Source organism: Clavibacter sp. AC415, from assembly GCF_979252985.1.
Genome location: NZ_CEEDAR010000016.1, coordinates 288,358 through 343,152, shown reverse-complemented (window position 1 = coordinate 343,152; position 54,795 = coordinate 288,358). Strand labels below are relative to the sequence as shown.

General features: G+C 70.7%; 60 protein-coding genes and 6 pseudogenes (2 of these 66 cut by a window edge). 56 read left to right on the top strand and 10 right to left on the bottom strand.

Translation table 11 applies throughout. The annotated features are described in order from the left end of the window. From ACZ411_RS09185 to ACZ411_RS09175, 3 genes and pseudogenes are all read right to left on the bottom strand, one after another. Positions 1–849 (bottom strand): annotated as a pseudogene (locus ACZ411_RS09185) (DEAD/DEAH box helicase); it reaches 691 nt to the left of the window's first position. A gap of 237 nt (positions 850–1,086) precedes the next feature. Next, positions 1,087–1,734, bottom strand: a complete 648-nt coding sequence (locus tag ACZ411_RS09180) for a DUF1684 domain-containing protein (RefSeq protein ID WP_094116607.1) — start codon at positions 1,732–1,734, stop codon at positions 1,087–1,089. Between the two features lie 54 nt (positions 1,735–1,788). After that, positions 1,789–2,175, bottom strand: coding sequence for a hypothetical protein (locus tag ACZ411_RS09175; RefSeq protein ID WP_464170061.1), 387 nt, complete (start codon positions 2,173–2,175; stop codon positions 1,789–1,791). Between the two features lie 235 nt (positions 2,176–2,410). Between ACZ411_RS09175 and ACZ411_RS09170 the strand changes: the two genes are divergently transcribed. The 3 genes from ACZ411_RS09170 to ACZ411_RS09160 all read left to right on the top strand — a co-directional run bounded on the left by ACZ411_RS09170 (position 2,411) and on the right by ACZ411_RS09160 (position 3,934). Beyond that, the gene (locus ACZ411_RS09170; RefSeq protein ID WP_104289916.1) at positions 2,411–2,911 is read left to right on the top strand and encodes an EVE domain-containing protein; all 501 of its coding nucleotides are present in this window, start codon (positions 2,411–2,413) and stop codon (positions 2,909–2,911) included. Beyond that, on the top strand, positions 2,895–3,485 hold the full coding sequence (locus tag ACZ411_RS09165; protein WP_104289917.1) for a hypothetical protein: 591 nt from the start codon (positions 2,895–2,897) through the stop codon (positions 3,483–3,485). The genes ACZ411_RS09170 and ACZ411_RS09165 overlap by 17 nt, the downstream gene beginning before the upstream one ends. A 146-nt stretch (positions 3,486–3,631) precedes the next feature. Next, complete coding sequence (locus ACZ411_RS09160; RefSeq protein ID WP_094116603.1) at positions 3,632–3,934, top strand: DUF427 domain-containing protein; 303 nt, start codon at positions 3,632–3,634, stop codon at positions 3,932–3,934. 28 nt (positions 3,935–3,962) lie between these two features. Here ACZ411_RS09160 and ACZ411_RS09155 read toward each other — a convergent pair whose 3' ends face one another. From ACZ411_RS09155 to ACZ411_RS09130, 6 genes are all read right to left on the bottom strand, one after another. Continuing rightward, entirely contained in the window at positions 3,963–4,661 is a 699-nt protein-coding gene (locus ACZ411_RS09155; RefSeq protein ID WP_104289918.1) for a CGNR zinc finger domain-containing protein, read from the bottom strand. Further along, positions 4,658–5,152, bottom strand: a complete 495-nt coding sequence (locus tag ACZ411_RS09150) for a SprT-like domain-containing protein (protein WP_464170057.1) — start codon at positions 5,150–5,152, stop codon at positions 4,658–4,660. Before ACZ411_RS09150 ends, ACZ411_RS09155 begins: the two co-directional genes overlap by 4 nt. Before the next feature lie 36 nt (positions 5,153–5,188). Then, positions 5,189–5,464 (bottom strand): hypothetical protein, encoded by a 276-nt coding sequence (locus ACZ411_RS09145; protein ID WP_464170055.1) that lies wholly within the window; start codon positions 5,462–5,464, stop codon positions 5,189–5,191. Between the two features lie 266 nt (positions 5,465–5,730). Then, positions 5,731–6,915 carry a PQQ-dependent sugar dehydrogenase gene (locus tag ACZ411_RS09140; protein WP_464170053.1) on the bottom strand — a complete coding sequence of 395 codons (1,185 nt, stop codon included), beginning with the start codon at positions 6,913–6,915 and terminating at the stop codon, positions 5,731–5,733. Positions 6,916–6,959: 44 nt separating this feature from the next. Continuing rightward, a complete protein-coding gene (locus ACZ411_RS09135) occupies positions 6,960–7,817 on the bottom strand; it encodes a spermidine synthase (protein WP_094116598.1) in 858 nt (285 codons plus the stop codon). A gap of 62 nt (positions 7,818–7,879) precedes the next feature. Continuing rightward, positions 7,880–8,548 (bottom strand): MBL fold metallo-hydrolase, encoded by a 669-nt coding sequence (locus tag ACZ411_RS09130; protein WP_464170051.1) that lies wholly within the window; start codon positions 8,546–8,548, stop codon positions 7,880–7,882. 305 nt (positions 8,549–8,853) lie between these two features. Between ACZ411_RS09130 and rpoB the strand changes: the two genes are divergently transcribed. From rpoB to map, 36 genes and pseudogenes are all read left to right on the top strand, one after another. Then, positions 8,854–12,342, top strand: a complete 3,489-nt coding sequence (gene rpoB / locus ACZ411_RS09125) for a DNA-directed RNA polymerase subunit beta (protein ID WP_104289923.1) — start codon at positions 8,854–8,856, stop codon at positions 12,340–12,342. A gap of 48 nt (positions 12,343–12,390) precedes the next feature. Continuing rightward, positions 12,391–16,290, top strand: a complete 3,900-nt coding sequence (locus tag ACZ411_RS09120) for a DNA-directed RNA polymerase subunit beta' (RefSeq protein ID WP_094116596.1) — start codon at positions 12,391–12,393, stop codon at positions 16,288–16,290. Positions 16,291–16,484: 194 nt separating this feature from the next. Next, on the top strand, positions 16,485–16,964 hold the full coding sequence (locus ACZ411_RS09115) for a hypothetical protein (protein ID WP_258070176.1): 480 nt from the start codon (positions 16,485–16,487) through the stop codon (positions 16,962–16,964). 196 nt (positions 16,965–17,160) lie between these two features. Beyond that, positions 17,161–18,012, top strand: coding sequence for an amino acid ABC transporter substrate-binding protein (locus tag ACZ411_RS09110; protein WP_094116594.1), 852 nt, complete (start codon positions 17,161–17,163; stop codon positions 18,010–18,012). Between the two features lie 41 nt (positions 18,013–18,053). Then, a complete protein-coding gene (locus ACZ411_RS09105) occupies positions 18,054–18,719 on the top strand; it encodes an amino acid ABC transporter permease (protein ID WP_094116593.1) in 666 nt (221 codons plus the stop codon). Then, on the top strand, positions 18,706–19,536 hold the full coding sequence (locus tag ACZ411_RS09100; RefSeq protein WP_464170048.1) for an amino acid ABC transporter ATP-binding protein: 831 nt from the start codon (positions 18,706–18,708) through the stop codon (positions 19,534–19,536). The genes ACZ411_RS09105 and ACZ411_RS09100 overlap by 14 nt, the downstream gene beginning before the upstream one ends. 55 nt (positions 19,537–19,591) lie before the next feature. After that, the gene (locus ACZ411_RS09095) at positions 19,592–20,629 is read left to right on the top strand and encodes a DMT family transporter (RefSeq protein WP_464170046.1); all 1,038 of its coding nucleotides are present in this window, start codon (positions 19,592–19,594) and stop codon (positions 20,627–20,629) included. A gap of 19 nt (positions 20,630–20,648) precedes the next feature. Then, the gene (locus ACZ411_RS09090; RefSeq protein ID WP_258070172.1) at positions 20,649–21,074 is read left to right on the top strand and encodes a DUF6121 family protein; all 426 of its coding nucleotides are present in this window, start codon (positions 20,649–20,651) and stop codon (positions 21,072–21,074) included. 264 nt (positions 21,075–21,338) lie between these two features. Next, on the top strand, positions 21,339–21,713 hold the full coding sequence (gene rpsL, locus ACZ411_RS09085; RefSeq protein ID WP_012039312.1) for a 30S ribosomal protein S12: 375 nt from the start codon (positions 21,339–21,341) through the stop codon (positions 21,711–21,713). Beyond that, positions 21,713–22,183, top strand: a complete 471-nt coding sequence (rpsG, locus tag ACZ411_RS09080) for a 30S ribosomal protein S7 (RefSeq protein WP_012039311.1) — start codon at positions 21,713–21,715, stop codon at positions 22,181–22,183. The genes rpsL and rpsG overlap by 1 nt, the downstream gene beginning before the upstream one ends. 47 nt (positions 22,184–22,230) lie before the next feature. Continuing rightward, positions 22,231–24,346: pseudogene (gene fusA / locus ACZ411_RS09075) on the top strand (elongation factor G). Between the two features lie 114 nt (positions 24,347–24,460). Beyond that, complete coding sequence (gene tuf / locus ACZ411_RS09070) at positions 24,461–25,654, top strand: elongation factor Tu (RefSeq protein WP_043584326.1); 1,194 nt, start codon at positions 24,461–24,463, stop codon at positions 25,652–25,654. Between the two features lie 167 nt (positions 25,655–25,821). Then, positions 25,822–26,790 (top strand): DNA topoisomerase IB, encoded by a 969-nt coding sequence (locus ACZ411_RS09065; RefSeq protein WP_464170040.1) that lies wholly within the window; start codon positions 25,822–25,824, stop codon positions 26,788–26,790. 436 nt (positions 26,791–27,226) lie between these two features. Further along, positions 27,227–27,536, top strand: a pseudogene (gene rpsJ / locus ACZ411_RS09060) (30S ribosomal protein S10). 8 nt (positions 27,537–27,544) lie between these two features. Continuing rightward, positions 27,545–28,198, top strand: a complete 654-nt coding sequence (gene rplC, locus ACZ411_RS09055) for a 50S ribosomal protein L3 (RefSeq protein WP_094116588.1) — start codon at positions 27,545–27,547, stop codon at positions 28,196–28,198. A gap of 2 nt (positions 28,199–28,200) precedes the next feature. Next, positions 28,201–28,857 carry a 50S ribosomal protein L4 gene (gene rplD / locus ACZ411_RS09050; protein ID WP_012297755.1) on the top strand — a complete coding sequence of 219 codons (657 nt, stop codon included), beginning with the start codon at positions 28,201–28,203 and terminating at the stop codon, positions 28,855–28,857. Continuing rightward, entirely contained in the window at positions 28,854–29,153 is a 300-nt protein-coding gene (gene rplW / locus ACZ411_RS09045) for a 50S ribosomal protein L23 (RefSeq protein WP_012039304.1), read from the top strand. Before rplD ends, rplW begins: the two co-directional genes overlap by 4 nt. A gap of 22 nt (positions 29,154–29,175) precedes the next feature. Continuing rightward, the gene (rplB, locus tag ACZ411_RS09040) at positions 29,176–30,015 is read left to right on the top strand and encodes a 50S ribosomal protein L2 (RefSeq protein WP_043668798.1); all 840 of its coding nucleotides are present in this window, start codon (positions 29,176–29,178) and stop codon (positions 30,013–30,015) included. Positions 30,016–30,027: 12 nt separating this feature from the next. Further along, a complete protein-coding gene (rpsS, locus tag ACZ411_RS09035; RefSeq protein WP_012039302.1) occupies positions 30,028–30,309 on the top strand; it encodes a 30S ribosomal protein S19 in 282 nt (93 codons plus the stop codon). Positions 30,310–30,334: 25 nt separating this feature from the next. Then, the gene (rplV, locus tag ACZ411_RS09030; protein ID WP_012039301.1) at positions 30,335–30,727 is read left to right on the top strand and encodes a 50S ribosomal protein L22; all 393 of its coding nucleotides are present in this window, start codon (positions 30,335–30,337) and stop codon (positions 30,725–30,727) included. Next, positions 30,727–31,524, top strand: coding sequence for a 30S ribosomal protein S3 (gene rpsC / locus ACZ411_RS09025; protein WP_012039300.1), 798 nt, complete (start codon positions 30,727–30,729; stop codon positions 31,522–31,524). Before rplV ends, rpsC begins: the two co-directional genes overlap by 1 nt. A 2-nt stretch (positions 31,525–31,526) precedes the next feature. Beyond that, on the top strand, positions 31,527–31,946 hold the full coding sequence (rplP, locus tag ACZ411_RS09020; protein WP_094116586.1) for a 50S ribosomal protein L16: 420 nt from the start codon (positions 31,527–31,529) through the stop codon (positions 31,944–31,946). Beyond that, on the top strand, positions 31,946–32,272 hold the full coding sequence (gene rpmC, locus ACZ411_RS09015; RefSeq protein ID WP_464170032.1) for a 50S ribosomal protein L29: 327 nt from the start codon (positions 31,946–31,948) through the stop codon (positions 32,270–32,272). Before rplP ends, rpmC begins: the two co-directional genes overlap by 1 nt. Before the next feature lie 2 nt (positions 32,273–32,274). Further along, positions 32,275–32,572, top strand: a pseudogene (gene rpsQ / locus ACZ411_RS09010) (30S ribosomal protein S17). Positions 32,573–32,599: 27 nt separating this feature from the next. Beyond that, a complete protein-coding gene (rplN, locus tag ACZ411_RS09005) occupies positions 32,600–32,968 on the top strand; it encodes a 50S ribosomal protein L14 (protein WP_012039296.1) in 369 nt (122 codons plus the stop codon). Between the two features lie 2 nt (positions 32,969–32,970). Further along, positions 32,971–33,330, top strand: a complete 360-nt coding sequence (gene rplX / locus ACZ411_RS09000) for a 50S ribosomal protein L24 (RefSeq protein WP_043668810.1) — start codon at positions 32,971–32,973, stop codon at positions 33,328–33,330. A gap of 2 nt (positions 33,331–33,332) precedes the next feature. After that, a complete protein-coding gene (rplE, locus tag ACZ411_RS08995; protein WP_094116584.1) occupies positions 33,333–33,929 on the top strand; it encodes a 50S ribosomal protein L5 in 597 nt (198 codons plus the stop codon). Between the two features lie 138 nt (positions 33,930–34,067). After that, positions 34,068–34,466 carry a 30S ribosomal protein S8 gene (gene rpsH, locus ACZ411_RS08990; RefSeq protein ID WP_012039293.1) on the top strand — a complete coding sequence of 133 codons (399 nt, stop codon included), beginning with the start codon at positions 34,068–34,070 and terminating at the stop codon, positions 34,464–34,466. 4 nt (positions 34,467–34,470) lie between these two features. Continuing rightward, complete coding sequence (rplF, locus tag ACZ411_RS08985) at positions 34,471–35,007, top strand: 50S ribosomal protein L6 (protein WP_094116583.1); 537 nt, start codon at positions 34,471–34,473, stop codon at positions 35,005–35,007. Positions 35,008–35,009: 2 nt separating this feature from the next. Next, positions 35,010–35,381: a 50S ribosomal protein L18 gene (gene rplR / locus ACZ411_RS08980; protein ID WP_015491183.1), complete on the top strand. Its 372-nt coding sequence runs from the start codon at positions 35,010–35,012 to the stop codon at positions 35,379–35,381. 35 nt (positions 35,382–35,416) lie between these two features. Then, positions 35,417–36,082: a 30S ribosomal protein S5 gene (gene rpsE, locus ACZ411_RS08975; RefSeq protein ID WP_464170110.1), complete on the top strand. Its 666-nt coding sequence runs from the start codon at positions 35,417–35,419 to the stop codon at positions 36,080–36,082. Further along, positions 36,082–36,264 carry a 50S ribosomal protein L30 gene (gene rpmD, locus ACZ411_RS08970; RefSeq protein WP_012039289.1) on the top strand — a complete coding sequence of 61 codons (183 nt, stop codon included), beginning with the start codon at positions 36,082–36,084 and terminating at the stop codon, positions 36,262–36,264. The genes rpsE and rpmD overlap by 1 nt, the downstream gene beginning before the upstream one ends. Next, a pseudogene (gene rplO / locus ACZ411_RS08965) lies at positions 36,264–36,841 on the top strand (50S ribosomal protein L15). The gene rpmD and the pseudogene rplO overlap by 1 nt, the downstream one beginning before the upstream one ends. A gap of 124 nt (positions 36,842–36,965) precedes the next feature. Continuing rightward, positions 36,966–38,288 carry a preprotein translocase subunit SecY gene (gene secY / locus ACZ411_RS08960; protein WP_094116581.1) on the top strand — a complete coding sequence of 441 codons (1,323 nt, stop codon included), beginning with the start codon at positions 36,966–36,968 and terminating at the stop codon, positions 38,286–38,288. Continuing rightward, positions 38,285–38,887, top strand: coding sequence for an adenylate kinase (locus ACZ411_RS08955; RefSeq protein WP_094116580.1), 603 nt, complete (start codon positions 38,285–38,287; stop codon positions 38,885–38,887). The genes secY and ACZ411_RS08955 overlap by 4 nt, the downstream gene beginning before the upstream one ends. Positions 38,888–38,890: 3 nt before the next feature. Beyond that, a complete protein-coding gene (map, locus tag ACZ411_RS08950; RefSeq protein ID WP_464170021.1) occupies positions 38,891–39,727 on the top strand; it encodes a type I methionyl aminopeptidase in 837 nt (278 codons plus the stop codon). Between the two features lie 25 nt (positions 39,728–39,752). On the opposite strand, the gene ACZ411_RS08945 is transcribed toward map, so the two are convergent. Then, positions 39,753–41,819, bottom strand: coding sequence for a BglG family transcription antiterminator (locus ACZ411_RS08945; protein WP_464170019.1), 2,067 nt, complete (start codon positions 41,817–41,819; stop codon positions 39,753–39,755). A 206-nt stretch (positions 41,820–42,025) separates the two neighbouring features. Here ACZ411_RS08945 and ACZ411_RS08940 point away from each other — a divergent pair, with 206 nt between their 5' ends. From ACZ411_RS08940 to glmM, 17 genes and pseudogenes are all read left to right on the top strand, one after another. Beyond that, a complete protein-coding gene (locus ACZ411_RS08940; RefSeq protein WP_464170017.1) occupies positions 42,026–42,406 on the top strand; it encodes a PTS sugar transporter subunit IIB in 381 nt (126 codons plus the stop codon). A 101-nt stretch (positions 42,407–42,507) separates the two neighbouring features. After that, complete coding sequence (locus ACZ411_RS08935; protein ID WP_012039282.1) at positions 42,508–42,774, top strand: HPr family phosphocarrier protein; 267 nt, start codon at positions 42,508–42,510, stop codon at positions 42,772–42,774. Beyond that, complete coding sequence (ptsP, locus tag ACZ411_RS08930) at positions 42,771–44,441, top strand: phosphoenolpyruvate--protein phosphotransferase (RefSeq protein ID WP_104289930.1); 1,671 nt, start codon at positions 42,771–42,773, stop codon at positions 44,439–44,441. Before ACZ411_RS08935 ends, ptsP begins: the two co-directional genes overlap by 4 nt. Positions 44,442–44,545: 104 nt before the next feature. Beyond that, positions 44,546–46,069: a PTS mannitol transporter subunit IICB gene (locus ACZ411_RS08925; RefSeq protein ID WP_262404258.1), complete on the top strand. Its 1,524-nt coding sequence runs from the start codon at positions 44,546–44,548 to the stop codon at positions 46,067–46,069. Positions 46,070–46,186: 117 nt separating this feature from the next. Further along, positions 46,187–46,624 (top strand): PTS sugar transporter subunit IIA, encoded by a 438-nt coding sequence (locus ACZ411_RS08920; RefSeq protein ID WP_464170012.1) that lies wholly within the window; start codon positions 46,187–46,189, stop codon positions 46,622–46,624. Further along, the gene (locus ACZ411_RS08915) at positions 46,621–47,793 is read left to right on the top strand and encodes a mannitol-1-phosphate 5-dehydrogenase (protein WP_464170010.1); all 1,173 of its coding nucleotides are present in this window, start codon (positions 46,621–46,623) and stop codon (positions 47,791–47,793) included. Before ACZ411_RS08920 ends, ACZ411_RS08915 begins: the two co-directional genes overlap by 4 nt. A gap of 230 nt (positions 47,794–48,023) precedes the next feature. Beyond that, positions 48,024–48,245 carry a translation initiation factor IF-1 gene (gene infA, locus ACZ411_RS08910; protein ID WP_012039277.1) on the top strand — a complete coding sequence of 74 codons (222 nt, stop codon included), beginning with the start codon at positions 48,024–48,026 and terminating at the stop codon, positions 48,243–48,245. Between the two features lie 73 nt (positions 48,246–48,318). Continuing rightward, on the top strand, positions 48,319–48,432 hold the full coding sequence (gene rpmJ, locus ACZ411_RS08905; protein WP_077055107.1) for a 50S ribosomal protein L36: 114 nt from the start codon (positions 48,319–48,321) through the stop codon (positions 48,430–48,432). A gap of 155 nt (positions 48,433–48,587) precedes the next feature. Next, positions 48,588–48,962, top strand: coding sequence for a 30S ribosomal protein S13 (gene rpsM, locus ACZ411_RS08900; RefSeq protein WP_015491172.1), 375 nt, complete (start codon positions 48,588–48,590; stop codon positions 48,960–48,962). A 44-nt stretch (positions 48,963–49,006) separates the two neighbouring features. After that, positions 49,007–49,405, top strand: a complete 399-nt coding sequence (gene rpsK / locus ACZ411_RS08895; RefSeq protein ID WP_012039274.1) for a 30S ribosomal protein S11 — start codon at positions 49,007–49,009, stop codon at positions 49,403–49,405. 161 nt (positions 49,406–49,566) lie between these two features. Beyond that, complete coding sequence (locus ACZ411_RS08890) at positions 49,567–50,562, top strand: DNA-directed RNA polymerase subunit alpha (RefSeq protein ID WP_086515376.1); 996 nt, start codon at positions 49,567–49,569, stop codon at positions 50,560–50,562. Positions 50,563–50,611: 49 nt separating this feature from the next. Next, positions 50,612–51,181: a 50S ribosomal protein L17 gene (gene rplQ, locus ACZ411_RS08885; protein WP_464169999.1), complete on the top strand. Its 570-nt coding sequence runs from the start codon at positions 50,612–50,614 to the stop codon at positions 51,179–51,181. A 156-nt stretch (positions 51,182–51,337) separates the two neighbouring features. Then, complete coding sequence (locus ACZ411_RS08880) at positions 51,338–52,429, top strand: GNAT family N-acetyltransferase (protein ID WP_104289935.1); 1,092 nt, start codon at positions 51,338–51,340, stop codon at positions 52,427–52,429. Then, positions 52,426–53,436, top strand: a complete 1,011-nt coding sequence (locus ACZ411_RS08875) for a tRNA pseudouridine synthase A (protein WP_464169996.1) — start codon at positions 52,426–52,428, stop codon at positions 53,434–53,436. The genes ACZ411_RS08880 and ACZ411_RS08875 overlap by 4 nt, the downstream gene beginning before the upstream one ends. A gap of 151 nt (positions 53,437–53,587) precedes the next feature. Further along, positions 53,588–54,033: pseudogene (gene rplM / locus ACZ411_RS08870) on the top strand (50S ribosomal protein L13). A gap of 50 nt (positions 54,034–54,083) precedes the next feature. Further along, positions 54,084–54,569 (top strand): 30S ribosomal protein S9, encoded by a 486-nt coding sequence (rpsI, locus tag ACZ411_RS08865; RefSeq protein WP_043668864.1) that lies wholly within the window; start codon positions 54,084–54,086, stop codon positions 54,567–54,569. A 23-nt stretch (positions 54,570–54,592) separates the two neighbouring features. Then, positions 54,593–54,795: the beginning of a phosphoglucosamine mutase gene (gene glmM, locus ACZ411_RS08860; RefSeq protein WP_464169991.1), read on the top strand. It continues 1,147 nt past the right edge of the window; 203 of the gene's 1,350 nt are visible here — the first part of the coding sequence; its start codon is at positions 54,593–54,595; the stop codon falls past the right edge of the window.

The window sequence follows — 54,795 nt, the reverse complement described above, 5'->3', positions numbered from 1 at the left end:
GAGAGGTTGCCGTGCAGGTCCACCGACGGGATGCCCGCGTCGGTGAGCTGCTTCGCGAGCTTCTTGGCGTGGTGCTTCGTGCGCATGAAGAGGATGCGGCGGCCGGTGCCGCCCGCGAGCTTCTGGACCAGGAGGCGCTTGGCCTCGACGTCGGACGCCTCGAAGACGTGGTGCGTCATGGCGGCGACGGGCGAGTTCGCCTCGTCGACGGAGTGCAGCACCTGGTCGTGCAGGTAGCGGCGCACGAGCTTGTCCACGCCGTTGTCGAGCGTGGCGGAGAACAGCATGCGCTGGCCGGTGTTCGGGGTCTTGTCGAGGATCCGCGTGACGACGGGCAGGAAGCCCAGGTCGGCCATGTGGTCGGCCTCGTCGAGGACGGTGATCTCCACGGCGTCGAGGTTCACGAAGCCCTGCTTCATGAGGTCCTCGAGGCGGCCGGGGCAGGCCACGACCACGTCGACGCCGGCCTTGAGGGCCGCGACCTGGCGCTGCTGCGAGACGCCGCCGAAGATCGTGGTGGTCGTCAGGTCGTACGCCTCGGCCAGCGGCGCCATGGCGGCCGTGATCTGCGTGGCGAGCTCGCGGGTCGGCGCGAGGATGAGGCCGAGCGGGCGGCCCGGGCGGCGGCGGCCGCCGGCGAGGCCGCCGCCGAGGCGCGCGATCATCGGGATGGCGAACGCCAGCGTCTTGCCGGAGCCCGTCTTCCCGCGGCCGAGCACGTCGCGGCCGTTCAGGGTGTCGGGGAGGGTGTCGACCTGGGATGGGGAACGGCGTGGTGATGCCGTTCGCCGTGAGGGCCGAGACGAGGGGAGCGGGCACGCCGAGCGCGCCGAAGGTGTCAGTGGACATGCGGGGGAGTTGCCTTCCAGGCAGGGGTCCGCCCCGGCGTGCGGGTCAGCCGGTGGGCGGACACGCACGGAAGCGGAGGATGGCGAAGGCGCCGATGGGCGCATCCGTTCGCCAAAAGAAAGATGTCACCCGCACCCGTCGGCCGGTGTCGGCGATCTGATCGGGGCGAGGAGGGAACGCGTTCTCTCGACGCAGGGAGCACGATGATGTGCTCGCAAGTCCTCACACCGTAGCAGGTCAGGCCGGGGAGAAGCCCATCTCGCCCACGGGGACCTCGAAGCCGAGCACGTTCCCGGCCGGCGCGAGGGGGCACGCCCACTCCGGGTCGTAGGCGCACGACGGGTTGTAGGCGAAGTTGAGGTCGACCACGATCGAGCCCGGCGCGCCCTGGCCGAGGTCGGATCCCTTCACCGTGTCCAGCAGGTAGCGGCCGCCTCCGTAGGTGCCGCCCTCGCGCCGGTGCGACGCGTCCTTGACGGGCAGGTGCAGGCCGCCGCCGTAGCTCGCGAGGCGCCACACGTCGAGGCTGCCGGGCTCGCGACCATCGGCGGCGGGGAGGTGCACGGACCCGAGCAGCTCGAACGGCACGACGCCGTCCGTGCCGGTCTCGACCTCGTGGCGCTCCTCGCCCCGGTCGTCGTGGACCTCCAGCTCGAACCGCCAGGCCGGGTCGTACTCCTTCACGTCCAGCCGGTCGAAGCCGTCGCGGTGCTCGGGCAGGAGCGGCGTCGCCGGGTGGCTGCGGAACATGTCGTCGCGCGTGCGGCGCCAGAGCGCGTGCGCGGCCGCGGGATCCGTCTGCGCGACCCAGCGCACCTCCGCGTACATCTCGTGGGTGCGGCGGCGCCAGTCGGCGACGTGGAGGGCGGTGACGGCGGAGGGCATGGGGCCACCGTACGCGGACGGACGGGCAGCCTCGGGCAGGGGCGGGGCGGGACGTCAGCCGGCGGACACGTCCGCGGCGGGGGAGGCGTCGCCGCCGGGCCCGTCCTCGGGCTCCCAGTCGTACGCCCACGTCGGCGCCAGCTGCCGCAGGCGGAATGCGCGCCACTGCCAGAAGGCCCAGAAGGTCGGCCACATGGCGGGGCCGAGGAGCCCGGCCTCGAACTCGAGCTGGTCGCGGAAGAGCGTCCTGACGCGGCCGTCGGCGTCGGGGCCGGCGGGATCCGCGGAGACGGCCATGCTGTGCCGCATGCTCGTGGGGATCGCCATGAGGCCGGAGAGCCCGTGCCCGTCGTCCCGCACGATGCGGACGCCCTCGACGCGCGGCTTCATGTCGTGCAGGCGGATGCTCTGGCGTCCCGCGGTGACGGGGCCCGCCTGCATGGCGGCGACGTGCTCGCGGCCGTCCCAGCTGGTGGGGAACCCGCCGTCCTCGAGCGGGACGAAGTCGACGAGCGGCTGCGACCTCCCGCATGACGGTCGGCGAGTGGAGCGCGCGCCAGGCGGCGTCGGGATCGCAGTCGAGGATGGTCTTCAGCAGCACGCGCATGACCCCAGTGTGCTCCGCGCGGCTGGGCGTGCCCGACGGCCGGCCGCCGTGGGACAGGATGGGACGGACATGATCAGGTACTGGGTGGGCGTCGTCTCGCGCGACCGCGTGCTCGACGGCCTGGACCTCGGCATCGCGCAGGTCAACCGCGGGGCGCGCGAGCCCGTCGAGCGGCTCGGCGAGGCCGACGGCTTCGTCTACTACTCGCCGCGCGAGTCCTACCCGGACGGGCAGCTCCTGCGCTCCTTCACCGCCATCGGCCGCGTCGCCGACGCCGCCCCCTACCAGGGCCGCGTGGGCGAGTGGCGCCCGTGGCGGCGGCGCATGGACTGGGACCTCGGCGCGGTCGACGCCCCCATCCGCCCGCTCGTGCCCGTGCTCGACTTCACGCGCGACGCCCTCGAGTGGGGCCGGAAGCTCGCGCCCGGGCTCCTCGAGATCTCCCGCGACGACTTCGAGGTGATCCGCCAGGCCATGCGCCGCGGGGCGCCCGAGCCGTCCCGCCGCGTCATCCGCGGAGGTGCGGGCCCGTGGACGCCCGTAGCATCGGATCGTGACCTCCTCCGCTGACGCCGCGCACCCCGACCCGTCGACGCAGGCCCGCTACCAGGTCCGGCTCGACGGCGGCGTGGCCGGCGCCCGCCGCATCGCCGGCGGCGCCGACGTCATCGTCTGGGTCGACGCCCTGCCCTCCGTCCCGCCGCCCACCGCCGCCCGCCGCGACGAGGTGCTCGCGACCATGCCGGCGCGGCCGGCCGTGGTGAGCGCGGGGCTCGCCGACGCGACCGCCGTCGCCGCGTGGATCCTCGCCCTCCAGGAGGCGCTCGGCCGCCGTGCGTACGTGGCCGTCGTCGCCGCGGGCGCGGTCGAGGCCGACGGGTCCTGGCGGGCGTGCGCCGAGGACCAGCTCGCCGCCGGCGCCGTGGTCGACGCGCTGGCAGCCCTCGGCCTCGACGCGTCGTCCCCGGAGGCCGCCGTGGCCTGCGCCGCGTACCAGCAGCTGCGCCCGGCCGTCGGGCACCTCATGACCGCGGGCGTCTCCGCCCGTCGGCTCGACGCCGCCGGGCACGGCGCGCTGGTGTCCGCGTCGCTCGCCGCCGGACCGGCCGACGTCGTCGTGCACCGCCTCCACCGCGACGCCTGAGCGGTCGCGGACCCCGGCACGCCCGCGCTGCGTCGGCGGCATCCGCTCGCGGTCGTCGCGGAATGGGCGCCCAGGAGCGTGTGTTCCCCTGTGCAGCAGGCGCCGCACCGTCACGACGCCCGGAACCGGAACCGGAAGGTCATCACATGAAGGCACAGCTCAACGGCGTCACCGTCGCCGAGGCCCCGAAGGACGAGCTCATCGAGATCGAGGGCAACTGGTACTTCCCGCCGCAGAGCGTGGACATGTCGCTCCTCACGGAGAGCTCCACGCCCTACCACTGCCCGTGGAAGGGCGACACGCAGTACTACTCCGTGAAGGACGGCGACACCCTGCTGCAGGACCGCGCCTGGTCGTACCCGACGCCCATCCCGTCGTCGTTCGACCGCGTCGGCCGCGACTACAGCGGCTACGTCGCGTTCTGGAAGGAGGTCCGCGTCGGCGAGTGACGCGGATCGGCCGCTACGGCCCGGGAGCTCAGGCTCCCGGGCCGTCGGCGTCCCCGGAGGGCGCCGGGCGGGGGTCGGCGGGGCCGGTGGATCGCTGCGGCACCACGCGCGCCGGGATCCCCGTGCGCCGCTCCCGCAGCTGCCGTGCGCGGTGGGCGCGCACCTTCGCGCGGTTCCCGCAGCGCCGCATCGAGCACCACCGCCGGGTGCCCGAGCGCGTCGTGTCGAGGTAGAGGACGGTGCAGTCCTCCGCCGAGCAGCGGTGGATCCGCTCGGATCCCGCCCCGAAGACCACGACCGCGTCGCGCGCCGCGGTCGCCAGCGCCTGCGCCGGCCGGGCGAGCGCGCGGCCGGCCTGGCGGGATCCGCCGCCGAGCGCGGGCGGCAGGTCGGGCGTGGCCGCGTACAGGTTCAGGACGTCCACGTCCCGGGGCGCCGGCTCGCCGCCGTCGGCCAGGGCGGACGCGATGTCCCCGACGGCCTGCCGGAGCGTGCGGGCGTCCGCGAGGTCGCGCTCGGTCGGCTCGGACACGGGAGCGAGGTGCTCGCTCAGCCACGTGCCGAGGGCCGCGGCGTCCGGCAGCGTCTCGCGCGGCGCGGGATCCCCGAGGGACCCCGTGTAGGCGAGGTCGAGGCTCACGGCGCCCGTGTCGAGGAACCAGCGCAGGCCGTCCGGGTCGGTGATCCACTGGCCGGTAGGCCGCTCGGATCCGGGCGCCCGGCTCACGCGGCGCCCTCGCGGGCGGACGGCGCGGCGACGCCGGACGGCACCGCCCGCCGGGTCCAGGCGATCAGGTGCGCGGCGTCGAAGCGGCGCGAGCACACCCCGCAGGCGAGAGGGCGGGTGGGCTTCCGGTAGCGGAAGTGCGCATGCCCGGCGGGGCACGCGCCCACCCAGGGCGCGAGCTCCTCGGCCACCTGGCCGGAGTGCAGCCGCGACCCCTCGTAGCCGAGCTCCGCCGCCTGGGCCTTCCACCGCGGGCCGTGGCCGGCGCGGGACCCGGCGAGCGCGTGCGCGACCTCGTGCAGCAGCACCTGGTGGATCTCGTCGTCCTCGAACCGCCCGGCGAGATGACGGGAGACGGTGATCCGGCGGTCGCCGTAGTGGCAGGCGCCGGCGCGCGTCCGGGCGTGGTCGAACTCGAACGACCACGACGGGTCGAGGTGCAGCGCGATCAGGGCCTCGGCCCAGATCCGCACGCGGGCGAGGTCAGCCACGGCCGGCCGTCCGCGGCCGGGGAGGGAGCGGGCCCATCACGCGGGCTGGGCGGCGATGCGCTCCTTGGCGACGTCGATCGCGAGCGCCGAGCTCTCGAGCTGGTCGCTCGGCAGGCCCTCGCGGGTGCGCAGCGTGTAGGCGTCCTCGAAGTCGCTGAGCGCGTGGCGGTAGTCGCCGCGGTCGAAGTGCACCTTGCCGCGGTGCTGCAGCGCGAACGCCTCGAGCGCGAACCACTCGTGGGCGCGCGCCTCGTCGACGCAGCCGCCGAGGTCCTGGAGCGCGATGTCGAGCTTGCCCTGGTACTGCTGCACCTGCGCGCGGCGGATGCGGCACGCGAGCAGGGTCTCCCTGGTCGCCGGTGAAGCGCGCCTGGCGCACGGCCGCGTTCGCCATGTCCCACGCCTCGTCGAGACGGCCGAGCATGCGCAGCAGCGCGACCTTCTCGGTGATGGCGGAGAGGCTGCGGAGGTTCTCGAGCTCGTCCAGCCGATCGCCGGCAGCCCGCAGGTCCACCTTCTCCCGGAGGGTGTCCCTGTCGTAGCCGATGATGATCGCGGTGCCTGTCACGAGGAAGAGATTATCCCGCCTGGATCGGCATGAGCTCGACCCGGAGCAGCTTGTCGTCGCCCTCGCGTGGCGTCCCGCGCCCGTCGGTGTTGTTCGTGAGCATGCGCAGCGTCCCGTCCGGGGCGGCCTGCACGTCCCGGATCCGCCCGAACTCGCGGGTGTAGAACTCCGTCACGCGGTCGTCCGGGATGGGGTCGGTGGGCACGGCGCCCGGGCGGATCACCCAGAGGCGCTCGCCGCCGAGGCCCGCCATGAAGATCGTGTCGCCGGAGACGGCGATGCCGCTCGGGCTGGCGTCGTCGGTGGCCCACTGCCGGACCGGGTCGATGTACATGCCGCCCGCGGCGTCGTCGGTCGCGCCCTCCACGACGGGCCAGCCGTAGTTCCCGCCCGGCTCGATGAGGTTCAGCTCGTCCCAGGCGTCCTGCCCGAACTCGGCCGACCACAGGTTGCCCTCGGCGTCCCAGGCGATGCCCTGCGGGTTCCGGTGGCCCATCGAGTAGACGGGCGATCCGGGCGTCGGGTTGTCCTCGGGGCCCTGCCCGTCGGGCGTGAGGCGGAGGATCTTGCCCGCCAGCGAGATGGGGTCCTGCGCGGCGTCGCGGAGGTTCGCGTCGCCCGTGGTCGCGTAGAGCATCCCGTCCGGTCCGAACGCGATGCGCCCGCCGTTGTGGTTGCTGTCGCGCGGGACGCCCGTCACGATCTCCTCGGGCGCGCCGAGCCCCAGCGATCCCGGGGCGCCGGTGACGTCCATGCGCACGATGCGGTTGTCCGTGGAGCTCGTGAAGTACGCGTACAGCTGCGTGCGCCCGTCCGCCTCGCGCGCCGCGATGCCGAGCAGCCCGCCCTCGCCCTGCGGCCCGACCCCGGCCACGGTGCCCGCGACGCGGGTGGTGCCGTCGGCGAGCACCTCGACGATGCGCGAGGTGTCCCGCTCGCTGACGAGGAGGGCGCCGGTGGGCAGCTGGGCGACGGACCACGGGGACACGAGGCCCGTCGTGATCGCGGTCGGCGTCCCGGAGGGCGCCACGCCCGCCGGCATCGCGACGGTGCTGGTGGGGGAGGGCGCGGGCGGCTCGGTCGCGCGGACGTCGACGGGCGAGCCGTCGTCGTTGGTGCAGCCCGTGAGCGCGACCAGGGCGGCGATCCCGAGCACGGCGAGGCGCGCGGGGCGGGTGCGGGAGCGGCGGTTCATGGTGACTCCGGTGGATCGGCGGTCGTCGGCGACCGGGAGGCCGGTCAGGGCCTCGTCTGGAAGATGCTGCGGGCGGGGGAGGGCGAGGGCACGGCGGTGGCGTCGGTGACGACGGAGGCGCCCGCGATGAAGTCGGCGAGCTCGCGGCCCTCGACGACCTTCGCGGGGTGCGGGCCGCCCGCCAGCAGGCGGGGCACGAAGTCCAGAGGGAGGGGCGTGGCCGAGGCCGCGAGCACGACGTTGCCGAACCGGCGGCCCTTCAGCACCTGCGTCTCCGCGAGCGCGGCCACGTGCGGGAGCACGTCCTGGATCGTCGCGGCCTGCCCGCGGGCGAAGGCGAGCCCGTGGCCGTCGGCGACGTTGACGGTCATGATCCCGCCGGGCGCGAGGAAGGCCGCGGCCTCGGCGTGGAACTCGCGGCTCGTGATGTGGGCGGGCGTGCGGGCGCCGCTGAAGACGTCCACGACGACGAGGTCGACGGATCCGCGGAGCCCCTGGGGCAGGCGCCCCAGCACCTCGCGCGCGTCGCCGTAGCGCAGCCGGATGGAGGCCCTCCGCGACCACGGCAGGTGCTCCCGCACGAGGTCCACGAGGTCCTGCTCGAGCTCGATCACCTGCTGGCGGGATCCGGGACGCGTCGCCTCGACGTACCGGGGGATGGTGAGCGCGCCGGCGCCGAGGTGCAGGGCGGTGATCGCCTCGCCGGGCTCGCCCACCAGGTCGATGACGTGCCCCATGCGCTGGACGTACTCGAAGAACAGCTCGCCCGGGTCGTCCATGTTCACGTGCGACTGCGGGGTGCCGTCGACCACGAGCTGGTACGCGCCCGGCACGAAGCGGTCGGGCTCGATGACGGCCCGGTGCCCGCTGAGGGCCAGGACGGTCGACGGGTGCTCGGGCATCTCCTCAGCCTAGGCGAGCCCCGCGCGCACGGCCCGGTCGCGGGACGGCGCCCGGCGTCCCGTCACCAGCCGCGCTCGCGCCATGCGGCGAGGGACCCGCGCTCGGCGCCGAGCGTGGTCGAGTCGCCGTGGCCGGGATGCACGTGCGCGTCGTCGGGGAAGCGGGCGAAGAGGCGCTCCTCCACGTCGTCCATGAGCTGCCGGAAGCGCGCCGCGTCGCCGCCCGTGTTCCCGACCCCTCCCGGGAAGAGCGAGTCGCCCGTGAAGAGGTGCGTGCTCCCGTCGCCCGGCTGCAGCACGAGCGCCACGCCGCCGGGGGTGTGCCCGCGGAGCGCGACCACCTCGACGGACACGCCGCCGAACGCCACCTCGTCCCCGTGGGCGAGCCGCCGGTCGGGGTCGACGGGCAGGTCGCCCGCGTCGGCGGCGCCCGCGGCCGAGGACGCGTCCGTCGCGTCGAGCGCGGCCGCGAGCGCGCCGTGGTGGTCCAGGTGGCCGTGGGTGGTGACGACGACGGCCAGGCGGCCGGCGGGATCCGGCTCCGCCACGAGGGCGAGCAGCCGGTCGACGTCGGCCGCCGCGTCCACGAGCAGGCGCTCGCCGGAGTCGAGGTCGGTGAGGAGGTACGCGTCGTTGTCCATGGGGCCGACGGACGCCTTCCGGATCTCCACGTCGCCCGCCCGGTGCGCGTGGGAGGGGCCGCCGGGGGTCACGTGCCAGGGAGCGCTCATGCCCCGACGGTACCCGCGGCGGGACGGCCCGGATCCGCGCGACCGGACGTTATACACCGAGACACGCCGAGGATGCAAGATTCCGCTGGACATGGCGCGTCGCGACCCGTATGGTGATCCTTTGCGCTCCCACTCCCTTTGCCTTCATATTGCGGTCGGTCATTCGTGTGCGCTCGGGTCCGTCCCGAGCCCATCCCGCGAGGTGTGGCGAGCAACTCCATCAGGATCGGCACGGGTGACAACCCGGGTCGGTCTCGGCGTATCGACGACATCGGAGCCCGACGGGGCCCACGGAGGTAATTTCCTTGGCTGCTGCGCGCAACGCAACTCCCACTCCCCAGAACGGTCGCGACGCATCGCGGCTCTCGTTCGCGAAGATCACTGACACCCTCACCGTCCCCGACCTGCTCGCCCTGCAGACCGAGAGCTTCGACTGGCTCGTCGGCTCGGACGTGTGGAAGCGGCGCGTCGAGGAGGGCACCGCACAGGGCCGCACCGACCTGGCCCTCAACTCCGGCCTCGAGGAGATCTTCGAGGAGATCTCCCCCATCGAGGACCTGGGCGAGACCATGCAGCTCGGGTTCACCAACCCGTACCTCGAGGAGCAGAAGTACTCCATCGACGAGTGCAAGGAGCGCGGCAAGACCTACTCCGCCCCCCTGTACGTCGAGGCCGAGTTCATGAACCACCTCACGGGCGAGATCAAGACCCAGACGGTGTTCATGGGCGACTTCCCCCTCATGACGGAGAAGGGCACGTTCATCATCAACGGCACCGAGCGTGTCGTCGTGTCCCAGCTCGTCCGCTCCCCGGGCGTGTACTTCGAGCGCCAGCAGGAGAAGACGTCCGACAAGGACATCTACTCCGCCCGCGTCATCCCCTCCCGCGGCGCCTGGCTCGAGTTCGAGATCGACAAGCGCGACCAGGTCGGCGTCCGCATCGACCGCAAGCGCAAGCAGTCGGTCACCGTCTTCCTGAAGGCCCTCGGCCTCACCAGCGAGCAGATCCTCGAGGAGTTCAAGGGCGTCGCGTCCATCGAGCTCACGCTCGAGAAGGACTCCATCCTCACCAAGGAGGAGGCCCTCAAGGACATCTACCGCAAGCTCCGTCCGGGCGAGCAGGTCGCCGCCGAGGCCGCGCGCGCGCTGCTCGACAACTTCTACTTCAACCCGAAGCGCTACGACCTGGCGAAGGTGGGTCGCTACAAGATCAACCGCAAGCTCGGCATCGACAAGCAGCTCACCGACTCGGTGCTGACGGTCGAGGACATCCTCGCCACCATCAAGTACCTCGTCTCGCTGCACGCGAACGAGACGAAGATGGGCGGCACGCGCGACGGCAAGCCCGTCGAGCTCCGCCTCGACGTCGACGACATCGACCACTTCGGCAACCGCCGCATCCGCGCGGTCGGCGAGCTCATCCAGAACCAGGTGCGCACCGGCCTGTCCCGCATGGAGCGCGTCGTCCGCGAGCGCATGACCACGCAGGACATCGAGGCCATCACGCCCCAGACCCTGATCAACGTGCGCCCCGTCGTCGCCGCGATCAAGGAGTTCTTCGGCACGAGCCAGCTGTCGCAGTTCATGGACCAGAACAACCCGCTCGCGGGCCTCACCCACAAGCGCCGCCTCTCGGCGCTCGGCCCGGGTGGTCTGTCCCGTGAGCGCGCCGGCGTCGAGGTCCGCGACGTCCACCCGTCGCACTACGGCCGCATGTGCCCCATCGAGACCCCGGAAGGCCCGAACATCGGCCTGATCGGCTCGCTGGCGTCGTTCGCCCGCATCAACTCGTTCGGCTTCATCGAGACCCCGTACCGTCGCGTCGTCGACGGCGTGGTCACCGACCAGATCGACTACCTCACGGCCAGCGAGGAGGACGAGTTCCTCGTCGCCCAGGCCAACGCGCCCCTCACGAAGGACTTCCGCTTCGCGGAGGACCGCGTCCTCGTCCGCCCGAAGGGCGGTGAGGTGGAGCTCGTCGCGAAGGAGAACGTCCACTACATGGACGTCTCCCCGCGCCAGATGGTGTCGGTCGCGACCTCGCTCATCCCCTTCCTCGAGCACGACGACGCGAACCGGGCCCTCATGGGCGCGAACATGCAGCGTCAGGCCGTCCCGCTGCTGCGCAGCGAGAGCCCGCTCGTCGGCACCGGCATGGAGGGCTACGCGGCGGTCGACGCCGGCGACGTCCTCACGGCCGACGCCTCGGGAGTAGTGCAGGAGGTGTCGGCCGAGGTCGTCACCATCCAGCTCGACGAGGGCGGCACGCAGACCTACTACCTGCGCAAGTTCGACCGCTCGAACCAGGGCACGAGCTACAACCACCGCGTCCTGGTCTCGGCCGGCGACCGCATCGAGGCCGGCGAGGTCATCGCCGACGGCCCCGCCACGGAGAACGGCGAGCTCGCGCTCGGCAAGAACCTGCTCGTCGCGTTCATGCCGTGGGAGGGCCACAACTTCGAGGACGCGATCATCCTGAGCCAGAACCTGGTCAAGGACGACACCCTCTCCTCCATCCACATCGAGGAGTACGAGGTCGACGCGCGCGACACCAAGCTCGGCAAGGAGGAGATCACCCGCGACCTCCCCAACGTCAGCCCGGAGCTGCTCGCCGACCTCGACGAGCGCGGCATCATCCGCATCGGCGCCGAGGTCCGCCCCGGCGACATCCTCGTGGGCAAGGTCACGCCGAAGGGCGAGACCGAGCTCAGCGCCGAGGAGCGCCTGCTGCGCGCGATCTTCAACGAGAAGAGCCGCGAGGTCCGCGACACGTCCCTGAAGGTGCCCCACGGCGAGCAGGGCACGATCATCGGCGTCAAGGTCTTCGACTCGCAGGACGGCGACGACGAGCTCGGCTCGGGCGTCAACCAGCGCGTCGTGGTGTTCATCGCCCAGAAGCGCAAGATCACCGAGGGCGACAAGCTCGCCGGCCGTCACGGCAACAAGGGCGTCATCTCCAAGATCCTGCCGGTCGAGGACATGCCGTTCCTCGCCGACGGGACCCCGGTCGACGTCATCCTCAACCCGCTCGGCATCCCCGGCCGCATGAACTTCGGCCAGGTCCTGGAGACCCACCTCGGGTGGATCGCCAAGCAGGGCTGGGAGGTCGAGGGCAAGCCCAAGTGGGCCGAGCGCCTGCCGGACCACGCCCGCCAGGCCGCGCCCGGCACGAAGGTCGCCACCCCGGTGTTCGACGGAGCGCTCGAGGAGGAGATCGCCGGCCTGCTCGACTCGACGACGGTCACCCGCGACGGCGACCGCCTCATCGGGTCCAGCGGCAAGACGCGCCTGTTCGACGGCCGCTCCGGCGAGCCTTTCCCGGAGCCCGTCTCGGTCGGCTACATGTACATCCTGAAGCTGCACCACCTGGTGGACGACAAGATCCACGCGCGCTCGACGGGTCCCTACTCGATGATCACGCAGCAGCCCCTGGGCGGTAAGGCCCAGTTCGGCGGCCAGCGGTTCGGCGAGATGGAGGTGTGGGCGCTCGAGGCGTACGGAGCGGCCTACGCGCTCCAGGAGCTCCTCACCATCAAGTCGGACGACATCCTCGGCCGCGTGAAGGTGTACGAGGCCATCGTCAAGGGCGAGAACATCCAGGAACCGGGTATCCCCGAGTCCTTCAAGGTCCTGATCAAGGAGATGCAGTCCCTCTGCCTGAACGTCGAGGTCCTCTCGGCGGACGGCCAGGCGGTCAGCCTGCGCGACACGGATGACGAGGTCTTCCGCGCGGCGGAGGAGCTCGGCATCAACATCTCCACCCGCTTCGAGTCGTCCAGCATCGACGACATCTAAGCCCGCTCAAGACTTTCGACTCGAAGCTTTCCAAGGAGAGAAGGAAAATTGCTCGACGTAACAACTTTCGATGAGCTGCGGATCGGCCTCGCGACGGCCGACGACATCCGCCGCTGGTCGCACGGTGAGGTCAAGAAGCCCGAGACCATCAACTACCGCACGCTGAAGCCCGAGAAGGACGGCCTCTTCGGAGAGCAGATCTTCGGGCCGAGCCGCGACTGGGAGTGCTCCTGCGGCAAGTACAAGCGGGTGCGCTTCAAGGGCATCGTCTGCGAGCGCTGCGGCGTCGAGGTCACCAAGTCCGCGGTCCGCCGCGAGCGCATGGGCCACATCGAGCTCGCCGCGCCCGTCACGCACATCTGGTACTTCAAGGGCGTGCCCTCGCGCCTCGGCTACCTGCTCGACATGGCGCCGAAGGACCTCGAGAAGGTCATCTACTTCGCCGCCTACATGGTGATCAGCGTGGACGAGGACGCCCGTCACGAGGACATGCCGGGCCTCGAGAACGAGCTCCGGCTCGAGATCAAGACCCTGCAGGACCAGCGCGACTCCCAGATCGCCGAGCGCCTCGGGCGCCTGGAGACCGACCTGGCCGCGCTGGAGGCCGAGGGTGCCAAGAGCGACCAGAAGCGCCGCGCGAAGGACGGCGCCGAGAAGGAGATGGGTCAGACGCGCAAGGCGTTCGACGAGGACATCTCCCGTCTCGAGCGCGTCTGGGAGGAGTTCCGCAGCCTGAAGGTCGGCGAGCTCAAGCCCGAGGACGCCGTCTTCCACGAGCTGCAGGACCGCTTCGGCATCTACTTCGAGGCCCACATGGGCGCCGAGGCGATCCAGAAGCGCCTGGAGGCCTTCGACCTCGAGGCCGAGGGGGAGCTGCTCCGCGAGCAGATCGCCACCGGCAAGGGCCAGAAGAAGATCCGCGCCATCAAGCGCCTGCGCGTCGTCAGCTCCTTCCTCGCGACCGGCAACTCGCCGGCCGCGATGGTGCTGCAGGTCGTCCCGGTCATCCCGCCGGAGCTGCGCCCCATGGTGCAGCTCGACGGCGGCCGCTTCGCGACCAGCGACCTGAACGACCTGTACCGCCGCGTCATCAACCGCAACAACCGCCTCCGCCGCCTGCTCGACCTCGGTGCCCCCGAGATCATCGTCAACAACGAGAAGCGCATGCTGCAGGAGGCCGTCGACGCGCTGTTCGACAACGGCCGTCGCGGTCGTCCCGTCACGGGCACCGGCAACCGCGCGCTCAAGTCCCTCAGCGACATGCTGAAGGGCAAGCAGGGCCGGTTCCGCCAGAACCTGCTCGGCAAGCGCGTGGACTACTCGGGCCGCTCGGTCATCATCGTCGGACCGCAGCTCAAGCTGCACCAGTGCGGTCTGCCCAAGCAGATGGCGCTCGAGCTGTTCAAGCCGTTCGTCATCAAGCGCCTGATCGACCTGAGCCACGCCCAGAACATCAAGGCCGCCAAGCGCATGGTCGAGCGCAGCCGCGGACAGGTCTGGGACGTGCTCGAGGAGATCATCCGCGAGCGCCCCGTGCTGCTCAACCGCGCGCCCACGCTCCACCGTCTGGGCATCCAGGCGTTCGAGCCCCAGCTCGTGGAGGGCAAGGCCATCCAGCTGCACCCGCTCGTCTGCGCCGCGTTCAACGCGGACTTCGACGGCGACCAGATGGCCGTCCACCTGCCCCTGTCGGTCGAGGCCCAGGCCGAGGCGCGCATCCTCATGCTCGCCTCGAACAACATCCTCAAGCCGTCCGACGGACGCCCGGTCACCCTGCCCACGCAGGACATGATCATCGGCCTGCACCACCTGACCACCCTCAAGGAGGGCGTCGCCGGTGAGGGTCGCGCGTTCAGCTCGGTGGCCGAGGCCATCCTGGCGAAGGACCAGCTCTCGCTGGACCTCAACGCCAAGGTGCGCATCCGCCTGCACGACCTCTACTTCGCCGAGGGCGAGACGCCCGAGGGCGTCGAGCTCGACGAGAAGGGCAAGACGGTCGGTCCCGTGCTGCTCGAGACCACCCTCGGTCGCGCGCTGTTCAACGAGACCCTGCCGGTCGACTACCCCTACATCGAGGCCGTCGCCGACAAGGGCAAGCTCTCCGAGATCGTCAACGACCTCGCGGAGCGCTACCCCAAGGTGGAGGTCGCCGCGGCGCTCGACCGGATCAAGGACGCGGGCTTCTACTGGGCCACGCGCTCCGGCGTCACGGTCGCCCTCTCCGACGTGCTGACCCCGCCCACCAAGGCGGCCATCCTGTCGGGCTACGAGAAGCAGGCCGCGAAGGTCCAGGGCCAGTTCGAGAAGGGCCTCACGACGAACGCCGAGCGTCGTCAGGAGCTCATCGAGATCTGGAACAAGGCCACCGCCGAGGTCGCGAAGGCGATGGAGGACAACCTCCCCGCCGACAACAACATCAACCGCATGGTGTCCTCCGGGGCACGAGGCAACTGGATGCAGGTCCGCCAGATCGCCGGCATGCGCGGCCTCGTGTCGAACCCGAAGGGCGAGATCATCCCCCGCCCGATCGTCCACTCGTACCGCGAGGGCCTGACGGTGGCGGAGTACTTCATCTCCACCCACGGCGCTCGCAAGGGACTGGCCGACACCGCGCTGCGTACCGCCGACTCCGGGTACCTCACCCGTCGTCTGGTGGACGTGTCGCAGGACGTCATCATCCGCGAGGACGACTGCGGCACGGGCCGCGGCCTCGACCTGCCCATCGCCACCCAGGCGGCGGACGGCACGTCGGTCCGCGACTCCAACGTGGAGAACTCCGTGTACGCCCGCTCGCTGGCCGCCGACGCGGTCAACGAGGCCGGCGAGGTCGTCGCCCCCGCGGGCAGCGACGTCGGCGACGTCATGATCGACCACCTGATCGCTGCCGGCGTACACGAGATCAAGGTGCGCTCGGTCCTGACCTGCGAGTCCGCCGTCGGCGTGTGCGCGGCCTGCTACGGCCGCTCGCTCGCCACCGGCAAGCTCGTCGACATCGGCGAGGCCGTCGGCATCATCGCGGCCCAGTCCATCGGCGAGCCCGGCACGCAGCTCACGATGCGCACCTTCCACACCGGTGGTGTGGCATCGGCGGACGACATCACGCAGGGTCTGCCCCGCGTGCAGGAGCTCTTCGAGGCGCGCACCCCCAAGGGCGCGTCGCCCATCGCGGAGGCCGCCGGTCGCATCACGATCGAGGACACGGATCGCAGCCGCAAGGTGATCCTGACCCCGGACAACGGCGACGAGCCGCACATCTACCCGGTGCTCAAGCGGGCCACCCTCCTCGTGGAGGACGGCCAGCACGTCGAGCTCGGGCAGCAGCTGCACGTCGGCGCCATCGACCCCAAGGAGGTCCTCCGGGTCAAGGGCGTGCGCGAGGTGCAGAAGCACCTCGTGGGCGGTGTCCAGGGCGTCTACCGCTCGCAGGGCGTCCCGATCCACGACAAGCACATCGAGGTCATCGTGCGGCAGATGCTGCGCAAGGTCACGGTCGTCGAGCACGGCGACACGGACCTCCTCCCCGGTGAGCTGGTCGACCGGGCCCGCTACAACGAGGTCAACCGCGCCACGCTGACGGAGGGCAAGAAGACCGCCTCCGCCCGCCAGGAGGTCATGGGCATCACCAAGGCCTCGCTCGCGACCGAGTCGTGGCTGTCGGCCGCGTCCTTCCAGGAGACGACCCGCGTGCTCACGCAGGCCGCCATGGAGGGCAAGTCCGACCCGCTGATGGGCCTCAAGGAGAACGTCATCATCGGCAAGCTGATCCCGGCCGGCACGGGGCTCGCGAAGTACCGCGACGTCACCGTCACCGCGACGGAGGAGGCCAAGGCCGAGCGCTACCCGAACCGCATCTTCACGGATGAGTCGGTGTTCAACGAGTCCGACCTGAGCTTCGTCGACTTCGACAGCTTCAGCTCGGACGACTACACGCCCGGCACCTACAACTAGGCAGGCCGGCGCGTGAGCGCACGATGAGAAGGGCCCCGCTCCGGCGGGGCCCTTCCTCGTCCCCGGGCACGTGCGGCCGGCGGATGCCGCTCCGGAGCCTCCCGCCGCGTGCTCCCGATCCGGGGGCGGGGCGGCGATACAGTGGGGTCCCGACGGCGGTCCCCGCCGGGACCCGAGGAGGCGTCGACGTGCGGATGCTGGAGGACGTGGTCCTGGCCTGGCGGGCGCACGCGCTGCGCTACGCCACGGAGTCGCCGGCCTCTCCGGGCGGCGGCTCGGGTTCGTGCCCCGCGTGCGACGCCTCGTTCTTCACCGACCAGGAGGCCATCCCGCGGGATGCGCCGCACACGGCCATCCACCCCCTCATCGCCGCGCTCGAGACGGCACGCGAGGAGGCCGGGCTCGACGCGCGGGAGCGGCTCTACCGCGAGACCCGCGGGTCCGTGTACCGCGACCACCCGTTCGGCATGCCCGCCTTCGTGGACTACGGGGAGCGCGCCGAGGAGATCCAGCGCGTCGTGGACCAGGCCCTCGCGCGCGAGCTGGCGCCGTTGGCGCCCGTCATCCGGCAGGCGCTGGACCGCTTCGTCAACCTCCGGCTCCTCGAGCTCGAGGGCGAGATCGGGCCGATGGCCGACGGCCGCGACGGCACCGGTCCCGAGCCCCTCTTCTAGCCGCGTCGCGCGCTGTCGTGCGCGGCCGTCGCCGTCATCCGGCGACATGGGAATACCGGCTCCGCGCGGGCGTTGAGACCATGGCGGTCGGCGATCCCGGAGGGATCCCGCACATCAGCCGCCGCACCCCGCACCCGCACAGCACCGCACGAGGCGATCCCGCGCACGAGGATCCGCCGTGACCGCAAGGACCCCCATGAGCCGCCTGTCCCGCATCCGCCCCTCCCTCGCCCTCACGGGCCTCGTCGCCGTCGCGGCCCTCGGACTCGCCGGCTGCGCCTCGGGCGACGCGGGCACCACGGGATCGACCGACGGCGCGTCGGCCTCCCCGGCCGCCGCGACGAGCCTCTCCGACGTCCAGGCCGCGGGCGAGCTCGTGATCGGCACCGAGGGCACCTACTCGCCGTTCTCCTTCCACGAGGGCTCCGGCTCGGGGGCCCTCACCGGCTACGACGTCGACATCGCCACGGCGGTCGCGGGCGAGCTCGGCGTGGAGCCCGTCTTCGAGGAGACCCAGTTCGACGGGATCTTCGCGGGCCTCGAGGCGGGTCGTTGGGACGTCATCGCGAACCAGATCTCCATCACGGACGAGCGCGAGGCCGTGTACGACTTCTCCGAGCCGTACACCGTGTCGCCCGGCGTGATCATCGTCAAGGGCGAGGACTCGGGCATCTCCTCCTTCGACGACCTCGCCGGCAAGACCACGGCCCAGTCGCTCACCAGCAACTGGAACGAGCTCGCCACCGAGAGCGGCGCCCGCGTCGAGGCCGTCGAGGGCTTCGCGCAGGCCGTCACGCTCCTGCAGCAGGGCCGGGTGGACGCCACCATCAACGACCGCCTCACGCTCCTCGACTACCAGAAGCAGCAGGGCGACTCCGACCTGCGGGTCGCGGCCGAGACCGACGACCCGTCGCTCAACGCGTTCGTCTTCCGCAAGGGCAGCGACGACCTCGTGGCCGCGGTCGACCAGGCCCTCGCCGACCTCCGCGCCGACGGCACGCTGGCCGAGATCTCCGACCGGTACTTCGGCGCGGACGTCTCGCAGTAGTCCTCCGCGTACGCTGACGTAGAGCCGGACGAGGGGATCGCATGTCGAGGGAGTGGGACCTGTTCTGGTCGTCCATCGGGCCGCTCGCGCTCGAGACGATCCGCGGCACCATCCCCCTCGCGCTCGTCACCTTCGCGCTGGGCCTCGCCCTGGCGCTGGGCCTCGCGCTCATGCGGCTCTACGGCAACCGGCTGGTCTCCGGCATCGCGCGCGCCTACATCTCGGTGGTGCGCGGCACCCCGCTCCTGGTGCAGCTGTTCGTGATCTTCTACGGGCTGCCGTCCATCGGGGTGGTGCTGCCGCCGTGGCCGAGCGCGGTCATCGCCCTGTCCGTGAACGTGGGCGGCTACGCGGCGGAGATCATCCGGGCGTCGATCCTGTCCGTCCCGCGCGGGCAGTGGGAGGCGGGGCACACCATCGGCATGTCACGGGCGATGACGCTCCGGCGCATCATCGTCCCGCAGGCGGCCCGCGTCTCCGTGCCTCCGCTGTCGAACACGTTCATCAGCCTGGTGAAGGACACCTCCCTCGCCTCGGTGATCCTCGTGACGGAGCTCTTCAAGCAGGCGCAGCTCATCGCGTCGTCGACGTTCGAGTACATGCTCCTGTACCTGGAGGCGGCCCTGATCTACTGGCTCGTCTGCCTCGTGCTCTCCTTCGCGCAGACCCGCCTCGAGAGGAGGCTCGACCGGTATGTCGCCCACTGATCCCGCACCCGTCGCCCCGCGCACGCCCGGCGAGCCCGTCCTCACGGTCCGGGGGCTCCGGAAGTCGTTCGGCGACAACGAGGTCCTGCGCTCCATCGATCTCGAGGTCCGGCGCGGCGGCGTGACGGCCCTCATCGGCCCCAGCGGTTCCGGCAAGACCACCGTCCTGCGGTCGCTCAACGGCCTCGAGGTGCCGGAGGCCGGCGTCGTGGAGGTCGCCGCAGCGGACGCCGACTCGCGGGCGGGCACCGCCGGGGCGCTCCGCGTGGACTTCGGCGCGAAGCCGCGCTCCCGGGAGCTGCTGGCCCTCCGCGACCGGAGCGCCATGGTCTTCCAGCAGTACAACCTCTTCCCGCACCGCACGGTGCTGGAGAACGTGATCGAGGGCCCCGTGCAGGTGCAGCGGCGGCCCGTCGCCGAGGCGACGCGCGAGGCCGAGGAGCTCCTCGCCCGCGTGGGCCTCGCCGACAAGCGCGACCAGCACCCGTTCCAGCTCTCGGGCGGGCAGCAGCAGCGCGTGGGCATCGTGCGCGCGCTGGCGCTGCGGCCGCAGATCCTGCTCTTCGACGAGCCGACCTCGGCCCTCGACCCGGAGCTCGTGGGCGAGGTGCTGAGCGTCATCAAGGAGCTCGCCGACGAGGCGTGGACCATGGTCATCGTCACGCACGAGCTGGCCTTCGCCCGCCAGGTGGCCGACGAGGTCGTCTTCATGGACGGCGGCGTCGTCGTCGAGCGCGGTCATCCCGCGCAGGTGCTGCAGCACCCGGCCGAGGAGCGCACCCGCCGGTTCCTGCAGCGCCTCCTCGAGCCCTTCTAGCCGCTCACCGGCACGGCGCCCGGGCGGCGGAGGCCCCCGGAGGTAGGTTCGTGGCATGACCGACGACAGGCCCGCCCCGCACCGACAGCCCGACGAGGCCGACCAGCCGCGGGATCCCCGCGACCCGGACGAGCGTGCCGCCGCCGCGTTCGACGACGGCCCCGCCGACCGGTCGGACGCCGACACGTCCGCCTTCGACCAGACGGCGTTCGCCGCTCCCGTCGACGAGGACCGCGCCGTCCGCGAGCGTGAGGCGCGCGAGGCTGACGCCCGCGAGCGCGCCGCCCGCGACTCCGGATCGCGCGACGCGGAGGCCCGCGAGGCGGAGGCGCGCGAGCGCGACGCCCGTGAGGCGGAGGCGCGTGAGGCGGAGGCCCGCGAGGCGGACGCGCGTGAGGCCGAGGCCCGCGAGGCCGAGGCGCGCCGCCGCGACGTCGAGGACCGGGAGCGCCGCGAGCGCGAGGCGCGCGACGCCGACGCCCGCGAGCGCGACGAGCGCGACCGCCGGGCCCGCGACGAGGAGGGCGCCCGCCAGTCGTCGCAGCCCATCTACGTGCAGGCGCCCACGCCGCCCCAGAAGCGCGGCAACCGGGGCTTCGGCGTGCTCATCGCCGTCGTCGCCGCCATCCTCTTCGCCCTGCTCTACTCGCTCGGCACCGCGCTCCTCGCGTCGGTGCAGAACCCGGACGCCTTCGGCGACGTCTTCGGCCGGTACCTGCTGTCGCCGGTCTTCTACGTCCCTACCATCGCGTTCCTCGTCTTCTTCGTCCTGCTCGCGCTGCTGGTCAACCGCGGCAAGTGGTGGGCGTTCGTGCTCGGCGGCCTGCCCGTCGCGCTCCTCGTGTACGCGGCGTACATCGGCACCCGCCTGCTGCAGGGCGGCGTCATGGACCTCGCCCCGTCGGAGCAGGCACTGCTGCTCCAGCGCACGGTGACGTTCCCCGACGGGATCCTGGCCGCCTTCCTCGCCCGCGAGCTCGTGACGTGGCTGGGCGCCGGCATCAGCGCCCGGGGCCGCCGGGTCAAGGCGAAGAACGTCGAGGCGCGGGCCGAGTACGACCGCAAGCTGGCAGAGCAGCCGGACCACCGCTGACGCGTGTCAGGCTGGGGGAGTGATCCCCCTCCTGGCCGCGGTGATGCACGTCGCGCTCGTCGTCTGCATCTTCGGCTTCGTCGCCCTCCTCGGCGGTGACGACGTCATCCCGGAACGGGACGCGGGCGTGCTCCTCGGGCCGCTCATGGTCGTGAGCTCCACGCTGGTCTTCGCGGGCGGGCTCGTGCGCACGGCCCGGGAGGCCGACCGCGACCGCAGGATCCCCGTGCTGCCCGTGGTCGCGTGGGGCGCCGCGGCGTGGCTCGCCTACGGTCTGGTGGGAGCCGTCGTCTACCTGCTCGGCGGCGCGGACGTGTTCGCGAGCCTTGCCTTCGCGCTCCGGCACCTGGTGGACCCGTTCGGCATCGCCGTGCTCGGCGTCTCGGCGCTCCTCGGCCTCGGAGCCGTGGCGCTGGCCGCCCGAGGGCCCTCGTCCACCGTTTGACCGGCGAGTCGCGGAACTGTATCGTAACGGGGGTGTGCGCTTCGTCGTGCGCTCGTGTCGTGCCGTGAAGTCGGGGCGCGCGAGCCGGCCACGAGAGCACCGACCAGGGTTCGGCCATTCGGCCGGCCCCCACGGCATACCCGCCGGCGCCTCCCACTCCCGTGGTCGGCGGACGCGCGGGTCCAGTTGAACTCGATCCCGTCCGCGGGCGTCGAATGCTGACCATCAACCCGCTGTCACCGTGCAGCATCGAGGAGTCCCGTAGTGCCAACCATCCAGCAGCTGGTCCGCAAGGGCCGCACGCCCAAGGTCGTCAAGACCAAGGCGCCCGCCCTGAAGGCCAACCCCCAGCAGCGCGGCGTCTGCACCCGCGTGTACACGACCACCCCGAAGAAGCCGAACTCGGCTCTCCGCAAGGTCGCGCGCGTCAAGCTCAGCAACGGCCAGGAGGTCACGGCCTACATCCCCGGTGAGGGCCACAACCTCCAGGAGCACTCCATGGTGCTCGTCCGCGGCGGTCGCGTGAAGGACCTCCCCGGTGTGCGCTACAAGATCGTCCGCGGCGCGCTCGACACCCAGGCCGTGAAGAACCGCAAGCAGGCTCGCAGCCGGTACGGCGCGAAGATGGAGAAGAAGTAATGCCTCGCAAGGGTCCCGCCCCCAAGCGCCCTGTCGTCGCAGATCCCGTCTACGGTGCGCCGATCGTCAGCCAGCTCGTCAACAAGATCCTGCTCGACGGCAAGAAGGGCCTCGCCGAGAAGATCGTCTACGACGCCCTCGCCGGCGTCGCCGCGAAGAACGGCCAGGACGCCGTCGTCACGCTGAAGAAGGCGCTCGACAACGTCCGCCCGGCCCTCGAGGTCCGCTCGCGCCGCGTGGGTGGCTCCACCTACCAGGTGCCGATCGAGGTCAAGCCGCACCGCGCGAACACCCTCGCGCTCCGCTGGCTCACGACGTACGCCAAGTCGCGTCGCGAGAAGACCATGACCGAGCGTCTCACCAACGAGATCCTCGACGCATCCAACGGCCTCGGTGCCGCGGTCAAGCGCCGCGAGGACACCCACAAGATGGCCGAGTCGAACAAGGCGTTCGCGCACTACCGCTGGTAGTCGACCACCTCGTTCGACAGCACCACCAACCCCTTTCGGAGGAACCTGTGGCACAGGACGTGCTCACCGACCTGAACAAGGTCCGCAACATCGGCATCATGGCTCACATCGATGCCGGCAAGACCACCACCACCGAGCGCATCCTGTTCTACACGGGCATCACTCACAAGATCGGCGAGGTCCACGACGGCGCCGCCACCATGGACTGGATGGCCCAGGAGCAGGAGCGCGGCATCACCATCACGTCCGCCGCGACGACGTGCTTCTGGAACAAGAACCAGATCAACATCATCGACACCCCCGGGCACGTCGACTTCACCGTCGAGGTGGAGCGCTCGCTCCGCGTCCTCGACGGCGCGGTCGCCGTGTTCGACGGCAAGGAGGGCGTCGAGCCCCAGTCCGAGACGGTGTGGCGCCAGGCCGACAAGTACGACGTGCCGCGCATCTGCTTCGTCAACAAGATGGACAAGCTCGGTGCCGACTTCTACTTCACGGTCGACACGATCGTGAACCGCCTCGGCGCGAAGCCGCTGGTCATCCAGCTACCCATCGGCGCCGAGGGCGGCTTCGAGGGCGTCATCGACCTCGTCGAGATGCGCGCGCTCACCTGGCGCGGCGACTCCAAGGGAGACGTCGAGCTCGGTGCGAAGTACGAGATCGAGGAGATCCCCGCGGATCTGCAGGACAAGGCGGACGAGTACCGGGCCAAGCTGCTCGAGACCGTCGCCGAGACCGACGACGCGCTGCTCGAGAAGTACTTCGGCGGCGAGGAGCTGACGGTGGCGGAGATCAAGGCCGCCATCCGCAAGCTCACCGTCAACAGCGAGATCTACCCCGTGCTGTGCGGCTCCGCGTTCAAGAACCGCGGTGTCCAGCCCATGCTCGACGCGGTCATCGACTACCTCCCCAGCCCGCTCGACGTGCCTCCCATGGAGGGCCACGACGTGCGCGACGAGGAGAAGATCATCATCCGCAAGCCCGACGCGACGGAGCCGTTCTCGGCTCTGGCGTTCAAGGTCGCGGTGCACCCGTTCTTCGGTCGCCTCACGTACGTCCGGGTCTACTCGGGCACCATCGCGGGCGGCTCGCAGGTCATCAACTCGACCAAGGGCAAGAGAGGAGCGCATCGGGAAGATCTTCCAGATGCACTCCAACAAGGAGAACCCGGTCGACTCGGTCACCGCCGGTCACATCTACGCGGTCATCGGCCTCAAGGACACGACCACCGGCGACACGCTCTGCGACCCGACGGACCAGATCGTCCTCGAGTCGATGACGTTCCCCGAGCCCGTCATCGAGGTCGCGATCGAGCCGAAGACGAAGGCCGACCAGGAGAAGCTGGGTGTCGCCATCCAGAAGCTCGCCGAGGAGGACCCGACCTTCCGCACGGAGCAGAACCAGGAGACCGGCCAGACGGTCATCAAGGGCATGGGCGAGCTCCACCTCGACATCCTGGTCGACCGCATGAAGCGCGAGTTCAACGTCGAGGCGAACGTCGGCAAGCCGCAGGTCGCGTACCGCGAGACCATCCGCGGCACCGTCGACAAGCACGACTTCACCCATAAGAAGCAGACGGGTGGATCGGGCCAGTTCGCCAAGATCCAGATCAAGATCGAGCCCATGGAGGTGACCGCGGAGAAGACCTACGAGTTCGACAACAAGGTCACCGGCGGTCGCGTCCCGCGGGAGTACATCCCCTCGGTCGACGCGGGCATCCAGGACGCGCTCCAGGTCGGCGTCCTCGCGGGCTACCCCATGGTGGGCGTGAAGGCGACGCTGCTCGACGGCGCCGCGCACGACGTCGACTCCTCGGAGATGGCGTTCAAGATCGCCGGCTCGATGGCCTTCAAGGAGGCCGCGCGCAAGGCGAAGCCCGTGCTGCTCGAGCCGCTCATGGCCGTCGAGGTCCGCACGCCCGAGGAGTACATGGGCGACGTCATCGGCGACCTGAACTCCCGCCGCGGCCAGATCCAGGCCATGGAGGACGCCAGCGGCGTCAAGGTCATCACGGCGAACGTCCCCCTGTCGGAGATGTTCGGCTACGTCGGCGACCTGAGGAGCAAGACCTCGGGCCGTGCGGTGTACTCGATGAGCTTCGGCAGCTACGCCGAGGTCCCGAAGGCTGTGGCCGACGAGATCGTCCAGAAGAACAAGGGCGAGTAGCCCTCCAGTTCGAGCGGCATCCGCCGTTTCAGTAACATAAGCACCATCTCCAATCCGCAGGGCGTCCGAGGAACAACCGGACGCCCTGCCACCGAGTCCTGAGGAGGACCCACAGTGGGTAAGGCCAAGTTCGAGCGGACCAAGCCGCACGTCAACATCGGAACGATCGGTCACGTCGACCACGGCAAGACGACGCTGACGGCAGCGATCTCCAAGGTCCTGGCGGACAAGTACCCGTCGGCGACCAACGTGCAGCGCGACTTCGCGTCCATCGACTCCGCTCCCGAGGAGCGCCAGCGCGGCATCACGATCAACATCTCGCACGTCGAGTACGAGACGCCCAAGCGTCACTACGCTCACGTCGACGCCCCGGGTCACGCTGACTACATCAAGAACATGATCACCGGCGCGGCCCAGATGGACGGCGCGATCCTCGTGGTCGCCGCCACCGACGGCCCCATGGCCCAGACGCGCGAGCACGTGCTGCTCGCGAAGCAGGTCGGCGTGCCGTACCTGCTCGTCGCGCTCAACAAGTCCGACATGGTCGACGACGAGGAGATCCTCGAGCTCGTCGAGCTCGAGGTCCGCGAGCTGCTCTCCAGCCAGGACTTCGACGGCGACAACGCCCCCGTCGTCCAGGTCTCCGGCCTCAAGGCGCTCGAGGGCGACGAGAAGTGGGTCGAGCAGATCGTCAAGCTCATGGAGGCGGTCGACGAGTCCATCCCCGAGCCCGTCCGCGACAAGGACAAGCCGTTCCTCATGCCCGTCGAGGACGTCTTCACGATCACCGGTCGTGGAACCGTCGTCACGGGTCGCGCCGAGCGCGGCACGCTCGCCATCAACTCGGACGTCGAGATCGTGGGCATCCGTCCCACCGTCAAGACCACCGTCACGGGCATCGAGATGTTCCACAAGCAGCTCGACGAGGCCTGGGCCGGCGAGAACTGCGGGCTCCTGCTCCGCGGCACGAAGCGCGAGGACGTCGAGCGCGGCCAGGTCATCGTCAAGCCGGGTTCGGTCACGCCGCACACCGACTTCGAGGGCACCGCGTACATCCTCTCCAAGGAGGAGGGCGGGCGTCACAACCCGTTCTACGCGAACTACCGTCCGCAGTTCTACTTCCGCACCACCGACGTCACCGGCGTCATCACGCTGCCCGAGGGCACCGAGATGGTCATGCCCGGCGACACCACCGACATGAACGTCGCGCTGATCCAGCCGATCGCCATGGAGGAGGGCCTCGGCTTCGCCATCCGTGAGGGTGGCCGCACCGTCGGCGCCGGCACGGTCACGAAGATCGTCAAGTAGCACCAGCTCCACCAGCTCCACCAGCACCACCTCCGACAGGGTCGGGCCGTCATGGCCCGGCCCTGTCGGCCGTTAAGGAAGTGGACCCGTCTCACGGCTGCCTGCGGATGGCGTCCCCGGATCGGTAGGGGGCGAACGGTTCGCGCCGCGGCGCGTAGGTTCGAGGGATGGTCAGACTCCGGCGCAGCGACGCCAACGGCAAGGGCTACACGCGGAAGAGGTCCGGCAGGGGCTGGACGTACCTCGACTCCGACGGGAACCGGGTCGTCGATCGCCAGCTCCGCGCGCGCATGGAAGGGCTCGGCATCCCGCCCGCGTGGACCGACGTCTGGATCGCCCCGTACGAGAACGGTCACGTGCAGGCGACGGGCGTGGACAGCGCCGGTCGCCGGCAGTACATCTACCACCCGACCTGGCGGGAGCAGAAGGACCGCATCAAGTTCGACCGCGCCCTGCAGCTGGCGGAGTCGCTGCCGGCGGCTCGTCGCCAGGTCACGATGCACCTCCGTCAGGACGGGTTCACGCGCGAGCGGGCCCTCGCCGCCGGCTTCCGGATGCTCGACACGGGCAGCCTCCGCGTCGGCAGCGAGCGCTACACGGAGTCGAACGGCAGCCACGGGCTGTCGACGCTGCTGTGCTCGCACGTCACGATCCACGACGACACCGTCCACCTCGAGTTCCCCGCGAAGAGCGGCCAGGAGTGGTCGAGCGACATCCGGGACGCGGACCTCGTGGAGGCCATCCATGGCCTGACGCGCCGCGGGCCGAACGCGCGGCTGCTCGCCTACCGGGACGGGAGCGACTGGCATCCCCTGGGGGCGGCCGACATCAACGACTACGTGCGCGAGCGCACGGGCGGCGACTTCACCGCGAAGGACTTCCGCACGCTGCACGGCACCGTCGCCGCGGCGATCAGCCTCGCGAAGCACGGCCCGGAGGAGACCAAGGGCAAGCGGCAGAAGGCGCTCGCCCAGGCGTACCGCGACGCCGCGGAGGTCCTGAGCAACACCCCGACGATCGCGAAGAACAGCTACGTGGATCCGCGCCTCGTAGACGAGTACCTCCACGGCCGCACCATCGACCCGCAGCGCCCGGCCTCCGGCGAGACGGAGCTCCGCAACCTCCTCTTCCGATGATGAGGGAGCCCTCCGCGGGGTTCGCGGCAGGCGCTGCGAGGCCCGGAAACACGGGGTAGTGGGCGCGACACGCCCGGGTTGCACGCATGCCCGGACTATGACAAACTCGTCTAGTTCAACATTCCGGTGCACGCCGCCCTGCGCGCGAGACACCGGATCACTGCCAGGCAGTGCATAGCCGCCCGGAGCGCACGTCGCTCCCGGAGCAGGTTAGGCCGCGGGCAGCAGAGCACAGGCACACGACACCCACCGGATGAGCACCGCTCGTCCGCGCCCGCATGCGGGCGGGTGCACGAGCTGCCCGAGGCCGCGTCCCACGATGCGCGCCCGGGTGCACCACGGATCACGGCGCCACGAGGCGCCCGATCCGAGCGAGGGACACACGCGTCCAATACGGTCCGAGGCCGCATGACGCACGAAAGAGAGAGAGTCACACATGGCGGGACAGAAGATCCGCATCCGACTTGAAGTCGTACGACCACTCGGTCATCGACTCCTCGGCCCGGAAGATCGTCGACACGGTGACCCGCGCGGGCGCCACGGTCGTCGGCCCGGTGCCGCTGCCCACCGAGAAGAACGTGATCTGCGTGATCCGCTCCCCTCACAAGTACAAGGACAGCCGCGAGCACTTCGAGATGCGCACGCACAAGCGTCTGATCGACATCGTCGACCCGACGCCGAAGGCGGTCGACTCGCTCATGCGACTCGACCTCCCGGCCGACGTCAACATCGAGATCAAGCTCTAAGGGAACCCATGTCTACCGCTAACAGGACTTTCACCGGTCTGCTCGGCACGAAGCTGGGCATGACGCAGGTGTGGGACGAGAACAACAAGCTCATCCCCGTGACCGTCGTGCAGATCACCCCGAACGTCGTCACCCAGGTGCGCACGCCCGAGGTGGACGGCTACGGCGCCATCCAGATCGCCTACGGCCAGATCGACCCCCGCAAGGCCGACAAGCCCAGCACCGGCCACTTCGACAAGGCCGGCGTCACGCCGCGCCGCCACCTCACCGAGGTCCGCACCGCCGACTTCGCCGAGTACTCGCTCGGCCAGGAGATCACGGTCGGCGCCTTCGAGGCCGGCACCAAGGTCGACGTCGTCGGCACCAGCAAGGGCAAGGGCTTCGCGGGCGTCATGAAGCGCCACAACTTCAAGGGCGTCTCCGCCTCGCACGGTTCGCACCGCAACCACCGCAAGCCCGGCTCCATCGGCGCCTCCTCGACCCCCAGCCGTGTCTTCAAGGGCATGCGCATGGCCGGTCGCATGGGCGGCGAGCGCGTCACCGTGCTGAACCTCGTCGTCCACAGCGTGGACGCCGAGAAGGGCCTCCTGCTCGTCAAGGGCGCAGTGCCCGGCGCGCGTGGCCGCATCGTCTTCGTCCGCAACGCAGTGAAGGGGAAGTAGTCATGGCTACCGACACCCAGCTCGACGTCCTCGACGCGACCGGTGCAGTCACCGGCTCCGTCGACCTGCCCGCGTCGATCTTCGACGTGCAGACCAACGTCCCGCTCATCCACCAGGTCGTCGTCGCCCAGCTCGCCGCGGCGCGCCAGGGAACCCACAAGACCAAGGGCCGCGGCGAGGTCTCCGGCGCCGGTCGCAAGCCGTTCAAGCAGAAGGGCACCGGTCGCGCTCGTCAGGGCTCGATCCGCGCCCCCCAGATGACCGGCGGTGGCATCGTCCACGGACCCACGCCCCGCAACTACTCGCAGCGCACCCCCAAGAAGATGATCGCCGCAGCCCTGCTCGGCGCCCTCTCCGACCGCGCGCGCGGCGCCCGCCTCCACGTCATCGAGAGCCTCTCCGCCGGAGACGTCCCCTCGACGAAGACCGTGGTCGCGCTGCTCGAGGGCATCGCCACGAGCAAGCACGTCCTCATCGTCCTGGAGCGCACCGACGAGGTCAGCCTCCGCAGCGTGCGCAACATCCCGACGGTCCACGTGCTGTCCTACGACCAGCTCAACGCGTACGACGTGCTCGTGAGCGACGACATCGTCTTCACGAAGGGCGCGTTCGACGCGTTCGTCGAGTCGAAGACGGCCAAGGAAGAGGTTGCCGCATGAGCGCCACCCAGAAGGACCCCCGCGACATCATCATCGCGCCGGTCGTCTCCGAGAAGAGCTACGGCCTGATCGACCAGGGCAAGTACACGTTCATCGTGGACCCCCGCTCGAACAAGACCGAGATCAAGCTCGCGATCGAGAAGATCTTCGGCGTGCAGGTCGCGTCGGTCAACACGCTCAACAAGCAGGGCAAGACCCGCCGGACCAAGTTCGGGATGGGCAAGCGCAAGGACACCAAGCGCGCCATCGTCTCCCTCAAGTCGGGCTCCATCGACATCTTCACGACTGTCGGCTGAGACCGGGACTAGGAAAACACCAATGGCTATTCGCAAGTACAAGCCCACGACCCCGGGTCGTCGCGGTTCGTCCGTCGCCGACTTCGTGGAGATCACGCGCTCGACGCCCGAGAAGTCGCTGCTCCGCCCGCTCTCCAAGACCGGTGGCCGCAACAACCAGGGTCGCATCACGACCCGTCACATCGGTGGTGGCCACAAGCGCCAGTACCGCGTGATCGACTTCAAGCGCAACGACAAGGACGGCGTCATCGCGACCGTCGCCCACATCGAGTACGACCCCAACCGCACGGCGCGCATCGCGCTCCTGCACTTCATCGACGGCACGAAGCGCTACATCCTCGCGCCGAACAAGCTGAAGCAGGGCGACAAGATCGAGTCGGGTGCCACGGCCGACATCAAGCCGGGCAACAACCTGCCGCTGCGCAACATCCCGACGGGTACCGTCATCCACGCCATCGAGCTCCGCCCCGGCGGCGGCGCGAAGATGGCCCGCTCCGCCGGCGCCTCCGTGCGCCTCGTGGCGAAGGACGGCCCCTACGCCCAGCTGCGCCTGCCCTCCGGCGAGATCCGCAACGTCGATGCGCGCTGCCGCGCGACCATCGGCGAGGTCGGCAACGCCGAGCAGTCGAACATCAACTGGGGCAAGGCCGGCCGCATGCGCTGGAAGGGCGTCCGCCCGACCGTCCGCGGTGTCGCGATGAACCCCGTCGACCACCCGCACGGTGGTGGTGAGGGCAAGACCTCCGGTGGACGCCACCCGGTCAGCCCGTGGGGCCAGAAGGAAGGCCGCACGCGCCACATCAACAAGCCCAGCGACAAGCTCATCGTTCGCCGCCGCAACGCCGGCAAGAAGCGCAAGTAGGAGTTGTAGAAGATGCCACGCAGTCTGAAGAAGGGCCCCTTCGTCGACGACCACCTGCTCCGCAAGGTGATCTCGGCGAACGAGGCCAGCAGCAAGAACGTGATCAAGACCTGGTCGCGCCGCTCGATGATCATCCCGGCGATGCTGGGTCACACCATCGCGGTGCACGACGGCCGCAAGCACGTCCCGGTGTTCGTCACCGAGTCGATGGTGGGCCACAAGCTCGGCGAGTTCGCTCTCACGCGCACCTTCCGCGGCCACGTGAAGGACGACAAGAAGGGTCGTCGCCGCTAGCGCGGCGACGAGAAGGAGGAGAGAAATGGTGGAGTCGATCGCACGCGTGCGTCACATCCGCGTCACCCCCCAGAAGGCCCGTCGCGTCGTGGACATGATCCGCGGGAAGCAGGCCGAGGAGGCCCTGGCCATCCTGAAGTTCGCGCCGCAGGGCGCGAGCGAGCCGATCTACAAGCTGGTGGCCTCGGCCATGGCGAACGCGCGGGTCAAGGCCGACGCGTCCAACAGCTTCCTCGCGGAGCAGGACCTCTACATCGCCAAGGCGTTCGTGGACGAGGGCACCACCCTCAAGCGGTTCCAGCCGCGCGCACAGGGTCGCGCATTCCGTATCAACAAGCGCACCAGCCACATCACGGTCGTCCTCGCGACGCCGGATGAGGCGGACGTGGCGACGACCACGAAGAAGGCGAGCAAGTAATGGGACAGAAGGTCAACCCGTACGGGTTCCGTCTCGGGATCACCACCGACCACGTGTCGCGCTGGTTCTCGGACAGCACGAAGAAGGGGCAGCGTTACAGCGACTACGTCGCCGAGGACGTGCGCATCCGCACCATGCTCAAGACGAGCCTCGACCGCGCCGGTGTGGCGCGCATCGAGATCGAGCGCACCCGTGACCGTGTCCGCGTGGACATCTACACGGCCCGCCCGGGCATCGTCATCGGCCGTCGCGGCGTCGAGGCCGAGCGCATCCGCGCCGACCTCGAGAAGCTCACGGGCAAGCAGATCCAGCTGAACATCCTCGAGGTGAAGAACCCCGAGGCCGAGGCCCAGCTGGTCGCCCAGGGCATCGCCGAGCAGCTCGCGGGTCGCGTGGCGTTCCGCCGTGCGATGCGCAAGGGCCTGCAGGGCGCCCAGCGCGCCGGCGCCAAGGGCGTCCGCATCCAGGTGTCGGGCCGCCTCGGCGGCGCCGAGATGAGCCGCTCGGAGTTCTACCGCGAGGGACGCGTGCCGCTGCACACCCTCCGCGCGAACATCGACTACGGCTTCTACGAGGCCCGCACCTCCTTCGGCCGCATCGGCGTGAAGGTCTGGGTCTACAAGGGCGACATCACCAACAAGGATCTCGCTCGCGAGCAGGCGAACCAGAAGTCGTCGCGCCCCGAGCGTCGTAACGACCGTTCCGACGGTCGAACCGGAGATCGCCGCACCAACGCGCCGCGCACCGCGCCGGCCGCCGAGGCAGCGCCGGTCGCCGCAGCAGGAGTTGAGGCGTAACCATGTTGATCCCCCGTCGAGTCAAGCACCGCAAGCAGCACCACCCCGGCCGTTCCGGCCACGCGACCGGTGGCACCACCGTGTCGTTCGGTGAGTACGGCATCCAGGCCCTCACGCCCGCCTACGTCACCAACCGCCAGATCGAGTCCGCTCGAATCGCCATGACGCGTCACGTCAAGCGCGGCGGGAAGGTGTGGATCAACATCTACCCCGACCGTCCGCTCACCAAGAAGCCCGCCGAGACCCGCATGGGCTCCGGCAAGGGCTCGCCCGAGTGGTGGGTCGCGAACGTCAAGCCGGGTCGCGTCCTCTTCGAGCTCGCCGGCGTCGACGACGTCACGGCGCGCGAGGCGCTCACCCGGGCCATCCACAAGCTGCCCCTCAAGGCACGCATCATCAAGCGCGAGGAAGGCGACGCATAATGGCGATCGGTTCCAAGGAGCTCGCCCCCGTCGAGCTGGACACTTTCGAGGACGAGCGACTCGTCGAAGAGCTGAAGAAGGCCAAGGAGGAGCTGTTCAACCTGCGCTTCCAGTCGGCCACCGGTCAGCTCGACAGCCACGGCCGCCTCCGCGCGGTCAAGCGCGACATCGCTCGGATCTACACGGTCATCCGCGAGCGCGAGCTGGGCATCCGTGCCACGCCCGCCCCCGTCGAGGTCCCCGAGAAGCCCGAGAAGAAGAAGGCGACGAAGAAGGCCGCGAAGGCCGACGACGCCGCCGTCACCGAGAAGGCTGAGCAGGCTTGATCATGGCGAACGCCGAAGAGAAGAACACGGCTGACACCGCGACGGTCGACCGCGGCTACCGCAAGTCCCGTCGTGGCTACGTCACCAGCGACAAGATGGACAAGACCATCGTCGTCGAGGTCGAGGATCGCGTGAAGCACCCGCTGTACGGCAAGGTCATCCGCCGCACCTCCAAGGTCAAGGCGCACGACGAGGCGAACTCCGCCGGCATCGGCGACCTCGTCCTGATCAACGAGACCCGTCCCCTCAGCGCCTCCAAGCGCTGGCGCCCTGGTCGAGATCCTCGAGAAGGCCAAGTAGCCCCGGCTGCTTGGATAAGGAGCAACAGTGATTCAGCAGGAATCCCGCCTCAAGATCGCGGACAACACGGGTGCCAAGGAGATCTTGACCATCCGCGTGCTCGGTGGCTCGGGTCGTCGCTACGCCGGCCTCGGCGATGTCATCGTCGCGACCGTCAAGGACGCGATCCCCGGCGGAAACGTCAAGAAGGGCGAGGTCGTCAAGGCCGTCATCGTCCGCACCAAGAAGGAGACGCGCCGTCCCGACGGCTCGTACATCAAGTTCGACGAGAACGCCGCCGTCATCCTGAACAGCAACGGGGAGCCCCGCGGCACCCGCATCTTCGGACCGGTGGGCCGCGAGCTCCGGGACAAGAAGTTCATGAAGATCATCTCGCTGGCACCGGAGGTCATTTAGTCATGGCGAACATCAAGAAGGGTGACCTCGTGCAGGTCATCACGGGTCGCACGCAGGCCAAGGGCGGCGACCGGGGCAAGCAGGGCAAGGTCCTGTCCGTCCTGGTCGAGCGCAACCGCGTCGTCGTCGAGGGCGTGAACTTCATCACGAAGCACGTCCGCGTCGGCCAGACGCAGCGCGGCTCCAAGACCGGCGGCATCGAGACCGTCGAGGCGCCCATCCACATCTCCAACGTCGCGCTCGTCGACCCCGAGTCCAAGAAGCCCACGCGAGTCGGCTTCCGGACCGAGACGGTCGAGAAGGACGGGGTCTCCAAGACCGTCCGCGTCCGCTACGCCAAGAAGTCAGGTAAGGACCTCTAGCAATGACCGACACCGCAACCGCTGGCACGGCCGAGGAGAAGCAGCTCCCGCGCCTGAAGCAGAAGTACCGCACCGAGATCGTCAGCCAGCTGACCGCTGATCTCGGCTTCACGAACGTGCACCAGGTGCCCGGGCTCACGAAGATCGTCGTGAACATGGGCGTCGGCGACGCGGCTCGTGACGGCAAGATCATCGACGGCGCGGTCGCCGACCTCACCAAGATCACGGGCCAGAAGCCGCAGGTCACGAAGGCCCGCAAGTCGATCGCCCAGTTCAAGCTGCGTGAGGGCCAGGCCATCGGCACCCACGTGACGCTGCGCGGCGACCGCATGTGGGAGTTCCTCGACCGCCTGCTGTCCCTCGCCCTGCCCCGCATCCGCGACTTCCGAGGGCTCAGCCCGAAGCAGTTCGACGGGAACGGCAACTACACGTTCGGTCTCAACGAGCAGTCCATGTTCCACGAGATCGACCAGGACCGCATCGACCGGGTCCGCGGCATGGACATCACGGTCGTCACGACCGCTCGGACGGACGACGAGGGACGCGCGCTGCTCAAGGCGCTCGGCTTCCCGTTCCAGACCCCCGAGAACACGCCGTAACCAGCACCAGCAGCTCCATCCGCACGACCAGCACCACCGCACGATCGGCGCCGGGCACCTCCGCCCGGCGCCGCCACCACCACAGGTCGTCATCCGTGTCCGGATGAACGAAACCAGGCGAGAGAGGTACCACCAGTCATGACAATGACCGACCCGGTCGCCGACATGCTGACCCGACTCCGGAACGCGAACTCCGCGCACCACGACACGGTCTCCATGCCGCACTCCAAGCTCAAGTCGCACATCGCCGACATCCTCAAGTCCGAGGGCTTCATCGCCGGCTGGGACGTCGCGGACGCCCGCGTCGGCCAGACGCTGACGCTCAGCCTCAAGTTCGGCCCCGATCGCGAGCGCTCCATCCGGGGCATCAAGCGCGTGTCCAAGCCCGGATTGCGCGTCTACGCGAAGTCCGCGGAGATCCCCCAGGTCCTCGGTGGCCTCGGGGTCGCCATCCTGTCCACCTCCTCGGGGCTCCTCACGGACCGCCAGGCTGCGAAGAAGGGCGTGGGTGGGGAAGTCCTCGCCTACGTGTGGTAACGACATGTCCCGCATCGGAAGACTCCCCATCGACGTCCCCGCAGGGGTCGACGTCGCCGTGGCCGGCCAGGTCGTCACGGTCAAGGGCCCCAAGGGCGAGCTGAGCCTCACCGTGGCCCAGCCCATCCGCGCCGAGGTCCAGGACGGACAGGTGCTCGTCACCCGTCCCGACGACGAGCGCGAGTCGCGCTCGCTCCACGGCCTCACGCGCAGCCTCATCGCCAACCAGATCGTCGGCGTCACCACCGGCTACACCAAGGGCCTCGAGATCGTCGGCACGGGTTACCGCGTCGCGCTCAAGGACAAGGGCGTCGAGTTCGCGCTCGGCTTCTCCCACCCGGTGTACGTCGAGGCGCCCGCGGGCATCAGCTTCACCGTCGAGGGCGTCAACAAGATGACCGTCGTCGGCATCGACAAGCAGCTCGTCGGCGAGACGGCCGCCAACATCCGCAAGATTCGCAAGCCCGAGCCCTACAAGGGCAAGGGCGTCCGCTACGCCGGCGAGAACGTTCGCCGCAAGGCCGGAAAGAGTGGTAAGTGATCATGGCTCTCGGAGTTAGAGGAAAAAGCAAGTCCGCCGCCCGCGGCCGCAGGCACGCACGCCTGCGCAAGAAGGTCGAGGGCACCGAGCTGCGTCCGCGCCTGGTCGTCACCCGTTCGGCCCGCCACGTCTTCGTGCAGGTCGTCGATGACAGCCGTGGTCACACCGTCGCGTCCGCATCGACCCTCGAGGCCGACATGCGCGCGTTCGACGGCGACAAGACCGCCAAGTCGCGCAAGGTCGGCGAGCTCGTCGCCGAGCGCGCCAAGGCGGCCGGCGTGGAGAGCGTCGTATTCGATCGTGGTGGCAACCGCTACGCAGGACGCGTCGCGGCCATCGCCGAAGGAGCTCGAGAGGGTGGTCTGAGCCTGTGAGCGCAGCCGAGAACAACAACAAGGAGCCCGAGGTCGTGGCCGTGGCGGAGACGCCCGTCGAGACCGCGGCGTCCACCGCACCCGCGCAGAACGAGGGCCGTGAGGGCCGTCGTGGCGGGCGTGACCGGAACCAGGGCGGCCGTGACAGCCGCGGTGGCCGTGATGCCGACAAGAGCCAGTTCCTGGAGCGCGTCGTCACCATCAACCGCGTGTCCAAGGTCGTCAAGGGCGGTCGTCGCTTCAGCTTCACCGCGCTCGTGATCGTCGGTGACGGCAACGGATTGGTGGGCGTCGGCTACGGCAAGGCCCGCGAGGTCCCGACCGCCATCTCCAAGGGCGTCGAGGAGGCGAAGAAGAACTTCTTCCGCGTCCCCCGCATCGGCCTGACCATCCCGCACGCCGTGCAGGGTGAGGCCTCCGCCGGAGTCGTCCTCCTGCGTCCCGCGTCCGCGGGTACCGGCGTCATCGCCGGTGGCCCCGTCCGCGCGGTCCTGGAGTGCGCCGGCATCCACGACGTCCTGAGCAAGTCGCTCGGCTCGTCGAACACGATCAACATCGTGCACGCCACCGTGGAGGCGCTCGAGCAGCTCGAGGAGCCGCGCGCCGTCGCCGCCCGTCGTGGGCTCGAGCTCGAGCAGGTCGTCCCGGCCCGCATCCTCCGCGCCCAGCGTGCCGAGGCCGACGCGAAGGCAGGTGTCTGATGGCTCAGCTCCGAGTGACGCAGATCAAGTCCAAGATCAGCGAGAAGCAGAACCAGCGCGACACCCTGCGGAGCCTCGGGCTCCGTCGCATCGGTGCCGTGGTGGTCCGAGAGGACAACGCCCAGAACCGCGGCTACGTCAACACCGTCGCGCACCTGGTGAAGGTGGAGGAGATCGACTGATGGCTGAGAAGAACGAGTCGGCCGAGGCGGCGCCCGTGAAGGCGCCCAAGGCCGCACCCAAGAAGACCGCGAAGGCCCCCGCCGCCGCGGCCGCATCCGCCGAGACGACCACGGTCGCCGCGACGGAGACGGTCAAGCGCGAGCAGGTCCTCAAGGTCCACCACCTCCGTCCCGCCGCCGGGGCCAAGAAGGCACGCCAGCGTGTCGGCCGCGGTGAGGGCTCGAAGGGCAAGACCGCGGGTCGTGGCACCAAGGGCACGAAGGCCCGCTACACGGTCCGCGTCGGCTTCGAGGGTGGGCAGATGCCGCTGCACATGCGCACCCCGAAGCTCCGCGGGTTCGAGACCCGTTCCGCGTCGAGTACCAGGTCGTGAACCTGGAGAAGCTCGCCGTGCTCTACCCCGACGGCGGCGACGTCACCACGAGCGACCTGGTCGCCAAGGGTGCCGTGCGCAAGAACGAGAAGGTCAAGGTCCTCGGGGACGGCGACATCTCGGTTAAGCTGACGGTTGCTGTCGACAAGGTCTCCGGCTCCGCTGCGGAGAAGATCGTCGCAGCAGGCGGCTCCGTCAAGTAGCACTGCAGGACGCAACGGAGGGGCGGTCGGGAAACCGGCCGCCCCTCCGAGCACCTGGGGCCGCATCGGGTCGGCCCGACCCCCGCCTCGCGGCGGACCTCCCACAGAAAGCAGGACACCCTCCGTGTTGAGCGCCGTCGTCAGGATCTTCCGCACCCCCGATCTGCGTCGCAAGATCGGCTTCACGCTGGGCATCATCGCCCTCTTCCGCCTGGGATCCTTCATCCCGGCGCCGTTCGTCGACTTCGCCAACGTGCAGTCGTGCCTCGCGGCGAACCAGGGCACCTCGGGCCTCTACGAGCTCGTCAACCTCTTCAGCGGCGGTGCGCTGCTGAAGCTCTCCATCTTCGCGCTGGGCATCATGCCGTACATCACGGCGTCGATCATCGTCCAGCTGCTCCGCGTGGTCATCCCGCACTTCGACACCCTCTACAAGGAGGGCCAGTCCGGCCAGGCCAAGCTCACGCAGTACACGCGCTACCTCACGATCGCCCTCGCGGTCCTCCAGTCCACGACGCTCATCACCGTCGCGCGGAGCGGCGCCCTGTTCGGGCAGACCAACGTCAGCGCCTGCACGCAGCTCGTGACGAACGACGCCTGGTACGCCATCATGCTGATGGTCATCACCATGACCGCCGGCACCGGCCTCATCATGTGGATGGGCGAGCTCATCACCGAGCGCGGCATCGGCAACGGCATGTCGCTCCTCATCTTCACCTCGGTCGCCGCCGCCTTCCCGACCTCGCTCCTCGCCATCCAGCAGAGCCGCGGCTGGGAGGTCTTCCTCCTGGTGATCGCCGTCGGGCTGCTCGTCGTGGCCGCGGTCGTCTACGTCGAGCAGTCGCAGCGCCGCGTCCCGGTCCAGTACGCCAAGCGCATGGTCGGCCGCCGCACCTACGGCGGCAACAACACCTACATCCCCATCAAGGTCAACATGGCCGGCGTCGTGCCCGTCATCTTCGCCTCGTCGCTGCTGTACCTCCCCGCGCTGGTGGCGCAGTTCAACCAGCCCGCCGTCGGCGAGGCGCCGGCGCCGTGGGTGCAGTGGATCACCGACAACCTCACCACGGGCGACCACCCGCTCTACATGGCGATGTACTTCCTGCTCATCGTCGGCTTCACGTACTTCTACGTCGCCATCACCTTCAACCCGGAGGAGGTCGCGGACAACATGAAGAAGTACGGCGGCTTCATCCCCGGCATCCGCGCGGGCCGCCCCACCGCCGAGTACCTCGACTACGTGCTCACGCGCATCACGCTCCCGGGCTCGTTGTACCTCGGCCTCATCGCGCTCCTGCCGCTCATCGCCCTGTCGCTCGTCGGCGCCAACCAGAACTTCCCGTTCGGCGGCGCGAGCATCCTGATCGTCGTCGGCGTCGGCCTCGAGACGGTGAAGCAGATCGACTCGCAGCTGCAGCAGCGCCACTACGAGGGGCTGCTCAAGTGACCCGCCTCCTGATCGTCGGCCCTCCCGGTGCGGGCAAGGGCACGCAGGCGACGCGCATCTCGGACGAGTTCGGCATCCCGGACGTGTCCACCGGCGACATCTTCCGCCAGAACATCAAGGACCGGACCGAGCTCGGTCAGCAGGTCCAGGCTCTGGTGGACGCGGGCGACTACGTGCCCGACGAGCTCACCAACCGCCTCATCACGGCCAGGCTCCAGGAGGACGACGCCCAGGCGGGCTTCCTGCTCGACGGCTACCCCCGCACGCTCGACCAGGTCGCGTACCTGGAGGAGCTGCTGCAGGGCTGGGGCCAGGAGCTCGACGCCGTCATCCAGCTCGTCGCCGACGAGGAGGAGGTCGTGGCCCGCCTCACCCGGCGCGCGGCCGAGCAGGGCCGCGCCGACGACGGCGAGGACGAGATCCGGCACCGCCAGGAGGTCTACGTCCGTGAGACGAGCCCCCTCATCGCGGTGTACCGCGATCGCGGCCTGCTCCTCGAGGTCGACGGCCTCGGCGAGGTCGACGAGGTCGCCCAGCGCGTCCGTGAGGCCCTCGCCGGTCGCGGCGTCCGTCCCGTCTCCGACGCCGGCCGCGCGTAGGCCGTGGGCGCGCTCCGCCGGACCCCCGGGATCTACAAGACGCCGGACGAGATCCGCCGCATGGTGGCACCCGGGCTCGCGACCGCCGCGTCCATCGACGCCGTCCGCGGGCTCATCGCCCCGGGCGTGACCACGGGCGAGCTGGATGCGGCGGCGGACGCCGCCATCCGCGCCCTCGGCGGGCACTCCAACTTCCAGCTGGTCCCGGGCTACCGGCACACCGTCTGCGTGTCCGTGAACGACGAGGTCGTCCACGGGATCCCCGGCGACCGCGTGCTGCAGCCGGGCGACATCGTGTCGGTCGACAGCGGCGCGGAGATCGACGGGTGGAACGGCGACTCGGCGATGACGGTCGTCGTGCCGGATCCCGCCCGCCCGGACGTGGTGGAGGCCCGGGAGCGCCTGTCCCGCGTCACGGAGGACTCCCTGTGGGCCGGCATCGCCCGGCTCGCGACCGCGTCCCACCTCAACGAGGTGGGGGAGGCGGTCGAGGAGAGCGTCGAGGCCGCCGGAGCGTTCGGTATCGTCATGGACTACACCGGGCACGGCATCGGCCGGAGCATGCACGAGGACCCGCCGGTGTTCAACTACCGCGTGCGCGGCAGGGGCCCCGCCGTGAAGCCCGGACTGGTCGTCGCGATCGAGCCGATGATCACCGACGGCGAGGCGGAGACGCGCGTGCTCGACGACGACTGGACCGTCGCCACCGTCGACGGCAGCATGGCGTCGCACTGGGAGCACTCGGTCGCGGTGCACGCGCGCGGCATCTGGGTGCTCACGCTCGCGGACGGCGGGGCGTCGCGTCTCGTGCCGCTCGGCGTCACCCCCGTCGCGCCCTGAGCGCGCAGGGCGGGCCGACGCCGGCCTAGGTGTCCATGACGTGCACGAGCTCCTCGATGAAGGAGCCGTGCGAACCCGACGCCCGCATGATCGACTGCACGTCGCGGTGGTCGGAGAAGACCTCCACGAACTGGTCGAACACGTGCTGGAAGCTCGTGCGGCCGCTCGCGCTGAACGCCACCAGCGCGACGACGTGCACCCGGTTGCCGCCCCACTGCATGGCCTCGTCGTTCACCACGATGGCGATCGCGGTGCGGTGCGCGGTCATGGCGAGCGAGTGCGGCACCGCGAGCGTGTCCGTGAACGCGGTCGACGAAAGCCGCTCGCGCTCGATGGCGCCCTCGATGTACTCGGGCTCGATGATGCCCTGCTCGACCATGCGCTGACCGAGGAGCCGGATCATCGACTCCTCGTCCGGGGCGTGCAGGTCGCGGAAGAACAGCGACTCGTCGAGGAACCGCAGCAGGTCGTGCTTCATGGCGCTCCGACGCGCGTGCCGGCGCACGCGGGCGACGGCCCGGCGGATCGCCTCGATGTCGTCCGGCGTCGGCAGGGGCTGGACCACCACGACGTTGTCGGCGGGCGGGCGGGCCCCGGTGGCGTCGATCACGAGCTGCACGCCCAGGGCGTCGGCGTCCACGTCCGTGCGCGTGACCACGGCGTCGACGCTGATGTCGGCCCCGAGCGCCTGCTCGATGCGCTGCCGCATGATCTGGTGCAGGTCGTAGTAGTTGGGGCACACGAGCGCGCACGCGACCCGGTCGTCGCGCCGGGCGACGCGCTCCCGGTGCGAGCCCACGTGCAGGGCGATGTACGCGATCTCGTCGTCGTTGATGGCGATGCCGCGGCGGCGCTGCACCTCGCTCGCGATGAAGACGGCGATCTCGTACGTCATGGGGTACGACGTCTTGATCGACCGTGCCAGCGGGTTCCGTGAGAAGGAGCGGTCGGCGGCGCGGGCCACGAGGTTGCCGAGGTGCAGGGAGAAGCGGACGGTGAAGTCCTCGTCCTCGAGGTCGACCAGGTACTCCTGCTTGACGCGGCGCACGATCGCGCGCACCACGTCGAGGTCGCTCTCGACCACGTGCTCGCGCATCACGGTGGCGAGGGACTGCTCGTTGCCGGGCGTGACGACGCGGGTGCGGACGAGGAGCGCGAGGTAGGCGACATCGCCCACAGGCACCGGCACGTCGAAGTGCGCGGCGAGCAGGCGGGCGAGCACCGTGCGGATCGCGAGCGCGGTGCGGTCCTCGGACGGGCCCTCCGGATCCGCGTTGCCGGGGTCGGTGTCGTCCGCGGCATCGTGCGCGTCGCCCGCGGCATAGTGCGCGTCGCCCGCTTCGAGGGCGGCGGCATCGGCGCGCGACGCTGCCCGGGTGTCGTCCGCCCGCTCGTCGGCGGTCGCGTCCGCCTCGATTCCCTCCCGCCGCGGCGACCGCGTCAGGCGGTCGACCGCGATGGCGACGTGCAGCAGCACGTTGTCGACCCCGTACTCGTTGACGAAGAAGCCGCCCTCGGTGAGCTCGCGGATGAGGTCCGTCTTGAACGCGCGCAGCGAGTCCGACGCGAACTCGCGCTGCACCGACTCCAGCGGCAGGAAGCCCTGCGCGCTCTCGTCCCGGAACATCCGCGACAGGAGGCGACGGAAGTCGCGCTCGGACCCCTCGAGGACGGCGGTGGACCCGGTGCGGCGGAGCGCGAGGCCGGCGTCCTCGACGAGCGCGCGCACCTTGCGGAGGTCCGCCTCGACCGTGGACTCGCTCACGTGCAGCTCGCCGGCGAGCGCGAAGACGTCGAGCCCGTCGGGCGCGTCGCCGAGCCGGCGGACGAGCGCGTGCAGCCGGTCGCGCGGCGTGCCCTGCGGGTCGGCGCTCGGGCGGGCACCGAGGTGGCGGGCGTAGCTCGCGGCATCGATGCGGTAGCCGTCGGGGGAGGAGGCGATCGCGACGGAGGAGCGCTCCCGGACGGCGGTGACGTAGTTGCGGACGCTTCGCGTCGTGACCCCGAGGCGGTCCGCGAGCTCGCCGGCCTCGACCCAGCGGTCGGCGGTGGACAGGTAGTCCAGCAGCCTCTCGTGGTTCTCGCTCAGCATGTCGTCTCCCTCGGGGGCGGGACGCGATGCGGCCCGAGGGCCGGTGCGCGTCCGTCCCCCTGAGTCAACCATCCGCACCCGCCGCCCATGCCGTCCGCCGCGGGCCCGGAGGCGGTCTTCCTACCCCGCGGAAACGATCCTGCTGGTCGGGTACCGTGCCGCCGGAGCACCATGGGACGACCAGCGACGACGCGAGGAGGCACAGCATGACCGGGAGGATCCTCGTCGTCTGCGGCTCCGGCGCATCCAGCACCTTCCTCGCCCAGCGCCTGCGCACCCTCGCGGAGGCCGACGGGCTCGAGATCGAGGCGGTCGCCGGATCCCTCGCGCAGGTCCGGATCGATGCCGCGGGCATGGACGTCGTCCTCCTCGGCGCCCACCTCGCCGACCGCCTCGAGGCAGTGCGCGCCGCCGCGGCCGACGAGGGCGCGACCGCCGTCCTCCTCGATGCGGACGCCTCACGTCCGGAGGGGGCCCGCGCGGCCCTCGACCGGGCGCTCGCCGCGATGCGGACGGGGGCGCGCTCGCTGCGCCGGCCCTCCGGCGTCCACGGCCGACCCGCCGGAGGATCGCTCCCGGCCCCCTGACCCCCGGCGCCCGCGCCGACCCCGCACGACCGCACCACCGCACCACCGCACGACGACCGCCCACCAGGGCCCCGACGACGGGGCCGACCGAAGGAGCCACCATGGCAGAACGCACCGTCACCATCGCCTCGTCGCACGGGCTGCACGCCCGCCCCGCCTCGCTGTTCACGCAGGCGGCCGCGAAGGCCGGTATCCCCGTGCAGCTCGCCAAGGGCGACCGCAGCGTCAACGCCGCGAGCATCCTCGGCGTCATCTCCCTCGGCGTCGACACGGGCGACGAGGTCGTCGTCTCGGCCGAGGGCGAGAACGCGGAGCAGGTCGTCACCGACCTCGCCACGCTCCTCGAGTCCGACCTGGACGCGGCATGAGCTCCCGCACCCTGCAGGGGATCGGCATCGGCCGGGGGTCCGCCGTCGGACCGGTCATCCGGATGCCCGACCCGCTCCCCGAGCCCGCCGACACCGCGAGCGCCCTCACCCCCGACGAGGAGCGGATCCGCGTGAGCGCGTCGCTCGCCGCCGTCGCCGCCGACATCCGCATCCGCGGGGAGAAGGCCGGCGGCGCCGCCAAGGACGTGCTCGAGGCGCAGGCCTTCATGGCGGAGGACCCGACGCTCGTCGACGACGTCACCGCGCGCCTCGCGAACGGCCGCACCGCCGAGCGCGCCGTGCACGAGGCCTTCGCGGGCTTCCGCGACCTGCTCCTCAGCATGGGCGGCTACATGGGGGAGCGCGCCACCGACCTCGACGACGTCTCGCAGCGCGTCGTCGCGCACCTGCAGGGCGTCGCCGCACCGGGTGTGCCGGATCCCGACCACGCGTTCGTGCTGGTGGCCCGCGACCTCGCGCCCGCCGACACCGCGCTCCTCGACCTCGACAAGGTCCTCGCGCTCATCACGACCGACGGCGGACCGACCTCGCACACGGCGATCCTCGCCCGCGAGAAGGCCATCGTCGCGGTCGTCGGCGTGGCCGCCGCCGCGGACCTCGCCGACGGGGAGACCGTCGTGGTCGACGCGCTCACGGGCGCCGTCACCGTCGACCCCACGGCGGAGGAGGAGTCCGCGGCGCGCGACGCCATCGCGGCCCGTCGCGCGCAGGTCGCCGTGCCCACCGGCCCGGGCGCACTCTCCGACGGCACCGCGGTCCCGCTGCTGGCGAACCTCGGCTCCGCCGACGGCGCGGCCGACGCGGTCGAGAAGGGCGCCGAGGGCGTCGGCCTCTTCCGCACCGAGTTCCTCTTCCTCGACGCTACGAGCGCGCCGACCGTCGAGGAGCAGGAGGCGCACTACACCCGGCTGCTCGAGGCGTTCCCGGGGCAGAAGGTCGTCGTGCGCGCCCTCGACGCCGGTGCCGACAAGCCCCTCAGCTTCCTCAACGACGCGGCCGAGGAGAACCCGGCGCTCGGCCTCCGCGGCCTCCGCGCGCTCCGCGCCAACGAGCAGATCCTCCGCGACCAGCTCACGGCGCTCGCCCGGGCCGACGCCGCCACCGAGGCGGACCTGTGGGTCATGGCTCCCATGGTCTCCACGGTGGAGGAGGCGCGGTACTTCAGCGCCCTCGGCCGGGAGCTCGGCCTCCGGACCGTCGGCGTGATGGTGGAGGTCCCGTCCTCCGCGCTCCTCGCCGACCGGATCCTCGGCGTGGCCGACTTCGCGAGCATCGGCACCAACGACCTCACGCAGTACACGCTCGCGGCCGACCGGCTGCTGGGATCCGTGGCCGCGTTCCAGGACCCGTGGCACCCCGCCGTCCTCCGCCTCGTGCAGGAGGTCGGCGCCGCGGGGCGCGCGCTCGGCAAGCCGGTGGGCATCTGCGGCGAGGCGGCGGCCGATCCGCTGCTCGCCGTCGTGCTCGTCGGCCTCGGCGCCACCAGCCTCTCGATGTCGCCGGCGGCGCTCGCCGACGTGCGCGCCGAGCTCGCCCTCCACACGCGCGGGGAGGCGGAGGCGCTCGCCGCCGTCGCCCTCGCCGCCGACAGCGCCGTCGAGGCGCGCGCCGCGGTCACCGCGGCGTCGGCGCCCGCCCCCGTCTGACCCGCACCACCGACCCCCTCCACCGCACCACGAGCGATCACCCCCATCCGCAGCACGGCGGGCCGCAGCAGGCCCGCCACCACCACGACAGGAGCACCACCCCCATGACGACGACGTCACCCACCCGCAGCACGGGACGCTCCGTGCGCACCGGCGTGCAGAAGTTCGGCACGTTCCTCAGCGGCATGATCATGCCCAACATCGCGGCGTTCATCGCCTGGGGCCTGCTCACGGCCCTGTTCATCCCGGACGGCTACCTGCCGAACGCGGACATCGCCCAGCTCATCGCTCCGGTCCTGTACTTCCTCCTCCCGCTCCTCATCGCGAACACCGGCGGCCGCATGGTCTACGACGCGCGCGGCGGCGTGGTGGCGACCATCGCCACGATGGGCGTCATCGTCGGCACGGTCGGCGAGCCGTACTTCGACGGCGGCAGCCCGATGTTCCTCGGCGCCATGATCACGGGCCCGCTCGCGGCGTACCTGCTGAAGGTCATCGAGCGCCTGTGGATCGACAGGATCCGCCCCGGCTTCGAGATGCTCGTCAACAACTTCTCCGCGGGGATCCTGGGCGCGGTCTTCGCGATCGGCGCGTACTACCTGCTCACGCCGGTGATCCGCGGCATCACGTCGGTCCTCGGCGGCGGCGTCGGCTTCCTCGTCGACAACGGCCTCCTGCCCCTCACGAGCATCGTGATCGAGCCCGCCAAGGTCCTCTTCCTCAACAACGCCATCAACCAGGGCATCCTCACGCCGCTCGGCACCACCGAGGCGCTGGAGAACGGCAAGAGCGTCCTGTTCCTGCTCGAGGCGAACCCCGGCCCCGGCTTCGGCGTGCTCCTCGCCTTCGCGATCTTCGGCGCGGGCGCGGCGCGCTCCACCGCCCCCGGCGCGATCCTCATCCAGTTCGTCGGCGGCATCCACGAGATCTACTTCCCGTACGTGCTCTCCAAGCCCCTGCTGTTCCTCGCGGTCATCGCGGGTGGCGCCTCGGGCGTGGCGACCAACGTCGCGTTCGGCTCCGGCCTCCGCGGCCCGGCCTCGCCCGGCAGCATCCTCGCCGTGCTCGGCCAGACCGAGCGCAACAGCTTCCCCGGCGTGATCCTCTCCGTGCTGATCTCGGCCGCCGTCACCTTCGTCGTCGCCGCGGTCATCCTCCGCACCGGCAAGAAGGGCTCCGGCGACTTCGGCGCCGCGGTCGCCGCGACGCAGGCCAACAAGGGCAAGGAGTCGAGCATCCTCACGGGCCTCGGCGCCGAGACGGGCACCGCGGGCACGGTCGGCGGCCTCGCCGACGGCGCGGCCGCGACGGACGGCGGCACGGCCACGGCCACCCGCATCCAGGACATCGTGTTCGCCTGCGACGCCGGCATGGGCTCCTCCGCCATGGGCGCATCGGTCCTCCGCAACAAGATGAAGAAGGCCGGCGTCACCGACGTCACGGTCGTCAACAAGGCCATCGCCGCCCTCGACGGCACGGCCGACCTCGTGATCACGCAGCGCGAGCTCACCGACCGCGCCCGCCAGAAGAGCCCGTCCTCGGAGCACGTCTCCGTCGACAACTTCATGAACTCGCCGCGCTACGACGAGATCGTGGAGCTGGTCCAGAAGCAGCGCTCGGACAGCTGATCCCGCTCCGCCCCACGGCGGACCCGCACCACCGCACGCGCGAGGCCTCCGGGGCCCGGTCGACACCGACCGGGCCCCGGTAGCCTCGCACCAGCCACGCACCAAGTCAGGAGCATCATGTCGAACGTCCTCGAACCCGCCCAGATCCGCGTCGGCGGCACCGCGTCCAGCGTGGAGGAGGCCATCGCCGAGGCGGCGGGCATCCTCGTCGCCGCGGGTGCCGTCACCCCCGAGTACCAGGGGTTCATGCTCGAGCGCGAGAAGAGCGTCTCGACGTACATGGGCAACCTCCTGGCCATCCCGCACGGCACCAACGAGGGCAAGGACACGATCCTCGACTCCGCGCTGTCGTTCGTGCGCTACGACGCCCCGATCGACTGGGCGGGCAACGAGGTCCGCTTCGTCGTCGGCATCGCCGGCAAGGACAACGGCCACCTCGAGATCCTCAGCAAGATCGCGATCATCTTCAGCGACGACGACGAGGTGCGGAAGCTCCTCGACGCCCCCACCGCGGAGGAGCTGTACGCGCTCCTGGCCGAGGTGAACGAGGCGTGAAGGCCGTCCACTTCGGCGCCGGCAACATCGGCCGGGGCTTCGTCGGGCTGATCCTGCACGAGGCCGGCTACGAGGTCGTGTTCGCCGACGTCAACGCCGAGCTCATCGGGCACCTGGCCTCCGCCGACTCGTACCGGGTCACCGAGGTCGGGCCGCACGCCCGCGACTGGACGGTCACCGGCTTCCGGGCGATCGACAGCGCGGTCGACGGCGAGGCCCTCATCGCGGAGATCGCGACGGCCGACGTCGTGACCACCGCGGTGGGCCCGGCGATCCTCCGCTTCGTCGCCCCCGCCATCGCCTCGGGCCTCCGGGCGCGCTCCGCCGACCTCGCCCCCGTCGCCGTCATGGCGTGCGAGAACGCGATCAACGCCACGGACACCCTCCGCGACGAGATCCGGACGGCGCTCGGCGACGACGCCGCCGCGCTCGACCGCGCGGTGTTCGCCAACACGGCCGTCGACCGCATCGTCCCGAACCAGGATCCTGCCGCCGGCCTCGACGTCACCGTCGAGGACTTCTCCGAGTGGGTGGTGGAGCGCGGCCCGTTCGGCGACGCCGTGCCCGAGATCGCCGGCGCCACGTTCGTCGACGACCTCGCCCCCTACATCGAGCGGAAGCTCTTCACGGTCAACACCGGCCACGCCACGGTCGCCTACCACGGGTACGCCCGCGGCGCCGTGAGCCAGTCGGACGCCATGGCGATCCCCGAGGTGGCCGAGGAGGTGCGGCAGGTGCTCGAGGAGACGAGCGCGCTGCTCGTGGCCAAGCACGGGCTCGACGAGGCCGAGCAGGCCGCCTACCGGGAGAAGAACCTCGCCCGCTTCGCGAACGCCGCGCTCGCGGACACGGTCGAGCGCGTCGGCCGCCAGCCGCTGCGGAAGCTCTCCCGCGAGGAGCGCTTCGTGGGACCCGCGTCGCAGCTCGCCGAGCGCGGGCTCCCGCACGACGCGCTCGTGCGCGCCATGGGGCAGGCGCTCCGCTTCGATCCCGCGGCGGACCCGCAGGCGCTCGAGCTGCAGGAGCTCCTGGCGACGGACACCGCGGCCGACCTCGTCCGCCGCGTCACGGGGCTCGACGACGGGCACCCGCTGACCGCCGACCTCGTCGCCGTCGTCGACGCGGTCCAGGCCGACCGGCGCCGCGCGCCGCGCCACCGCGCGGAGTAGCGGTGCCGGACGGGCCGGGCGGGCGACCGTCCGGCCCGTCCGCGCGTTGCGCTAGCGCAGGATCCGCGGATCCGGCCGCGACACGCGGGGAGAATTGCGACACGCCCGGGGATGCCGTACTCTCGACCCTTGGTGCTCGGCCGCCGTCCCGGCGTGCCGCCCGCACCTGCGCCTCACCATGATGCGCATCCGCACGAACAGCAGACACCACCTCTAGCGACAGTGAGTATATGGCCAAGAAAGACGGCGTCATCGAGATCGAAGGCGGAGTTGTCGAAGCTCTGCCGAACGCGATGTTCCGCGTTGAGCTGAGCAACGGGCACAAGGTCCTCGCCCACATCTCGGGCAAGATGCGTCAGCACTACATCCGCATCCTCCCCGAGGACCGCGTGATCGTGGAGCTGAGCCCGTACGACCTCACCCGCGGCCGGATCGTCTACCGCTACAAGTAGGCCTGCTGCACAAGGAACGGCCCCGCATCCGCGGCGGCACGAGGCCAGCGAGAACCGAAAGCAAGGAAGCATCATGAAGGTCAACCCCAGCGTCAAGAGGATCTGCGAGAAGTGCAAGGTCATCCGACGCAACGGACGCGTGATGGTCATCTGCGAGAACCCGCGCCACAAGCAGCGCCAGGGCTAGTCAGCACCACCGCACGGCACCACCCGCACCACCCCACGTAGAACGACAGCAGCGCCGGAAGCCGGGACCCGCGAGGGTCCGGGGGACACCATCGGTCGGAGGCCGATGCACAGGCTCTGCTGCAGACCTCCACATCATCACCAGGAGAAGCCTCAATGGCACGTCTAGCAGGCGTCGACCTCCCGCGCGACAAGCGCGTCGAGATCGCACTCACGTACATCTACGGCGTCGGCCGCACCTCGAGCGTCAAGACCCTCGAGGACACCGGCATCGACAAGAACATCCGCGTCAAGGACCTGAGCGACGACCAGCTCATCGCCCTGCGCGACTACATCGACGGGAACTTCAAGGTGGAGGGCGACCTCCGCCGCGAGGTGGCCGCCGACATCCGCCGCAAGGTCGAGATCGGCAGCTACGAGGGCATCCGCCACCGCCGCGGCCTCCCTGTCCACGGGCAGCGCACGAAGACCAACGCTCGCACCCGCAAGGGCCCGAAGCGCACCGTAGCCGGCAAGAAGAAGGCGCGCTAGGCCTCCGGCCCGCGCCTCGCCACCCGTAGACACAGGAGAATTCCATGGCAGCACCCAAGTCGGCCGTTCGCAAGCCGCGCCGCAAGGACAAGAAGAACATCGCCGTGGGCCAGGCCCACATCAAGAGCACCTTCAACAACACCATCGTCTCGATCACGGACCCCACCGGCGCCGTCATCAGCTGGGCGTCCTCGGGCGTCGTCGGCTACAACGGCTCGCGCAAGTCCACGCCGTTCGCCGCGCAGCTCGCCGCCGAGTCGGCCGCCCGCCAGGCGCAGGAGCACGGCATGAAGAAGGTCGACGTGTTCGTCAAGGGACCCGGCTCCGGCCGCGAGACCGCGATCCGCTCGCTCCAGGCCGCCGGCCTCGAGGTGGGATCGATCAACGACGTCACCCCGCAGGCGCACAACGGCTGCCGCCCGCCCAAGCGCCGCCGCGTCTAGCTCGCGCTGATCGGCCGCTGCCGTCCCGCTCCGTCAGGAGGGGACGGCGTCGGCCGATCCGCCGTGTGTCCGTTCGACCAATCCACCACCCGCCCGGACCGCCATCCGGGGGGCATCGCAGGTGTCATATAGCGGACGCCTCGCCGAAAGGAAACAACACAGTGCTCATTGCGCAGCGCCCCACCCTCACCGAGGAGCAGATCTCGGAGTTCCGCTCGCGGTTCGTCATCGAGCCGCTCGAGCCCGGCTTCGGCTACACGCTCGGCAACTCGCTCCGCCGCACCCTCCTCTCGTCCATCCCCGGCGCGGCCGTCACCAGCATCCGGATCGACGGCGTGCTGCACGAGTTCAGCACCGTCCCCGGCGTGAAGGAGGACGTGACCGAGATCATCCTCAACATCAAGGGCCTCGTCGTCTCGAGCGAGCACGACGAGCCGATCACCGCGTACCTGCGCAAGCAGGGTGCGGGCCAGGTCACGGCCGCCGACATCTCCGCTCCGGCGGGCGTCGAGATCCACAACCCCGAGCTCGTCATCGCCACGCTCAACGAGAAGGCGAAGTTCGAGCTCGAGCTGACGATCGAGCGCGGCCGCGGCTACGTCTCGGCGACCCAGAACCGCAGCGAGTTCAGCGAGGCCGGCCAGATCCCGGTCGACTCGATCTACTCGCCCGTGCTCAAGGTCACCTACCGCGTCGAGGCCACCCGTGCCGGCGAGCGCACCGACTTCGACCGCCTCGTGGTCGATGTCGAGACCAAGTCGGCCATCACGCCGCGCGACGCCATCGCGTCGGCCGGTCGCACGCTCACCGAGCTGTTCGGCCTGGCGCGCGAGCTCAACTCGGCCGCAGAGGGCATCGAGATCGGCCCCGCGCCGGTCGACGCCGTCCTCAGCTCCGAGCTGTCGATGCCCATCGAGGACCTCGACCTCTCGGTGCGGTCGTACAACTGCCTCAAGCGCGAGGGCATCAACAACGTCAGCGAGCTCGTCGCCCTCTCGGAGACGCAGCTCATGAACATCCGCAACTTCGGTCAGAAGTCGGTGGATGAGGTCAAGGACAAGCTGGTCGAGCTGGGTCTGTCGCTGAAGGACGCCGTCCCCGGCTTCGACGGCGCGCACTACTACAGCTACGACGAGGACGAGACCACCACCAACTGACCCGTCCGGCCTCGGCCCGACTTCTTTCGACCACTACGGAGACAAGACCATGCCCAAGCCCACCAAGGGTCCCCGCCTCGGAGGCGGACCGGCGCACGAGCGCCTCATGCTCGCGAACCTGGCACAGAGCCTGTTCGAGCACAAGTCCATCAAGACGACCGAGACGAAGGCCAAGCGCCTGCGTCCCGTGGCCGAGCGCCTCGTGACGTTCGCCAAGCGCGGCGACCTGCACGCCCGCCGCCGCGTCATGGGGATCATCCCCTCGAAGAGCGTCGTCCACGAGCTCTTCACGGAGATCGCGCCGCTCGTCGCCGAGCGCGAGGGCGGCTACACCCGCATCACCAAGCTCGGCTTCCGCAAGGGCGACAACGCCCCCATGGTGCAGATCGAGCTCGTGCTCGAGCCCGTGACCCCGAAGGTCCGCTCCTCGCGCACCGCGACCACGACGGCTCCGGCCGCTGCGGCCCCGGTCGCCGAGGCGGAGACCGAGGAGTCCGCCGCCGAGGTGCCCGTCGAGGAGACCGACGCCGTCGAGCACACCGACGCCACGCCCGCGGAGACGACCGACGAGGCCGCCGCCGAGGTCGAGGCCGACGCCGCGGAGAAGTCCGACAAGTAGGACCGCCCGTCGCACCACCCCGAGAGCCCCCGCCGCCCTGCGCGATGGGGGCTCTCGTGCGCCCGGGGCCGGGAGGCGCTGTGCGGGCGGTGCCCCTGCCGCGCAGGTGCGCCGCCGCCCGGGAGGGGTCGAGGCGGGCCCCGGTAGCCTGGGGCCATGACCGACCGCACCGCGACCACGCCGGACGACCTCCCCTCCACCGCGCCGATCCCGCTCCCCGAGGGGCCGGAGGGGATCACCTGGCGGGCGACGACGCCCGACGACGTCGACGCGCTGGTCGAGCTCGACGGCCTCATCGCGGACGCCGACCACCCGGACCATCGCGCCTCCCGCGAGGAGGTGGCGATGTCGTTGGGCTTCTCCTACGTCGACCTCGCGCGGGACGCCGTCGTGGCCGTCGACGCGGACGGGCGCCTGGCCGCCGAGGGCTCCGCCATCGTCAAGCCGGACGACGAGAGCGTCGTCCGCGCGCACCTCCCCGGCGGCGTCCGCCCCGACCTCCGACGCCGCGGCATCGGCGCGCGCCTGCTCGACTGGCAGGTGGCGCGGGCCACCCAGGCCCTGCAGGTCGCGCAGCCGGCGGACCACGTGGAGGGTCCCGTCCCCACGCGCATGGGCGTCGAGTTCCCGGACGACCTGGCCGGGGCGACCGCGCTCGTGGCGTCCCGCGGGTTCACGCCCAGCCGCTACTTCATCGAGATGCACCGCGACCTCGCCACCGAGCTGCCCGAGGTGCCGGCGCCCGAGGGCCTCCGGCTCATCCCCGTCTCGCGGGAGTGGTGGGAGCGCACGCGGCTCGCCAAGAACGACGTCTTCCGCGACCACTGGGGCTCCGAGCCGGTGAGCGCCGAGCGCTGGGACGCCTTCCTGTCCCTGCCGACCGCGCGCGACGACCTCTCCGTCATCGCTGTCACGGGCGACGGCGCGGACGCGCAGGTGGCCGGCTTCGCGATGACCGAGGTCTCGCCCGACAACTGGGAGGCCGCGGGCTACTCGTCCGCCTACCTCGCGCTCGTCGGCGTCCGCCGCGAGTTCCGCGGCCGCCGCCTCGCCCAGGCGCTGCTGTCCGCGGCGCTCGCGGCGTTCCGGGCGGAGGGGCTCGACCGGGCGGTCCTCGACGTCGACTCCGACAGCCCCACGGGCGCGCTCGACCTGTACGAGCACCTGGGGTTCACCGCGTCGAGCCGCACCGTGGTGCAGGAGCGCGAGGTCGGCATGACGCCTCCCCGGGGATCCGCCGCACGATGACCGACGATGCGGCCGCGGCGGGCCGCCCGGCGGTCACCCGCCTGCGCCTCGACGTCGCCTACGACGGCACCGGATTCGCCGGCTGGGCCAAGCAGCCGGGCCTCCGGACCGTGCAGGGCACGCTCGAGGACGCGCTCGCGCAGCTCCTCGTCCGCACGCCGCCCGCGCCGACGCTGGTCGTCGCCGGACGGACGGACGCGGGGGTGCACGCCACCGGGCAGGTCGTCCACGTCGACCTGACGGATGCGCAGATCGCGGCGCTCGACCGTCCGCCGCGCGGCCGCGCCGCCGCCGAGGCGGGGGAGCCGCTGCCGCACGTCCCGTCCGCCGACCGCGCGGCCTCCGCGCTGGCCCGTCGCCTGGGCGGCGTGCTCGGGACCCGGTCCGACGTGGTGGTGCTCTCCGGGGTGCGCGCGCCGGACGGCTTCGATGCGCGCTTCTCCGCGACGTGGCGGGCCTACCGGTACCGGATCTCCGACGCCACGGGCCCGCGCGACCCGCTGCAGCGGCACCGCACGGTCGAGGTGCCCGCGGCCCTCGACGAGGCGCTGCTGCAGCACGCCGCTGACGCGCTCCTCGGCCTCCACGACTTCGCCGCCTACTGCAAGCCGCGGGCGGGGGCGTCCACGATCCGCACGCTGCAGGAGATGACGTGGTCGCGGGCCACCGACGGCGCGCTCGAGGCGGTCGTGCGCGCGGACGCGTTCTGCCACAGCATGGTCAGGGCCCTCGTGGGCGCCTGCGTCGCGGCCGCGGGCGGCCGCGTCGGCATCCCGCGGCTGCGCGAGCTGCTGGACATGCGGGAGCGGACGAGCGAGTTCACCGTCATGCCGGCGCGCGGCCTCGTGCTCGAGCGGGTGGGATACCCCGCCGACGCCGACCTCGCGGCGCGGAACGAGGTGACCCGCGCCCGGCGGTCGGACCACGAGGTGGATCCCGCCGCGGAGGGCGCGCAGGCGGCCGCGCGGGTGCTCGCCCGTGGCGCCGACACGCCCGGGATTGCCTGACGGCCCCGGATCGCGTACTCTGAACCGGTTGTCTGCACGCCTGCGTGCGGCGACGTACAAGGTTGAGCCCTCCACCGGATGCGTTCTCGTCAGAACGCCCACGGAGCGGGATCCACGACCATCTCACCTCGAAAAGAAGGCAGTCAGATCAATGACGCGCACCTATTCCCCAAGGCCAGTGAGGTCCAGCACGACTGGGTCGTCATCGACGCCACGGACATCGTCCTCGGCCGTCTCGCCAGCCACGCCGCCGCGCTCCTGCGCGGCAAGCACAAGGCCACGTTCGCCCCCCACATGGACATGGGCGACTTCGTGATCATCGTCAACGCCGAGAAGGTGGCGCTCACGGGCCAGAAGCTCGAGAAGAAGCTGGCCTACCGCCACTCCGGCTACCCGGGCGGCCTCACGGCCACCACCTACGTCGAGATGCTCGAGAAGCACCCCACGCGCGCGGTCGAGAAGGCCATCCGCGGCATGCTGCCGAAGAACTCGCTGGGTGCGGCGCAGCTGAAGAAGCTCAAGGTCTACGCGGGCCCCGAGCACCCCCACGCTGCTCAGCAGCCCACCCCGTACACCCTCGGCCAGGTCGCTCAGTAGCTCCGGCTGCCGACAGCGACGACCAAAGACCTCAGAAGGAATCGAACCCAGTGGCTCAGATCTCAGACTCCCTCGACGTGGCTCCCGAGAGCTTCTCGACCGAGACCCCGAACGAGGAGGCCCCCAAGGCCCCCCGCGCGGTCCTCAACGTGTCCGGCGGCGCCGTCGGACGACGCAAGCAGGCCATCGCCCGCGTGCGCCTCGTCCCCGGCTCCGGCAGCATCACGGTCAACGGCCGTGAGTTCGCGGACTACTTCCCCAACAAGCTGCACCAGCAGCTCGTGAACGACCCGTTCAAGGTGCTCGACCTCCTCGGCAGCTACGACGTCGTCGCGCGCATCTCCGGCGGCGGCCCCTCCGGCCAGGCCGGCGCCCTGCGCCTCGGCATCGCCCGCGCCCTCAACGAGATCGACGAGGAGAACAACCGCGCCACGCTGAAGAAGAACGGCTTCCTCAGCCGCGACGCGCGCGTCAAGGAGCGCAAGAAGGCCGGACTCAAGAAGGCCCGCAAGGCGCCCCAGTTCTCGAAGCGCTAAGGCGCTCGGGCACACCGGCAGCCATGCCCCGGCTCTTCGGCACGGACGGCGTCCGCGGTCTCGCCAACGGCGAGGTCATCACCGCGGACCTCGCCCTGCGCCTGGCCCAGGCCGCCGCGCACGTGCTCGGCCAGGACGCACGGGACTCCGGGCAACGACCCACCGCGGTCGTCGCCCGGGACCCCCGCGTCTCCGGCGAGTTCATCGCGGCGGCCGTGGCCGCCGG

Bases quoted from the DNA above. Each gene is read 5' to 3' on its own strand.
- ACZ411_RS09180 (WP_094116607.1), bottom strand. From the start codon at position 1,734: ATGCCCTCCGCCGTCACCGCCCTCCACGTCGCCGACTGGCGCCGCCGC.
- ACZ411_RS09175 (WP_464170061.1), bottom strand. From the start codon at position 2,175: ATGCAGGCGGGCCCCGTCACCGCGGGACGCCAGAGCATCCGCCTGCAC.
- ACZ411_RS09170 (WP_104289916.1), top strand. From the start codon at position 2,411: ATGATCAGGTACTGGGTGGGCGTCGTCTCGCGCGACCGCGTGCTCGAC.
- ACZ411_RS09160 (WP_094116603.1), top strand. From the start codon at position 3,632: ATGAAGGCACAGCTCAACGGCGTCACCGTCGCCGAGGCCCCGAAGGAC.
- ACZ411_RS09140 (WP_464170053.1), bottom strand. From the start codon at position 6,915: ATGAACCGCCGCTCCCGCACCCGCCCCGCGCGCCTCGCCGTGCTCGGG.
- ACZ411_RS09135 (WP_094116598.1), bottom strand. From the start codon at position 7,817: ATGCCCGAGCACCCGTCGACCGTCCTGGCCCTCAGCGGGCACCGGGCC.
- ACZ411_RS09130 (WP_464170051.1), bottom strand. From the start codon at position 8,548: ATGAGCGCTCCCTGGCACGTGACCCCCGGCGGCCCCTCCCACGCGCAC.
- ACZ411_RS09115 (WP_258070176.1), top strand. From the start codon at position 16,485: ATGCTGGAGGACGTGGTCCTGGCCTGGCGGGCGCACGCGCTGCGCTAC.
- ACZ411_RS09110 (WP_094116594.1), top strand. From the start codon at position 17,161: ATGAGCCGCCTGTCCCGCATCCGCCCCTCCCTCGCCCTCACGGGCCTC.
- ACZ411_RS09105 (WP_094116593.1), top strand. From the start codon at position 18,054: ATGTCGAGGGAGTGGGACCTGTTCTGGTCGTCCATCGGGCCGCTCGCG.
- ACZ411_RS09100 (WP_464170048.1), top strand. From the start codon at position 18,706: ATGTCGCCCACTGATCCCGCACCCGTCGCCCCGCGCACGCCCGGCGAG.
- ACZ411_RS09095 (WP_464170046.1), top strand. From the start codon at position 19,592: ATGACCGACGACAGGCCCGCCCCGCACCGACAGCCCGACGAGGCCGAC.
- rpsG (WP_012039311.1), top strand. From the start codon at position 21,713: ATGCCTCGCAAGGGTCCCGCCCCCAAGCGCCCTGTCGTCGCAGATCCC.
- ACZ411_RS09065 (WP_464170040.1), top strand. From the start codon at position 25,822: ATGGTCAGACTCCGGCGCAGCGACGCCAACGGCAAGGGCTACACGCGG.
- rplC (WP_094116588.1), top strand. From the start codon at position 27,545: ATGTCTACCGCTAACAGGACTTTCACCGGTCTGCTCGGCACGAAGCTG.
- rplD (WP_012297755.1), top strand. From the start codon at position 28,201: ATGGCTACCGACACCCAGCTCGACGTCCTCGACGCGACCGGTGCAGTC.
- rplW (WP_012039304.1), top strand. From the start codon at position 28,854: ATGAGCGCCACCCAGAAGGACCCCCGCGACATCATCATCGCGCCGGTC.
- rplB (WP_043668798.1), top strand. From the start codon at position 29,176: ATGGCTATTCGCAAGTACAAGCCCACGACCCCGGGTCGTCGCGGTTCG.
- rpsS (WP_012039302.1), top strand. From the start codon at position 30,028: ATGCCACGCAGTCTGAAGAAGGGCCCCTTCGTCGACGACCACCTGCTC.
- rplV (WP_012039301.1), top strand. From the start codon at position 30,335: ATGGTGGAGTCGATCGCACGCGTGCGTCACATCCGCGTCACCCCCCAG.
- rpsC (WP_012039300.1), top strand. From the start codon at position 30,727: ATGGGACAGAAGGTCAACCCGTACGGGTTCCGTCTCGGGATCACCACC.
- rplP (WP_094116586.1), top strand. From the start codon at position 31,527: ATGTTGATCCCCCGTCGAGTCAAGCACCGCAAGCAGCACCACCCCGGC.
- rpmC (WP_464170032.1), top strand. From the start codon at position 31,946: ATGGCGATCGGTTCCAAGGAGCTCGCCCCCGTCGAGCTGGACACTTTC.
- rplX (WP_043668810.1), top strand. From the start codon at position 32,971: ATGGCGAACATCAAGAAGGGTGACCTCGTGCAGGTCATCACGGGTCGC.
- rplE (WP_094116584.1), top strand. From the start codon at position 33,333: ATGACCGACACCGCAACCGCTGGCACGGCCGAGGAGAAGCAGCTCCCG.
- rpsH (WP_012039293.1), top strand. From the start codon at position 34,068: ATGACAATGACCGACCCGGTCGCCGACATGCTGACCCGACTCCGGAAC.
- rplF (WP_094116583.1), top strand. From the start codon at position 34,471: ATGTCCCGCATCGGAAGACTCCCCATCGACGTCCCCGCAGGGGTCGAC.
- rplR (WP_015491183.1), top strand. From the start codon at position 35,010: ATGGCTCTCGGAGTTAGAGGAAAAAGCAAGTCCGCCGCCCGCGGCCGC.
- rpmD (WP_012039289.1), top strand. From the start codon at position 36,082: ATGGCTCAGCTCCGAGTGACGCAGATCAAGTCCAAGATCAGCGAGAAG.
- ACZ411_RS08945 (WP_464170019.1), bottom strand. From the start codon at position 41,819: ATGCTGAGCGAGAACCACGAGAGGCTGCTGGACTACCTGTCCACCGCC.
- ACZ411_RS08940 (WP_464170017.1), top strand. From the start codon at position 42,026: ATGACCGGGAGGATCCTCGTCGTCTGCGGCTCCGGCGCATCCAGCACC.
- ACZ411_RS08935 (WP_012039282.1), top strand. From the start codon at position 42,508: ATGGCAGAACGCACCGTCACCATCGCCTCGTCGCACGGGCTGCACGCC.
- ptsP (WP_104289930.1), top strand. From the start codon at position 42,771: ATGAGCTCCCGCACCCTGCAGGGGATCGGCATCGGCCGGGGGTCCGCC.
- ACZ411_RS08925 (WP_262404258.1), top strand. From the start codon at position 44,546: ATGACGACGACGTCACCCACCCGCAGCACGGGACGCTCCGTGCGCACC.
- ACZ411_RS08920 (WP_464170012.1), top strand. From the start codon at position 46,187: ATGTCGAACGTCCTCGAACCCGCCCAGATCCGCGTCGGCGGCACCGCG.
- infA (WP_012039277.1), top strand. From the start codon at position 48,024: ATGGCCAAGAAAGACGGCGTCATCGAGATCGAAGGCGGAGTTGTCGAA.
- rpmJ (WP_077055107.1), top strand. From the start codon at position 48,319: ATGAAGGTCAACCCCAGCGTCAAGAGGATCTGCGAGAAGTGCAAGGTC.
- rpsM (WP_015491172.1), top strand. From the start codon at position 48,588: ATGGCACGTCTAGCAGGCGTCGACCTCCCGCGCGACAAGCGCGTCGAG.
- rpsK (WP_012039274.1), top strand. From the start codon at position 49,007: ATGGCAGCACCCAAGTCGGCCGTTCGCAAGCCGCGCCGCAAGGACAAG.
- rplQ (WP_464169999.1), top strand. From the start codon at position 50,612: ATGCCCAAGCCCACCAAGGGTCCCCGCCTCGGAGGCGGACCGGCGCAC.
- ACZ411_RS08880 (WP_104289935.1), top strand. From the start codon at position 51,338: ATGACCGACCGCACCGCGACCACGCCGGACGACCTCCCCTCCACCGCG.
- ACZ411_RS08875 (WP_464169996.1), top strand. From the start codon at position 52,426: ATGACCGACGATGCGGCCGCGGCGGGCCGCCCGGCGGTCACCCGCCTG.